This is a genomic window from Priestia sp. SIMBA_032, assembly GCF_046535215.1.
In the GTDB taxonomy this organism is placed as follows: Bacteria; Bacillota; Bacilli; order Bacillales; family Bacillaceae_H; genus Priestia; species Priestia aryabhattai.
In genome coordinates, this window is the sequence record NZ_JAWRXD010000013.1 from 57,672 (window position 1) to 103,780 (window position 46,109).

45 protein-coding genes (1 of these 45 only partly in view) are annotated in these 46,109 nt (G+C 34.9%); 37 read left to right on the forward strand and 8 right to left on the reverse strand.

Annotated features, from left to right (window positions below; genetic code table 11):
- The 3 genes from SB717_RS25210 to manA all read left to right on the forward strand — a co-directional run.
- Positions 1-413: the 3' portion of a D-lyxose/D-mannose family sugar isomerase gene (locus SB717_RS25210; protein WP_410905197.1), read on the forward strand. 100 nt of this gene lie to the left of the window's left edge; 413 of the gene's 513 nt are visible here — the last part of the coding sequence; its start codon lies beyond the left edge, outside the window; it ends in the stop codon at positions 411-413.
- A gap of 172 nt (positions 414-585) precedes the next feature.
- Positions 586-1,479, forward strand: coding sequence for an ROK family protein (locus SB717_RS25215; protein ID WP_206704346.1), 894 nt, complete (start codon positions 586-588; stop codon positions 1,477-1,479).
- 21 nt (positions 1,480-1,500) lie between these two features.
- Positions 1,501-2,448 carry a mannose-6-phosphate isomerase, class I gene (gene manA, locus SB717_RS25220; RefSeq protein WP_197226398.1) on the forward strand — a complete coding sequence of 316 codons (948 nt, stop codon included), beginning with the start codon at positions 1,501-1,503 and terminating at the stop codon, positions 2,446-2,448.
- Positions 2,449-3,393: 945 nt separating this feature from the next.
- Here the strand turns inward: manA and SB717_RS25225 are convergent.
- Entirely contained in the window at positions 3,394-4,299 is a 906-nt protein-coding gene (locus SB717_RS25225; protein WP_197226396.1) for a helix-turn-helix domain-containing protein, read from the reverse strand.
- A gap of 357 nt (positions 4,300-4,656) precedes the next feature.
- Here SB717_RS25225 and SB717_RS25230 point away from each other — a divergent pair, with 357 nt between their 5' ends.
- The 6 genes from SB717_RS25230 (at position 4,657) to SB717_RS25255 (ending at position 11,160) form a co-directional block, all read left to right on the forward strand.
- Entirely contained in the window at positions 4,657-6,315 is a 1,659-nt protein-coding gene (locus tag SB717_RS25230; protein ID WP_410905261.1) for a glycoside hydrolase family 43 protein, read from the forward strand.
- 21 nt (positions 6,316-6,336) lie between these two features.
- Entirely contained in the window at positions 6,337-7,626 is a 1,290-nt protein-coding gene (locus tag SB717_RS25235) for an MFS transporter (protein ID WP_410905199.1), read from the forward strand.
- 470 nt (positions 7,627-8,096) lie between these two features.
- Entirely contained in the window at positions 8,097-8,552 is a 456-nt protein-coding gene (locus SB717_RS25240; protein WP_410905201.1) for a MarR family winged helix-turn-helix transcriptional regulator, read from the forward strand.
- Between the two features lie 78 nt (positions 8,553-8,630).
- Positions 8,631-9,386 (forward strand): SDR family NAD(P)-dependent oxidoreductase, encoded by a 756-nt coding sequence (locus SB717_RS25245; protein ID WP_410905203.1) that lies wholly within the window; start codon positions 8,631-8,633, stop codon positions 9,384-9,386.
- 30 nt (positions 9,387-9,416) lie between these two features.
- Complete coding sequence (locus SB717_RS25250; RefSeq protein WP_410905205.1) at positions 9,417-10,178, forward strand: SDR family oxidoreductase; 762 nt, start codon at positions 9,417-9,419, stop codon at positions 10,176-10,178.
- Between the two features lie 115 nt (positions 10,179-10,293).
- Positions 10,294-11,160 carry an SDR family oxidoreductase gene (locus tag SB717_RS25255; RefSeq protein WP_410905207.1) on the forward strand — a complete coding sequence of 289 codons (867 nt, stop codon included), beginning with the start codon at positions 10,294-10,296 and terminating at the stop codon, positions 11,158-11,160.
- Between the two features lie 329 nt (positions 11,161-11,489).
- Here SB717_RS25255 and SB717_RS25260 read toward each other — a convergent pair whose 3' ends face one another.
- Positions 11,490-12,038 (reverse strand): TetR/AcrR family transcriptional regulator, encoded by a 549-nt coding sequence (locus SB717_RS25260; protein ID WP_410905209.1) that lies wholly within the window; start codon positions 12,036-12,038, stop codon positions 11,490-11,492.
- Positions 12,039-12,256: 218 nt separating this feature from the next.
- Between SB717_RS25260 and SB717_RS25265 the strand changes: the two genes are divergently transcribed.
- The 12 genes from SB717_RS25265 (at position 12,257) to SB717_RS25320 (ending at position 24,920) form a co-directional block, all read left to right on the forward strand.
- On the forward strand, positions 12,257-13,012 hold the full coding sequence (locus tag SB717_RS25265) for a carboxymuconolactone decarboxylase family protein (RefSeq protein WP_410905211.1): 756 nt from the start codon (positions 12,257-12,259) through the stop codon (positions 13,010-13,012).
- Positions 13,013-13,319: 307 nt separating this feature from the next.
- Positions 13,320-14,300 carry an aldo/keto reductase gene (locus SB717_RS25270; RefSeq protein ID WP_410905213.1) on the forward strand — a complete coding sequence of 327 codons (981 nt, stop codon included), beginning with the start codon at positions 13,320-13,322 and terminating at the stop codon, positions 14,298-14,300.
- A gap of 216 nt (positions 14,301-14,516) precedes the next feature.
- Positions 14,517-15,260, forward strand: coding sequence for an SDR family oxidoreductase (locus SB717_RS25275; protein ID WP_410905263.1), 744 nt, complete (start codon positions 14,517-14,519; stop codon positions 15,258-15,260).
- A gap of 47 nt (positions 15,261-15,307) precedes the next feature.
- Positions 15,308-15,490: a 4-oxalocrotonate tautomerase DmpI gene (gene dmpI / locus SB717_RS25280; protein ID WP_410905215.1), complete on the forward strand. Its 183-nt coding sequence runs from the start codon at positions 15,308-15,310 to the stop codon at positions 15,488-15,490.
- A gap of 196 nt (positions 15,491-15,686) precedes the next feature.
- Positions 15,687-16,232: an NAD(P)H-dependent oxidoreductase gene (locus SB717_RS25285; RefSeq protein ID WP_410905217.1), complete on the forward strand. Its 546-nt coding sequence runs from the start codon at positions 15,687-15,689 to the stop codon at positions 16,230-16,232.
- A gap of 187 nt (positions 16,233-16,419) precedes the next feature.
- Positions 16,420-17,640 (forward strand): multidrug effflux MFS transporter, encoded by a 1,221-nt coding sequence (locus SB717_RS25290; RefSeq protein WP_410905219.1) that lies wholly within the window; start codon positions 16,420-16,422, stop codon positions 17,638-17,640.
- 17 nt (positions 17,641-17,657) lie between these two features.
- Positions 17,658-18,509, forward strand: coding sequence for an aldo/keto reductase (locus tag SB717_RS25295; RefSeq protein ID WP_410905221.1), 852 nt, complete (start codon positions 17,658-17,660; stop codon positions 18,507-18,509).
- 75 nt (positions 18,510-18,584) lie between these two features.
- The gene (locus tag SB717_RS25300; protein WP_410905223.1) at positions 18,585-19,355 is read left to right on the forward strand and encodes an SDR family NAD(P)-dependent oxidoreductase; all 771 of its coding nucleotides are present in this window, start codon (positions 18,585-18,587) and stop codon (positions 19,353-19,355) included.
- 384 nt (positions 19,356-19,739) lie between these two features.
- Positions 19,740-20,570, forward strand: coding sequence for a BglG family transcription antiterminator LicT (licT, locus tag SB717_RS25305; protein WP_321998899.1), 831 nt, complete (start codon positions 19,740-19,742; stop codon positions 20,568-20,570).
- A gap of 125 nt (positions 20,571-20,695) precedes the next feature.
- Entirely contained in the window at positions 20,696-22,630 is a 1,935-nt protein-coding gene (locus tag SB717_RS25310; RefSeq protein ID WP_321998897.1) for a beta-glucoside-specific PTS transporter subunit IIABC, read from the forward strand.
- Positions 22,631-22,653: 23 nt separating this feature from the next.
- Positions 22,654-24,081: a 6-phospho-beta-glucosidase gene (locus tag SB717_RS25315; RefSeq protein WP_410905225.1), complete on the forward strand. Its 1,428-nt coding sequence runs from the start codon at positions 22,654-22,656 to the stop codon at positions 24,079-24,081.
- Between the two features lie 503 nt (positions 24,082-24,584).
- Positions 24,585-24,920, forward strand: a complete 336-nt coding sequence (locus SB717_RS25320; protein WP_410905227.1) for an HNH endonuclease — start codon at positions 24,585-24,587, stop codon at positions 24,918-24,920.
- A 441-nt stretch (positions 24,921-25,361) separates the two neighbouring features.
- Here the strand turns inward: SB717_RS25320 and SB717_RS25325 are convergent, their stop codons facing one another.
- The gene (locus SB717_RS25325) at positions 25,362-25,928 is read right to left on the reverse strand and encodes a TetR/AcrR family transcriptional regulator (protein ID WP_410905229.1); all 567 of its coding nucleotides are present in this window, start codon (positions 25,926-25,928) and stop codon (positions 25,362-25,364) included.
- Positions 25,929-26,116: 188 nt separating this feature from the next.
- Between SB717_RS25325 and SB717_RS25330 the strand changes: the two genes are divergently transcribed.
- The 5 genes from SB717_RS25330 to SB717_RS25350 all read left to right on the forward strand — a co-directional run bounded on the left by SB717_RS25330 (position 26,117) and on the right by SB717_RS25350 (position 30,209).
- Positions 26,117-27,286 carry an MFS transporter gene (locus tag SB717_RS25330; RefSeq protein WP_321999106.1) on the forward strand — a complete coding sequence of 390 codons (1,170 nt, stop codon included), beginning with the start codon at positions 26,117-26,119 and terminating at the stop codon, positions 27,284-27,286.
- Positions 27,287-27,462: 176 nt separating this feature from the next.
- Positions 27,463-28,644, forward strand: coding sequence for an MFS transporter (locus SB717_RS25335; protein WP_410905231.1), 1,182 nt, complete (start codon positions 27,463-27,465; stop codon positions 28,642-28,644).
- A gap of 10 nt (positions 28,645-28,654) precedes the next feature.
- The gene (locus SB717_RS25340) at positions 28,655-29,254 is read left to right on the forward strand and encodes an SDR family oxidoreductase (protein WP_410905265.1); all 600 of its coding nucleotides are present in this window, start codon (positions 28,655-28,657) and stop codon (positions 29,252-29,254) included.
- A 137-nt stretch (positions 29,255-29,391) separates the two neighbouring features.
- Positions 29,392-29,601 (forward strand): cold-shock protein, encoded by a 210-nt coding sequence (locus tag SB717_RS25345; RefSeq protein WP_192100921.1) that lies wholly within the window; start codon positions 29,392-29,394, stop codon positions 29,599-29,601.
- Between the two features lie 338 nt (positions 29,602-29,939).
- Positions 29,940-30,209: an HPr family phosphocarrier protein gene (locus SB717_RS25350; RefSeq protein ID WP_410905233.1), complete on the forward strand. Its 270-nt coding sequence runs from the start codon at positions 29,940-29,942 to the stop codon at positions 30,207-30,209.
- An 800-nt stretch (positions 30,210-31,009) separates the two neighbouring features.
- Here SB717_RS25350 and SB717_RS25355 read toward each other — a convergent pair.
- A complete protein-coding gene (locus SB717_RS25355; RefSeq protein ID WP_410905235.1) occupies positions 31,010-31,567 on the reverse strand; it encodes a helix-turn-helix domain-containing protein in 558 nt (185 codons plus the stop codon).
- 142 nt (positions 31,568-31,709) lie between these two features.
- Between SB717_RS25355 and SB717_RS25360 the strand changes: the two genes are divergently transcribed.
- On the forward strand, positions 31,710-32,927 hold the full coding sequence (locus SB717_RS25360; protein WP_207372177.1) for an MFS transporter: 1,218 nt from the start codon (positions 31,710-31,712) through the stop codon (positions 32,925-32,927).
- 341 nt (positions 32,928-33,268) lie between these two features.
- Here SB717_RS25360 and SB717_RS25365 read toward each other — a convergent pair whose 3' ends face one another.
- Positions 33,269-33,484 carry a DUF6366 family protein gene (locus SB717_RS25365; RefSeq protein WP_207372176.1) on the reverse strand — a complete coding sequence of 72 codons (216 nt, stop codon included), beginning with the start codon at positions 33,482-33,484 and terminating at the stop codon, positions 33,269-33,271.
- A gap of 417 nt (positions 33,485-33,901) precedes the next feature.
- Positions 33,902-34,447, reverse strand: coding sequence for a cupin domain-containing protein (locus SB717_RS25370; protein ID WP_410905237.1), 546 nt, complete (start codon positions 34,445-34,447; stop codon positions 33,902-33,904).
- A gap of 121 nt (positions 34,448-34,568) precedes the next feature.
- Between SB717_RS25370 and dsdA the strand changes: the two genes are divergently transcribed.
- A complete protein-coding gene (dsdA, locus tag SB717_RS25375) occupies positions 34,569-35,945 on the forward strand; it encodes a D-serine ammonia-lyase (RefSeq protein ID WP_410905267.1) in 1,377 nt (458 codons plus the stop codon).
- A 25-nt stretch (positions 35,946-35,970) separates the two neighbouring features.
- Positions 35,971-37,362: an amino acid permease gene (locus SB717_RS25380; RefSeq protein ID WP_410905239.1), complete on the forward strand. Its 1,392-nt coding sequence runs from the start codon at positions 35,971-35,973 to the stop codon at positions 37,360-37,362.
- A 274-nt stretch (positions 37,363-37,636) separates the two neighbouring features.
- Here SB717_RS25380 and SB717_RS25385 read toward each other — a convergent pair whose 3' ends face one another.
- On the reverse strand, positions 37,637-38,647 hold the full coding sequence (locus tag SB717_RS25385; RefSeq protein WP_410905241.1) for a HoxN/HupN/NixA family nickel/cobalt transporter: 1,011 nt from the start codon (positions 38,645-38,647) through the stop codon (positions 37,637-37,639).
- A 35-nt stretch (positions 38,648-38,682) separates the two neighbouring features.
- Positions 38,683-39,627, reverse strand: a complete 945-nt coding sequence (locus SB717_RS25390; RefSeq protein WP_410905243.1) for an urea transporter — start codon at positions 39,625-39,627, stop codon at positions 38,683-38,685.
- A 308-nt stretch (positions 39,628-39,935) separates the two neighbouring features.
- Here SB717_RS25390 and SB717_RS25395 point away from each other — a divergent pair, with 308 nt between their 5' ends.
- From SB717_RS25395 to SB717_RS25430, 8 genes are all read left to right on the forward strand, one after another.
- Complete coding sequence (locus tag SB717_RS25395) at positions 39,936-40,238, forward strand: urease subunit gamma (protein ID WP_410905245.1); 303 nt, start codon at positions 39,936-39,938, stop codon at positions 40,236-40,238.
- Positions 40,239-40,258: 20 nt separating this feature from the next.
- Positions 40,259-40,582, forward strand: a complete 324-nt coding sequence (locus SB717_RS25400; protein ID WP_410905247.1) for an urease subunit beta — start codon at positions 40,259-40,261, stop codon at positions 40,580-40,582.
- Positions 40,579-42,291 carry an urease subunit alpha gene (gene ureC / locus SB717_RS25405; protein ID WP_410905249.1) on the forward strand — a complete coding sequence of 571 codons (1,713 nt, stop codon included), beginning with the start codon at positions 40,579-40,581 and terminating at the stop codon, positions 42,289-42,291. Before SB717_RS25400 ends, ureC begins: the two co-directional genes overlap by 4 nt.
- A 10-nt stretch (positions 42,292-42,301) precedes the next feature.
- Entirely contained in the window at positions 42,302-42,754 is a 453-nt protein-coding gene (gene ureE, locus SB717_RS25410; protein ID WP_410905251.1) for an urease accessory protein UreE, read from the forward strand.
- Entirely contained in the window at positions 42,747-43,433 is a 687-nt protein-coding gene (locus tag SB717_RS25415) for an urease accessory protein UreF (protein ID WP_410905253.1), read from the forward strand. The genes ureE and SB717_RS25415 overlap by 8 nt, the downstream gene beginning before the upstream one ends.
- Positions 43,434-43,453: 20 nt before the next feature.
- Positions 43,454-44,065, forward strand: coding sequence for an urease accessory protein UreG (ureG, locus tag SB717_RS25420; RefSeq protein ID WP_410905255.1), 612 nt, complete (start codon positions 43,454-43,456; stop codon positions 44,063-44,065).
- 1 nt (position 44,066) lies between these two features.
- Positions 44,067-44,891, forward strand: coding sequence for an urease accessory protein UreD (locus tag SB717_RS25425; RefSeq protein ID WP_410905257.1), 825 nt, complete (start codon positions 44,067-44,069; stop codon positions 44,889-44,891).
- A 350-nt stretch (positions 44,892-45,241) separates the two neighbouring features.
- On the forward strand, positions 45,242-45,850 hold the full coding sequence (locus SB717_RS25430; RefSeq protein ID WP_410905259.1) for a PadR family transcriptional regulator: 609 nt from the start codon (positions 45,242-45,244) through the stop codon (positions 45,848-45,850).
- Positions 45,851-46,109 lie beyond the last annotated feature (259 nt).

Below are 46,109 nucleotides of genomic sequence, written 5' to 3' on the forward strand. Positions count from 1 at the left end.
TAGCAAACCTTTATGAAGAAGGACTGCAACTAGTAGTCTATATAAATAATGAACGATATTGTGCTAAAGAACTGATTATGCTGCCAAATCAAACTTGCCCTGAGCATCGCCATCCTCGGAGAAGTAATGGTCAAGATGGGAAACAAGAAACATTCAGGTGCCGATTTGGAATAGTATACCTTTATATAGAAGGAAACGAAGAGACCCAAATCTCAGTAGAGCCTCCAGCAAATCATGCTGAATATTATACGGCTAGAAAAGAAATTATTCTTTATCCAGGTGACCAATACACTATTCCGGCTGATACAAATCATTGGTTTAAAGCTGGACCTGAAGGAGCTGTTATATCAGAATTCTCATCAAGTAGTGATGACAGTAGTGATATATTCACAAACTCACATATCGTTAGATAATGTTAAAAATGGCATCAAGTCTTTTCTTAAACTTGATGCCATTAATTTTTCTAATTAAATCTATAAAAAATTAATCCCTAAAATAATTTTATAAATATTCATATTTGGTCAGTAACGACAACAATTATTCCTAATTGTATCTTCACTATAAATAAAATTTGGGAGGCTTAGTATGATTTTTGGTGCAATTGAAGCAGGAGGAACAAAGTTTGTATGCGCTGTGGGTGATAATAATGGACAAATTTTTGAAAAAGTCCAATTTCCTACAACTACACCCGAGGAGACGATGGAGCAAGTCATTGAATTCTTTAGTCGATTTAATTTAAGAGCCATAGGCTTAGGATCATTCGGTCCTTGTGACGTGAATTTTGAAAGCATTACCTATGGGCATATTACTTCAACACCCAAGCTCAGTTGGAGAGGTTATCCTATTTTAAAGACACTTGAAGAATCATTTAATATACCAATAGGGTTTAGTACAGATGTGAATGCTGCAGCTTTAGGAGAAGTAACATTTGGAGCTGCGAAAGGTCTTGATAGTTGTTTATATATTACGGTAGGAACAGGTATAGGCGCGGGAGCTGTGTTAGGAGGAGAACTTCTTCAAGGGCTTTCACATCCTGAGATGGGCCATGTTATTGTTAGACGTCATTCAAATGATACTTATCCAGGGAAATGTCCTTATCATAGAGATTGTCTTGAAGGACTTGCTGCAGGGCCTGCTATTGAAGAAAGATGGGAAAAAACAGGGAGTGAATTAGTAAATCGTCCAGAAGTATGGGAGCTGGAATCTCACTATCTTGCACAAGCTTTGGTACACTATATTCTTATTTTGTCACCCAAGAAAATTATTTTGGGTGGAGGAGTGATGAAGCAAAAACAGTTGTTTCCTCTCATTTATAGAGATGTAAAGAAGCTGTTAAATAAATACATCGAAATTCCGCAACTTTCTGATGAAATAGAAAAATACATTGTTCCTGTAGGGTTAGGGGACCTTGCGGGAATCACAGGAGCCTTACTTCTAGGGAGAAAAGCTTACGAGACACAACCGGAAAAACAAAAATGAAAGAACAAAGGGGGTATTATAATGGTGCAGCCATTGTTTTTAAAGCCAGTTTTTCAGGAGAGAATTTGGGGGGGGAAGGGATTAGAAAATAAATTTGCATACAAAATTCCTCATAATAGAACAGGTGAATGTTGGGCAATTTCAGCACATTTAAATGGACCGTCTATTGTTGAAAATGGTCCGTTTTCCGGAAAGACCTTAAATGAGGTTTGGAGGAATCACCCAGAAGTTTTTGGTTACTCTGGAGGAGTTACTTTTCCACTTTTAACAAAAATTTTAGATGCTAATCAAGATCTGTCTGTACAGGTACATCCCGATGACGCTTATGCAAATCTATATGAAAACGGGGAGTTAGGTAAAACGGAGTGTTGGTATATCATCGATTGTAAGGAAGGGGCTGAGGTGATATACGGTCATAATGCTAAAACAAAAGAAGGGTTCACTAAAATGATTGAAAATAAGGATTGGGATAAGTTACTTCGTCGAATTAAGGTGAAACCGGGTGACTTCTTCTATGTGCCTAGTGGCACGATTCATGCCCTATGTGAAGGAACAATTGTACTTGAAACACAACAAAGTTCTGATACTACATATCGCGTTTATGATTATGAAAGAAGAGATAAGAATGGAAAAAAGCGTGAATTACATCTTAAAAAGGCTATAGATGTTACGACAGTTCCTCATATAGATGTAGATAATAAACCCTTTGTAACAAAATATAAAGATTTACTAATTACTACTTTTGTAGAAAATAAATTTTTCTCTGTTTATAAATGGGGAATAAATGGGAAAGCAACTTTAACAATGGATAAACCTTTTATGTTGTGTAGTGTAATAGACGGAAACGGAACTCTTAGGGGAGAAGAAGGAGAATATTCGTTTTATAAAGGTAGCCACTTTATCCTTCCTGCAAAAACAAGAAATTTTGAGATAAGTGGAAACTGCGAATTGATTGTTTCACATTTATAAACTAATAAGATTATTCATATCCAAACACCTCATCCTCTTATTTTTAGATAATGTGTAGAGATGCTAACATATCATAGCTTCTATAAACTTGTCACTTAATAAGGTTAGGTGGGGAAAAGGAAGAGGAACTCCTGTTTTTTTAGGGGATAATTATACTGAGATTTACTCTATGACGAAATGAACTCCGTTGAAGTTTGATTATGAGTCATGGAGTAAAATTCAACCCTAAATTGTTTTAAAAATATGTATGTAGATTTTAAATTTAGCCTAAACTAATAAAGTATTTCCCAATTGCCTGAGTTTAAAAAAGCCTCTGCTCCCGTTGAGCAAAGGCTACTTTTTTTGACAAATTTCTTCTATAAAATATGTCATTTTGAAGAGAGTTTTGTGTAAGTAAAATGAGTCGCTCGAAAAAGATCCATCCTTTTAGAGCGACTCATTTTTATCATTCTTTATAAAGACAGTTAACCAATTTGTCGTCAATAAGAGTAAATGATAAAACTTTAATTTTTATAAAAGAATTTATTCATTTACTCCTCTTTATGAAATACGTTCATTTTGTATTTTTAATCTCATCAATCTTATTAAAAATACATTAAATATAAATACTTATAAATTTTCTTTTGATTACCATGATTATAAAAATTTATTAAAAGGGAAGTAGAAGATAGAGTGGTATATGATAAGAAGCGTCATTTGTCACCATTAAGCATAATTACGAGAATCTACATTACTAAAAGACTAAAAGTTAATTTTTAGATTTACTTTAACAAATAACGAAAGGAGTATGGAAAGCTCAAAAAGAGTGAACTTTCCATACTCCTTTTCTCTATTGTTTATTGCTACAATCTTTTTTAGAAAAAGGAATTACACCTATTCTAAAAGAAAGAGCTAATTTCCAGTATACGAAGTTATGGGTCATTGTTAAACATTAGAAAAATTCATTTATGAAAGAGAATTTTTTCGGAATTCTGTAGGACTTAAACCAGTCCACCTTTTAAATTGTCTACTAAAATGAGAAAGGTTTTTATAACCAAGGCGACTCGCAATTTCATTTATAGAAATGTCTGGTTGTTGAATTAAGATTTTAGCTTCCTGTAATTTTAGGTCGGAAAGATATTTCCTTGGAGACATATGGTATACCCTTTGGAAAATCTCTAATCCATAATTTGGACTTATACCTAGTGAAGCAATAATCGGTTGTATATGAACGTTATTATCAGTTTCCTCCTTATCTAAACCTAAATCTAAATATAAATAACTTTTTTTAAAGTTAGATCTTATAGCATCTGCAATTGCTTTTGCATACTTTGTAGTGGTTATAGATTGCTGCAATTGTTTTCTTTGGTTTTGTGAGATGATGTCAGAAAAAATTTCTAATAATTCAAATAAAACAATTTGCACTCTAAGTTTATACTTTATGGAATTATATTCTGTGAGATCTAACATGTTGATCCATTTATTAATTGTTTCTCTTAACCTTTGATAAAAAGGAGAAGAAGTTGTATAGATTAAGTCGCAGTTTTTCAACATTTCCATACGTAAAGAAGGCTCGTCTATATCGAAATGAGCACAAAAATAAGTCATCCCATCATTAGATATACATCGATTGGTATGATAAAAACCTGGAGGTATAAGGATAAGATCACCTTTATTCAGGAAATAAGTTTCCTTTTCAAGGATAGTTTCTTGACTACCTTCTAAGACAAATAATATCTCAAAAGCATGATGAAATTCTGCTGATGCAGACCAATCCTTAGAAACCGTCTGCATATGTGCACCAAAAAAGCGTATATTCCAATCAATAAATGGAAGTAGTTGGGCATTATTAAATTCGATAGTGTTTTCCATTTTTTAACTCCTTTGATTTGGGTAAATTTAACCTTGATAATACAATCGCTTTTTAAAGAAGATTAATCTTATAATAGAAACAGATTCAAGAAAACGCTTTCGTTTTTAGTTAGAATGTTGAAATATCAGTATTAGTTGGGATAGTAAACTTATTATAATAAATTAAGAAAGCGTTATCAAATATTGTTTCATCATTGTTTTTTTATCTATGTAAAATTATAAAAGGGTAAATGTAGAAAATAGCTATTGGAAGTAGGAATTATTCTAAAGGAAAATTCGAGTCAGCTAAAACAGAACGCCTTACTCGTACAAGGAATCAGGTTTAAAGAAATGTTAGTAAAGAAAGGAATTAGAGAAATGACAATAATTAAAAATCCTATTATTCCTGGAATGGCGCCAGATCCATCAATTATTCGGGTCAATGAGATATATTATATTGCAACATCCACTTTTCATTGGAACCCCGGTATACAAATTTTTAAATCTACGGATTTAGCAAATTGGGAGCTAATTAGTTACGGATTAAAAAACGATGAAGTTAATTTACGTGGTACAAATACACCAGCAGGTATCTGGGCGCCACACTTATCCTATGATTCTATCAAAAATAGATACTGGTTAGCATTTTCTAACATGGTAAATATGGCAGGGCGTGAATTTAACGCAGATTCGTATGCAATGTGGGCAGAAGATATAAATGGACCTTGGTCAGATCTAATTTATATTACATCAATAGGTTTCGACCCAGCTATTTTTCATGATGAGGATGGAAAGCATTACATCTCCATACTTGAATGGGAAACACGTCAAGGGCATCAAGCACCTGGACATATTGTAATTGCCGAGTTTGATTTAGATAATGGGGGGATTATTGGAAAGTGGCACCGAGTAACACAAGGGTTTACCAGTCGTGGATGTGCTGAAGCACCACAAATATATAAATATAACGGGTATTACTATCTTATTATAGCTGCTGGTGGAACAGGATATGCACATGGTGTAGAAATTGGACGTTCGGAGAGTATTTTTGGGCCATATGAACCGCATCCATCAGGAGAACCGATTATTACCTCTTCACCGCGACATCTATTTTCACTTGGTGATCCAGATGCGGGGCATTTTGAGATGTATAATCCAAATTCACCAATGCAAAAAGCAGGCCATGGTTCATTAGTTCAAACACAAACGGGCGAATGGTATATTGCTCACCTAATGTCACGCCCAATTGAAGGAACTCTCTTAAATCCATTAGGACGAGAAACGTCTATTCAAAAAATGAAGTGGACGGAGGACGGTTGGCTAGAAATGAAAGATGGATCAAATCTAGCAAAGATGGAAGTTGAGGGTATGGACGGAGTTAAAATATCCACTAGATTATCTCATGATGTATTTGATAATTTTAATAACGAAAAATATAGCATACATTTTATGACTCCTTATCGAAATCAAGATGTTGATTGGGTGAATACGATTGAACGTTCAGGATATTTACGTATTCACGGCGAGAACTCGTTCTTTTCGCAAATAAATCCGGCTATTATAGCAACAAGTGCGACATCATTTAATTATGAACTTCAAACTAAAGTCGAATTTTATCCAGATCATTACTCAGAAACTGCGGGTATGGGACTTTACTATGATTCAAATAATTGGATTTATGCTCACTTAACTCATTCAGAATCATGTGGTGGCACAGTTTTAAGTTTACTACAGGCTAAATTAGGAGAACGCATCGAATTTGTTCATAATAATATTGCAATACCTGAAGGTGTAGTTGAGTTGAAGCTTGTCTACAATTCAGGTATTGCAGATATCTTCTATCGTTTGGATGATAATATGAATTGGCAAGTATTTGTAGATAATATCGATGTTCTTTATTTGTCTGATGAAGGCGTTAATGGGGAACCAGGTGAAATTGGTGGATTTACAGGATTGTTTAATTTTATAGGCTCGGTTGATTCTCATCAGCATGACTCATTTGCAGATTTTGATTACTATTCAGTAAAAAATTATTAGTTTCCAGAGAGGAAGTTTTACATGAATACTATGCCACTAAAAAACACAACCGAAACAACTGAAACAACTAATTTCCACAAAAATACTATATCACTAAAACGTTTAGTGCCAGGATTAATTATCGGACCAGCCTCCTGGCTTGGACCCTATATTGCAACTTCAAGTTTATTTTTACCGGCTTTGATTCAGCATTTGGATGCTGATAACAAAATTACATTAGTAGCATTATTTTCCTCAGTAGGGATGATTACCGCGGCCCTTTCTAATATGATTGCTGGCTATCTTTCTGACCGTACAAAGTCTCGTTTTGGAAAACGCACGCCTTGGCTAGTTTCCGGAGCATTTGTATTTATGTTAGCAATGATTTTTGCCTCAATGAGTACGACTATTCCTTTATTGTTAACAAGTTGGGCGCTAGGACAAGTTGCTTTGAACTTCATTGTAGCACCAATGGTTGCTTGGTTAGATTTAGCACCTGAAAATGGTAAAGGAACAGCTTCATCTGCTTATGGTGGTTTAGGCATGGCGCTCGGCAACAATGCTTTTACAATTTTAGCAGCTATTTTTTTAGGGCAATACCGTTTGGGTTTTATCATTTTTGGCATTATAACATTCGTAGGAACATTGATTGCAGCATTTATTGTCCGGGAACCATCAAACTTGGACGAGAATATATCAATATCAACAAAAAAGGGGAAATTTTCTGCAAAAGAAGTATTGAAAGTTTTTCCAAAGTGGTCTATTGGTCGTGATTACTATTTAGCTTTAATAGGAAAAATTTTTCAAGGAGTTGGAAACTTTGCTGTTACAGGTTATTTATTATATATAATGACAGATTTTCTACACAAGGATACATCTGCTACACAACAGTCTATACAATTAATTAATATAATTATGTTAATATTTGGTGTTATCATGGGGGTTATTGCTGGGCCGATTTCAGATAAGCTCAAAATATTAAAATTACCAGTAGGTTTATCTACTATTTTAGTAGGAATTGGCGCACTAAGCATTTTCTTTTTACAAAATAATATGGGTATGATTATTTATGCTTTTATGGCTGGTTTTGGAATGGGTATATGGAATTCTTTAGATAACCTTTTGAATTTAAAAGTTATTCCTGATAAGGAACGCGTTGGTTTTTTCTTAGGAATTTACAATTTAGGGAATACTACAACTCAAGCTATTGCCCCGATTATCGCAGCATTTATGATTTCGGCATTAGGGTTTTCATCAATTTTTATAATGTCCTTTGCTTTCTCCATAATCGGAGGAATATTGATTCTTTCAATTAAATCTGTATCTAGGTAATTTGTGTATACTGCTTTTTAAAGAAAGTACATTTCTTTTGAGAGATGAATGCATCGTAGCAAAATTCTTGTCTTTATTGCAATCGACAGACATAAAAGCTTATATTAGTTTTGTAACACCATCTCTTAATGTATACATTTTTAGTTACCATAATGTACTTTATAAGCACCAAAAAGGGCCTAAATCATTTAGAAATAGGCTCTTTTTGGCTTGAATATATAAATTCTTTTACTTCTACGATTGAGAGATCTAATTGATAAGCTTCCTTCATAAGACTTATCAATTCCCAATCAAGCCTACTATATTCTTCTTTTAACATTCACGCATTTCTCAATATAATAGCTACGTTAACTTTCGTGCAAATTTTGTGCATATAAATGTCAAGTTTTAATAATAGTATTACTTGATTTATTACAAGCTATATCCTACAATATAAAAGTCAACTAATTGACTAAATTGGTGGTGAAACAATGAAAAATAAAGATGATTTTCAAGTGAACACAGTATTGAATATATTTCGTGCTTCCAACCTCCTTTCACGGATAGGTGGCAAACTAACTGTAAAGGTTGGGTTGACCAGCGTCCAACAATGGATTCTACTCGGCGCGATTTCCAAGAAAGAGGGATTATCACTCAAAGAATTACGTGAAGATACTTTGGTGACAAAACAGAACATATCTAGTATGGTTGATCGTTTACGCCAAGCAGGCTATGTAACAACTTATGAAGACTTATCCGATCGGCGTATCACACGAGTGAAATTGACAGAGCAGGGGAAACTAATATTGGAAGCTCTTAAACCACTAACCAATGCCAGTAATGACCGAACATTTGAGGTATTTGAACCCGAAGAATTAGTGCTGTTTGCTTCGCTGATAGAACGACTGGTTACACATCTTAGTCAACAAATAGATAGACCTGAATAAGGTCTTTTTTTTACCCGATTGGTCAATTAGTTGACTAATTTAAATTCCGATTTAATAAAATTAGAAGGAGTGATTTTCTTGGAACAGGATTCTATGAAAAAGGTTGTTTTGATTACCGGAGGAGGTCGAGGAATTGGTGCTGAAGCATCAATGATTTTAGCCAAAAGGGGATATCGGGTAGCCGTAAATTATGTTTCTAACGCCCATCGTGCAAAGGAAGTTGTACAAGAAATTCTAAAATACGGTGGAGAAGCAATCGCTGTTAGGGCGGATGTTCGTCAGCCAAATGAAGTAGATCAGATGGTGAAAGAGATCTACTCTAAATGGGGTTCAATTGATGCTTTGGTTAATAATGCAAATATGTCATTTGCTGCAAAACCCTTCCAAGAAATGAATTGGGAGGAATTTTCACAGAAATTGAATGATGAAATGAAAGCAGCCTTTACCATGACGAAAGCAATCACACCTATGATGATTAAGAATGAATATGGACGTATCGTATATGTAGCAAGTGGATTGGCAAAAAATCCAAGTCCTAAAATGATTGCACATGGAACTGCAAAGGCTGGACTCGTTCAGTTTGCTAAGTACGTTGCACAGGAGTTGGGGCCTAATGGAATAACGGTTAATGTGATTGCACCCGGTTTGGTTGATACAGAGGCTACTGCCGATCAACCAGCAGAATTTCGTGAACAAATGGCTTCATTGACACCAATTGGGAGGATTGCAAATCCTGAAGATGTCGCAAGGGCAATTGCGATGTATGTAAGTGATGATTGTCAGTTTATCACGGGTGCTTACGTACCAGTCAATGGCGGAATAGCCATGGATTAAGCAGTACTTAATTTTAGGAGGAGATTTTCGATGAAACTTTCAGGAAATACAATACTCATTACGGGTGGCAGTGCAGGCATTGGACTTGCTTTTGCAGAACGCTTTATCAATACCGGAAATACAGTCATCGTTTGTGGACGACGTGAAAGTGTCCTTCGGGAAGTCAAGGGGAAGTTCCCAAATCTCATTACGCACGTCAGTGATATTGGACTTGAATCCGACCGTTTAGAATTGTTTGATTGGGTAACAACGAACTATCCAAACGTCAATGTATTAGTGAACAATGCAGGGATTCAACAACGTTTTCATGTGTTAAAGGCAAATGCGAAAGAGAATTGGAGCAATTACAACAAGGAAATCATGGTCAATGTTGAAGCTCCAATTCATCTATCCATGCTATTCGCCCCATTTTTTGCTGAAAAGGAAGATGCGGCCATTGTGAATGTGACGTCCGGCTTGGCTTTCACACCGTTAGCGATTGCTCCCATCTATTCGGCGACCAAAGCAGCTTTACACTCATTTACAATGAGTCTCAGACACCAACTGGATAATACATCCGTAGAAGTTATTGAAGTGGTGCCAACGATAGTGAACACTGATTTGGGTGGATCAGGTCTGCATACCCATGGAGAGCCTGTAGATGCATTCGCGAATGGAATTTTCCAAGGATTTGAAGAGGGAAGACAGGAAATTGGCTATGGCTATTCCCTGAATCAATTACGCATGTCACGTGACGAAATCGACGCGCAAGTAGAAAAAATGTATCAAGCGATGAGAGGCACTATTGAATAATTCTTGAGCGTGAATTCGGAAGTATTTGTTGTTATGAAATTGTTTTGTTTATTACAGAATAAAAGTCCATATTACTAGTTGGAAGATCGTTTTTATAGAAAGGGATGATATTATTATGATACTTATAACTGGAGCAAATGGGCAAACTGGTCGTGCAATAATTAAGGCTTTATTATCTAAAGGAGAGCGAATAAGGGCTTTTGTTCATACAACTGAACAAATTCAGGAAATTAAATCCTTAGGTCAGATGGAAGTAGTGGCAGGAGATATGTTGGATGAAAAGGCTGTAAATGAAGCATTTATTGGAGTTAGTACTGTATACCACATTTGTCCTGCTGTAAATCCTCATGAAGTTGAGATAGGGCAAATGATAATAAAAGCTGCTCGCTTGGCCAAAGTTGAGCATTTCGTATACCATTCAGTATTGCATTCCGTACTTCAAGATATGCCACATCATCAGAAAAAACTCATGGTAGAGGAGCTTTTGGTAGATTCAGGAATCCCATATACTATTATTCAGCCAGCAGTATTTATGCAGAATATACTCATGTCTTGGAAGTTACTTAGTGAAAAAGGTATATTTCAACAAAAATTTTTTACTACTCAAGAAACTCGCATATGTATGATTGACTTAGAAGACTTAGCCGAGGCGGCTTCTATAATTCTCACGAGTCCAGGTCATATAGGGGCTACATATGAACTTTGTGGACCTGAAAATTTATCTTTGTCTGATATGATAGCAGCTATGGAACAGAATTTTGGTCGTGAAATCAAAGTTGAAACGCCTCAAGATGCAATGTTCGCTGCACAATTAAAAAAGCTTGGAGTAGGAGACTATCAAGTAAATACACTTTTAAAGATGTTCCAACATTATAATGAACATGGATTTATCGGTAATCCAAATATTTTAACATGGATATTAGGTCGAAAGCCAAATAATTTTTCATCCTTCATTCTTAGAGCATTGAAAAGTAAAATATAATAGTTGTTAATTAGAATCCTATAAGAGTTATCGTCAAGAGTTTTTATATTTAAGATGTTCAAAACCATGTTTAGTACTAAAAATGGAAATTGGACGGTTGTTAAGGACAATTCCTCAAAAGTTACCTTTTACAGAGACAGTTGTAATGGGATACAAGGAACGCTAGGCAAAGTTAAGAAGGGTGCTAACAATAGTACACCCCCTTTGCTGACAAATGAATAATAATTGAAGTGCACTCTTATCAAGTAGTCCTTAATGAAAAATAAATGACCTGAGTCCCAATCTATACAGGACTCAGGTCATTTATTTTTTTTGGAAACGGTAATAAATTATTCTAGATTCCGATCTAACAATATTCCAGTCTGCTCGGCTATTACATCGGTTGGAACATGCATGCCATTCTTAAACCACCATTCCACTGCGCCTACGACAGCTGAGGAAAAGAAATGAAGAACAACCTCTTCGCTTAACCCTTGATTTTTCCCTTCGGTTGTATCAACTTCAGGTTTAGTCTCTTGAACGACTAACTCGAGAAAACGACTACGAAAATAATGGGCACCTTTACTCTCTAACATCGTCGAAAAGAATAAATAATGATGCTCAAAGTATTCGTACCAAATATAATTTCCTTCTTGATAAGTCATATCAGATGCCGATTGACATAGTTCTCTGAGGTTATCCATATGTTCTTCAATCATCTTATCCAATAAATCATATTTATCCATGTAATGAAGATAGATGGTTCCTCGATTAACATTTGCTCTATCAGCAATATCCTGAATGGTAATGTCGTCAAAACGTTTTTCGGTCATTAATTCAGTAACTGCTTTTTTTATAGCCTCTTGACTTTTGGTTATTCTTCTATCTACTTTAGCCATTTTAAAAACCCCTAATCTTTTAAAGATAATCAACAATTTTAATTGATTTGTTGAGTAATCAACGAATTGCATTCAATTAACGATTGAAAGCATTTTGTTTACTTTTATAATTATAAACAACTGTTGATTAATCAATCAATATTGATTTTTAACAGGCATTAAGTTCAACTAGCTCGAGAATAATAGAAGTATATTAAGGTCAACAGGAGGAAAATTTTATGAAACGTATTGAAAAAAGCAAAGAAAAGTTCAGACAGCTATTTGGCGATGGAGTTCCTGCTACATACACTACCGATCCTGGTTTTCAGGACATTCTGAGCCATTTTATTTTTGGGGAAGTTTTTTATCAAGGTAATCTCGATGACAAACAGCGTGAGTTAATCACCCTGGTAGTTCTTGCTACTAACCAGACATTGCCTCAATTAAAAGCACATGTTAGTGCTGCATTGAATGTGGGGTTAACACCTGTAGAAATTAAAGAAGCTGTTTATCAGTGTGCTCCGTACATTGGATTCCCGAAAACGTTAAATGCTATCAATGAAGTTAATGAGGTTTTCAAAGCAAAAAATATCGCTTTACCGATTGAAAGTCAAAAGACTGTAGATGAAGATAATCGTTTTCAAAAAGGTCTTGCAACTCAAGTAGAGATTTTTGGAGATGTCATTAAAAAAATGCAGGAGAGTGCTCCATCAAATCAAAAGCATATGCAGGAATATCTTTCTGCTTTTTGCTTCGGAGATTTCTACACTCGTGGCGGACTTGATTTGAAAACACGAGAGTTGTTAACATTCTGCATCATCAGTGCGCTCGGTGGTGCTGAAGGTCAAGTGAAGGCACATGTGCAGGGTAACAAAAATGTAGGCAATGACAAGGAAACTTTGATCACCGCCATCACTCACTGTCTACCATATATGGGCTTTCCTAGAACACTTAACGCATTAGCATGTGTCAATGAAATTATTCCTGAAAATTAAGAGTGAATAGGCTATTTATAAAGCCACACAGGTGACTTTCCTTAAACAAAGGGAAGAACTCGCTGACTATGCTCTTAAGGAGTTTGGGAAAATAGATGCATTAGTAATAATGCCGGAATCATGCTCCAAAAAACAGTTAGTTTGTGCACTTAGCAATGCCCCCGGGAGAAACTGTCTGATTCGAACCTGTCGATGATGAATAGTTTAATAACTTATAAAACTAATTAGTTCTATAAGTTGGATTTGAATTGTCATAGACCTTAATCGGTGTGGCTGATCTTAATCATAGAAAGTGAGGCGTAATCAAATGGAATATGTGAAACTTGGTAATACAGGATTGGATGTATCTAAATTTTGTCTTGGCAGTATGAGCTTTGGTGAAGCAGAAAAGTGGATTCATCAATGGGTACTTAATGAAGAGCAAAGTCGTTCTATTGTCAAAAAAGCACTTGAGCTGGGAATCAATTTTTTTGATACGGCAAATGTGTATTCAATGGGTACCAGCGAGGAATTTCTTGGACGAGCTCTAAAGGATTATGCTAATCGTGATGAAGTTGTCATTGCAACTAAGGTACACCAACGAATGCACGAAGGACCAAATGGTGCTGGTCTTTCCAGAAAAGCGATCATGAGCGAAATTGATAAAAGTCTTAAACGTCTCGGAACCGATTATGTAGACCTCTATATTATCCATCGGTGGGATTATAATACTCCCATTGAAGAAACAATGGAAGCATTACATGACGTTGTGAAGGCTGGTAAGGCAAGGTACATTGGTGCTTCTGCTATGTACGCATGGCAGTTCCAAAAGGCATTACATGTTGCAGAGAAGAATGGGTGGACCAGATTTGTCTCAATGCAGAATCATTTAAATCTCATATATCGTGAAGAGGAACGGGAAATGCTGCCTCTTTGTAGGGAGGAAAAAATTGGAGTTACCCCATATAGCCCACTTGCATCAGGTAGATTGGTACGTGATTGGTCGGAAACAACGCTTCGTTCCGAAACTGACCAAGCTCAAAAATCTAAATACGATGCGACTGCTGATGCTGATCGATTGGTTGTGGAGCGAGTTGCAGCAATTGCAGAAAAACGCGGCGTTCCTCGTATTCATATCGCACTGGCTTGGCTGCTACAGAAAGAACCAGTAACTTCTCCTATTATTGGTGCTACGAAAATATCTCATCTCGAAGATGCTATAGGTTCTCTATCTATTAAGCTGACATCTGAAGAAATAGCTTCTCTAGAAGAGCCGTATGTACCACACCCAATAGTTGGTCATAATTAATTGTATTGTGCAGATAATTTATGAATTATAAGTAGTTAACGTGGAGGAAATTAAATAGTTATGGTCGGTATTTCATCGATTCTTTCTCCTGTTTTAGGAGGTTTATTTAAACTATTAATATATAAATGAATCATCATGACTTTGATACTAACCCGTTGGAACAAATTATTAAAGCTTTGCAATGAAAACAAAAATAAGAAAAGGATGTTATTAGCTATGTCTACTATTCAAGGTAAAGTTGTCATTATTATGGGTGCATCAAGTGGGATTGGTGAAGCAACGACGAAGAAACTTGCAGAAGAAGGAGCAAATTTAGTGATTGCTGCTCGTCGCGAAGATCGTTTGAAAGCTCTCGTTGAATCATTACCAAATGCTGAAATTTCATACGCTGTTGCAGATGTATCAAAAAGAGAGGAAGTTCAAGCTGTTGTAGATTTAGCATTCGAAAAATATGGTCGTGTAGATGTACTCTACAACAATGCCGGAATAATGCCAACTGCACCACTTGCAGAAACACGCTTTGATGAATGGCGCCAAATGTTAGACATCAACATCATGGGTGTTTTGAATGGGATTGCTGCTGTCTTACCTATCATGAAACACCAACAATCTGGCCACATTATTTCGACTGATTCCGTAGCTGGACATGTTGTTTATCCAGGATCTGCTGTATATTGTGGAACTAAGTTTGCCGTTCGGGCGATCATGGAGGGGCTTCGCCAAGAAGAAAGAGAAAATAACATTCGTTCAACTATTATCTCTCCAGGATTAGTAGATACTGAACTTTATACAACGGTTAATGAACCTGAAAATCGTGAACGGTTAAAGAATAACGCCAAAATAGAAGGTGTGGGATTGAAGTCAAGCGACGTTGCTGATGCAGTAGCATATGCCATTAGCACACCTGAGACTGTTGCGATAAGTGAAATCTTGATTCGCCCAACCAAGCAAGTTGTCTAATCATTCATTAGTGCAGTATTAGTCATCATAAAAAGGAGAATAAAATTATGCCTGTGATAACAATTGAAGCAGCTAAATTAACTAAAGAACAAAAAGGAAAGTTAGTAAAAGAACTTACCACATCAGCTGCAAATATTATGAATTTACCTGAACAAGCCTTCTATGTTTTCGTAAAGGAAAACGAAAAAGACAATATAGGTGTTGCAGGGCAGCTTTTATCTGATAAATAAATCATGAGCAAACAAACTTTTGGTGAACCAGTCCATAGGTTTCATCCAGAGTTACTTGATGAGGAGCATGGTCGGCCAATTATTAAAAAAGTTCTTGAACTGGGTATCAGTACTTCGCCAAATATGTGGTTTTAATGAGGATTTTAAGTAATTATGATGCCGTAAACAAATAAATTCTTATAGGAGAGATTATAAAATGAAAACATTAGTTCTTGTTTTTCATCCAGACTTAACTGCTTCTCGTGCTAATCGACGCTTAACAGAAGAAATAGAGAAGCAAGCTAACGTTACTGTTCACCGTGTTTATGAAGCTTACCCTGATGAGAAGATCGATGTCGCGTCCGAACAGAGGTTATTGGAGAAGCACGATCGTATCGTTTTGCAATTTCCTTTCTACTGGTACAGCACGCCTCCATTGCTGAAAAAATGGGAGGATGCTGTCCTTTCTTACGGCTGGGCCTTTGGAAGCATGGGTGATAAGCTGCGCGGAAAAGAGCTGCTGATTGCGGTTTCTACGGGAGCTGCTAAGGAAAACTATTCATCAGACGGAAATTTTAAATACACGGTCCCAGAGCTACTACGACCTCTTGAGGTAACCAGTAACTTGATTGGGACAACCTATTTGACACCTTATATATTGTATGGGGTAAATCAACAGTCCGATGAGCAACTTGAGCAGAGTGCGAAGGGTTACGTAGCTTACGCATTGAACCCCGAACTTGAGCCATTTGTAGTACGCTAAAATACAAAAGATGCTAATAGTTTGAACTCTTAGATTTCGGATTTGGCATAGTCATCCTCTACGGATGACTATGGTTTTCTGATCTTTAATTAAAGGACCGAATGGAAAGTTCTTTTGGGATGCAAACAAAGTGAATGGTAACAAAGATTTTAATCAATCACTATCACCAAAGTAAGGAGCTATATAAATGAATGTTAAGACCATTAACCGTCAATTTCTATTTGCCTTTATGCTTTCCTCCTTTTCTGCATTAGGACCCTTTACCGTTGATATGTATCTTTCAGCGCTGCCCCAAATGATGAACAACTTTAATACAACAGCATCTTTAATTCAAGCAAGCCTAACTGCCAGTTTGTTAGGGTTAGGTCTGGGGCAGCTCATTGCAGGTCCTTTAAGCGATGTTCATGGCAGGCGTAAGCCTTTGCTGATTTCGATGCTGCTCTATTTTCTTATTTCTATAGCATGTGCGTTTTCGCCAAACATCGGTATGTTTATTGTTTTGCGCTTTATTCAAGGATTTGTCGCTTCCGCAGGGCTTGTTATTTCTCGTGCGATTGTTCGTGATCGCTACAGTGGAGTAGAAATGGTGAAATTCATGGCACTGTTGACAATGATTAGTAATGTCGCCCCGTTGATTTCCCCTACCGCTGGAAGCACAGTGACTACGTTTACTTTATGGATTGGTGTGTTTATTTTTCTGGGTTTTTTAGGACTTGTTTTAACAGGCATAGCCGTATGGGGAATAAAAGAAACCTTGCCTGTTGAGCAGCGTGTTCCCGGCAATTTCAAGGAAGTATTAAGAAACTACGGCTCCTTGCTTCGGGATCGGATCTTTATGGGGTATGCGCTTGCCAATGGCATATTGTTCTCTGGTGTGTTCGCCTATGTTGCCGCCACTCCATTTATTTATCAAAATATGTATGGTATATCGCCTCAATTGTTTTCAGTTCTTTTTGCCTTAAATGGGCTTGGAATTATTATTGGATCACAGCTTGTCAAACGACTGGCTGGGCGGATGGATGAACGCCGTATTTTTCGGATTGGACTATTGGTAGCTTTCATTACTACTGCTATCGTCTTGATTGTCGTGCTAGTTCACGGACCTTTCATTGCTTTGTTTATTGCAATCTTCTTATTCGCAACAGCTATTGGGATGATTGGGCCGATTTCATTTACACTGGCTATGGAATCACAAGGACATATTGCCGGAAGTGCGGCTGCAGTATTAGGCACTCTTCAATTTGCATTAGGTGCTGTCACTTCTCCTTTAGTAGGTATTGCAGGAGAAAATTCTGCTGTTCCTTTTGGAATAACAATTTTTATGACAAGTATACTAGCCGTTATCTCCTACGTAATCTTGGTGAGAAGGTCATCAACAGCTTCACAATACAAGCATTTCACTAAATAAAAACAGGAGGATTTAGCATGCAAACTGTTACATTAAACAATGGCGTTGAGATGCCAATACTCGGATTTGGGGTTTATCAAATCGACAATGAAGATGTATGCGAGAAATCAGTTTATAACGCTCTAGTGGAAGGTTATCGCTTGATTGATACGGCTGCTGTTTATGAAAATGAAGAAGCAGTCGGCCGTGCCATCAAACGGAGTGGTGTGCCTAGAGAGGAGATATTTGTTACAACAAAGCTTTGGATTCAGGATGCGGGTTATGAGAGTGCAAAGATAGCATTTGAAACATCTCTGAAAAAGATGCAACTCGATTATTTGGACTTGTATCTCATCCATATGCCATTTGGTGATGTCCATGGTTCATGGCGTGCGATGGAGGAATTATATCGTGAGGGTAAGATCAGGGCAATCGGCGTAAGTAACTTCCTAAATGACCGCCTGATGGATCTAATCGCTCATCATAAAATTGTTCCTGCTGTAAACCAGGTTGAAACGCATGCATTTACACAACAAGTAGAAAATGCTCAATTTATGAGGGATCACCATATTCAGATTGAGTCATGGGGTCCATTTGCGGAAGGAAAAAACAACATCTTTAACAATGAAGTGTTGGTATCAATAGCTGAAAAATATCATAAATCTGTGGCTCAAGTAGCTTTACGTTGGTTGATACAAAGGGAAATCATTGCGATTCCAAAGTCTGTTCATAAGGAAAGAATCATTGAAAACTTCAATATATTTAACTTTGAATTGAGTGAGGAAGATATGAAGAAGATTGCTACGTTAGATACCAAAGAGAGCTTAATCTTATCCCTTCACGACCCTGAAAACGTAGAAAAGCTCAGCAATATGAAATTTCATGATTAATTGTAGGTAGTGGCCGTAAAGCTGTTACTACCTACAAAAAGGATATAAAAATTATTGGAGAAGGGGGAATAAGAAGTGAAATATACTGTTATCACCGGAGCAAGTTCAGGAATCGGATATGAAACTGCTTTAGCTTTTGCAGAACGTGGAAAAAATCTTATATTGGCTGCCCGTAGAGAAGAAAAGTTAGAAGAATTAAAAGGTAAAATAGCAAAGATAAATCAAAATCTAGATGTTATTGTAAAACCTGTTGATTTATCAGTAGCAGAAAACGTTGATACATTCTATGAATCATTAAAAAACTATGAGTTAGAAACATGGATTAACAATGCTGGTTTTGGGGATTTTTCCTCTGTAGGAGAACAAAATTTAAATAAAATTAAATCAATGCTACATTTAAATATCGAAGCATTAACCATTCTTTCTTCACTGTTTGTAAGAGATTATAAAAATGTGGAAGGTACACAGATTATTAATGTCTCTTCAGCAGGTGGCTATATTATGATTTCTGATTTTGTGACTTATTCCGCAACAAAATTCTACGTAAGTGCGTTCACAGAAGGTCTTGCTCAAGAGTTAAAAAGTAAAGGTTCAAAAATGCAGGCTAAGGTTCTAGCTCCTGCCGTTACAGAAACAGAATTTGAGCTACGTTCTTTGGATGTAGATGAGTTTCAATATGAAGGACAAGTTCCTAAGTTTAATACATCAAAAGAAGTGGCTAGTTTTATGTTAGACCTTTATGATAGCGACAAGACTGTAGGTATTGTAGACGAATCCACTTATGAATTTCTTCTGAAAGATCCAATTTTCCCATTTAGGGAATTCTCAGGAGGTGAGGAATCTTAATCGACTTGTTATTGATATATGTAACTCGTAATCATAGTTTTATCAACTAGAATCAGCTCTAATGAAATAGGGGTTTCAAAAATGTTGATGCTCCTTATGTAATATCGTTAGCGTTTTAAATCCACGATTATATGAAACAATAGTAAGGTAAAATATTAATAGACTCATCGACTTTTCCCTTTGAGTTGGAAAGTCTTAAAAAAGATATAAAAGGACGTAAAAAAAATTATTAATATAACAAAAATTATATATTGCCAATAGAAAAGCCTTATGTTAACATAAGGTAAGCGCATACAGAACGGGTTGTAACTGTTAAATCAGGCAAAACCGATTACCTTAGAAAAAGGTAAGGTTTTGTCTTTTTCTATTATCGGAGGGAATAAAGTGAAAATCGAGAAAATACTAAACAATAATGCTGTTATTTCAAGCAAAAACAAACAAGAAATTATTATCATTGGACGAGGACTAGCTTTTAATAAGCGTGTTGGCGATGATATTAATGAACAACAAATCGATAAGATTTTCACTTTAGAAAACGAAGATATAATGAAAAAATTCAAGACTTTAATTGTTGATATGCCAATTGAGTACATGGAAATATCCGAAAAAATCATCGCATATGCAAAGATGAAATTAGCTAAAAAGTTAAATGAAAGCATCTATATCCATTTGACTGATCATATTCGTTTTGCTATTGAACGTTATAAAAAGAATTTACCTATAAAAAACGGATTACTCTGGGAAACGAGACAATTTTACAAAGAAGAATACGAAGTTGGATTGGAAGCATTAAATATGATATGTGAGCAATTCGGCGTCATTTTACCGGAAGATGAAGCTGGTTTTTTGGCTCTCCATATTGTTAATGCAGAATTAGATGAAGAAATACCTGTCTTGAAAAATATGACAAAGGTTATGCAAGAAATATTAACAATTGTAAAATATCATTTTAAAAAGGAATTTGATGAAAATTCCTTAAAGTTCTATCGTTTCATTACGCATCTAAAATTTTTTGCTCAACGTCTAGTTAAAGGTAATCATTACAAAAGCTCTACTGATGATGATTTATATAATGTGATTATGAGTAAATACCCAGAAGCGCATAAGTGTTCAGAGAAGATAAAGAAGTTCATCGAGAGTAAATACACTTACAGGTTAACGGATGAGGAAATGGTCTATTTGACTATCCATATTGAAAGGATAGTTAAAAATTAATAACATTCTTTATAGGGTTGTAACCTAACGGGCAAAACCTAAACCAAGCAATCAAAATTGATTGTTCGGTTTAGGTTTTTTTTATTAATTTCAAGCTTTGTATACTACGGGGTGGAGGGAAATGTATGAGCAAAAAGTATGAAAAGTTAGCTCATGATATCGTCAAAAAAATTGGAGGTAGTGAAAACGTATCGACACTAACCCATTGTATGACTAGACTTAGATTCGCTCTTAACGATAATAAAAAGGCAGACCGGGAGAAGGTGGCCGCATTAGATGGTGTAATCAGTGTTATGGAAAGTGGTGGACAATTCCAAGTTGTCATCGGAACACATATCGAAGATGTTTATGAGGAAGTTATTAAGGTTCTTGGGAATTCAGGAAAATCAGATAACCATTCCTCTAAAGGTCAAAAAGTTGGTATTTTCAGCAAGATAATCGATTTTATTTCTGGTACCTTCAGTCCTATTGTGCCAGCCATTGCAGGGGCAGGGATGATTAAAGCACTTTTGGCCTTGCTGTTATTATTTAATTTAATTTCGAGGGAGTCACAAACTTATTATGTGGTAAGTTTTATGTCAGACGCCATTTTTTATTTCTTGCCGTTTTTATTAGCATTTTCTGCTGCAAATAAACTAAGATGTAGTCCTGTTTTAGCAATGGTATCAGCTGGAATTTTGCTCCACCCTAATTTTGTTCAATTACAAACGGCTGGGGAAAATGTTCACGTGTTTGGGATTCCAATGACACTGGTTTCTTATAGTTCATCTGTTGTTCCAATTCTCTTAATTGTTTGGGCACAATCTTATGTTGAACCACTACTTAAAAGAATTATTCCAGATGCTGTAAAGATTATCTTTGTGCCAATGTTTACTATTTTAATTGTAGGGCTCATTGGTTTAACAGTATTAGGACCTTTAGGATCCTTTTTCGGCCAATATTTAGCAATGGGATTTGATTTTTTGGGATCTCAAGGAGCTTGGATAATTATTTTCTTGGTAGCAACAGTTTGGCCACTTCTTGTTATGTTTGGGCTACACCATAGTATAGTTCCATTATCATTGGCGCAAGTAACAACATTAGGATATGAAAATATTCTAGGCCCTGGAGCCATCATTTCAAATGTCGCTCAGGGTGTTGCGTCATTAGTGGTAGCTTGGAGAACGGAAGACCGAGCATTAAAACAGATCGCAAATTCCGGTGGAATTACAAGCTTAATGGGAATTACAGAACCAGCACTTTACGGGGTCAACTTGCCAAAAAAATATCCTCTTATTGCTACGATGATTGGTGGTGCAAGTGGAGGACTTTACGCGGGGTTAATGGAAGTGTCACGTTATGCGACAGGTGCATCAGGACTTCCAGCCATTCCGTTATATATTGGAGAAAACATATGGAATTTATATAACATATTAATTGCTTTAGTCATTACTATTATTGTAACAGCAGTAACAACCTATTTATTAAGTCTTAAATTTGAAAAAAATACACTAAAACAGAATGAAACTACACTAGAAACAAAGGAAGTTATGATAGAAACTAAAGAAATTGAAGATACACCTAAGCAGAATGAAATTACGCTAGTAACTAAAAAGGTAACAAGTCAAAATACAATCATTAAGAATCCTATCAAAGGAAACGTTATTTCACTAAATAAGGTAGAAGATGATGTCTTTGCATTAGAAACAATGGGAAAGGGAATTGCTATTAACCCAATTGAAGGGAAAGTGGTTGCACCTTTTAATGGAGAAGTTGTTTCTCTATTTCCTACGAAACATGCTATATGTCTATCATCCGATGATGGGGTAGAAATGCTAATTCATGTTGGAATAAACACTGTTCAGCTTAATGGAAAGTATTTTGAGGCGCATGTTGAGCAGGGAAAAAGAATTAGTAAAGGCGAGACGCTACTGACATTTGATCTGGAGAATATTAAAGAGGAAGGATATGTAACTCAAGTTCCTATTATCATTTTAAATACTCAGGATTACACGGATGTGACAACCAGCAGAGATGGAAATGTTGATTATAATGACGATTTATTAGTTTTAAAAGCATAATTATTTAATAGGAGTGAATGATCATGAGTTTAAGAAAAGATTTTCTCTGGGGAGGAGCCACAGCTGCAAACCAAGTTGAAGGTGGATATTTAGAAGGAAATAAAGGTTTATCTATAATTGACGTGGTACCAGCAGGAAAAGATCGTGTTGCTGTGAAAAAAGGAAAGATGAGAATGTTAGAATGTGATGAACAACATTTTTATCCAAGTCATGAAGCAATCGATTTTTACCATCATTATAAAGAAGATATCGCATTATTTGCAGAAATGGGTTTTAAATGTTATCGATTATCAATTGCTTGGACACGTATTTTCCCGAATGGAGATGAAGTCCTACCGAATGAAGAAGGGTTGAAATTCTATGATAAAGTTTTTGACGAATGTTTGAAATATGGAATAGAACCATTAGTTACCATTACTCATTTTGATGTGCCGGTGCATTTAGTAAAGACAGTTGGTTCATGGAGAAGTCGAAAGATGGTCGATCATTATGAAAAGCTATGTGAAACCATCTTTACTCGGTACAAAAATAAAGTAAAATATTGGCTTACTTTTAACGAAATTAACATGCTCTTACATCTTCCGTTCAGCAGTTCAGGTTTAGTTTTTGAAGAAGGTGAAAATGAAGAGGCTGTGAAGTATCAGGCTGCACATCACCAATTAGTCGCGAGTGCAAAAGCAACTGAAATCGCCCATAGAATTAATTCTGAATTTAAGATTGGATGTATGTTGGCAGGTGCGAGCACATATCCTTATACTTGTGATCCGGAAGATATATGGAAAGCAATCGGGAGAGATCGCGAACATTATTTCTTTGTTGATGTGCAATCTCGTGGAGAATATCCAAACTATGCGAAAAAAATGTTTGAGAGAATGAATATAAACGTAAAGATGGAAAATGGTGATGAGGAACTTCTAAAAAATAATACTGTTGACTTTGTTTCGTTTAGTTATTACGGTTCACGATTAACAAGTGCTGATCCAGAAAAAAATGCACAAACTGCTGCTAATCTATTTCCAACATTAAAAAACCCCCATTTGAAAACAAGTGAATGGGGATGGCAGATTGATCCACTTGGGCTTAGAATTACTTTGAACGCATTATATGATCGCTATCAAAAACCATTGTTCATTGTAGAAAATGGGTTGGGTGCTATAGATACACCTGATGAAAATGGATATATTGAAGATGATTACCGAATTGATTATATCCGTGAACATATCAAAGCATTTAAAGTAGCTGTTGAAGAAGATGGGGTAGATCTTCTAGGTTATACTACCTGGGGCTGCATAGATTTAGTAAGTGCTAGTACTGGAGAGATGAGTAAAAGATACGGCTTTATCTATGTGGATCGAGATGATACTGGAAATGGCACTATGAAACGTAGTAAGAAAAAATCCTTTGATTGGTATAAGAAAGTAATTAGTAGCAATGGTGAAGAATTAGAATAGTTTCTAGAATGAGGCACTGTGGAGGTGGATAGGTAACAGATATTTTCAAAGTGCCTCATTATAAACCTCGATTTCAACTATTTCATCTTATAGATAAAAACAAATTTTTTTATTAATTTATTTAATAATATGTCGTTTTATAATGGGTAATTTAAATGCAAAAACTGTAATACCTTTAAGTTGATAGATGTTTTATCTTCGTCAACTGTGAAGAATTCGACCCGAAAGAACTACGTCGTATACCAAAACAAAGCTTCTACTGGCATAAAGATGTTATTGAAAGTAATGGAGAAAGTTTAAATGAAAAATTACTAGCTAAAAACAAGTAAGTACGTAAATAATAAATAAGAAGCAACAAATCAATAAGCGAGCTAATTTACATAGATTAGCTTGCTTATTTCTTTATTAAAATATAAACCTTATATAACTCATATATAAATAACTTATATTTTTTACGAAATTTAATTATACAGCCTAAGTAGCACATGTAGGAGTTGATTTTTTTGAGCAAGAGCAATGAGATAATAAGAATAGCGAGCCAAAAAGGTTATAATATTAACAAAGCTGGGGAGATCATTAATCCAAAAGGCCAAACTTTAAGAGGTTCAACACGTAAATTAAAAAACTGTGTATATAAAACGTTTGGTATAAGTCATAATGGAAGTTCCAGGCCGATACTAGTTCATCGCTTCGTAGGATACAAAAAGTTTGGAGAGGCTGCCTTTGAAGCTGAATGTATTAGGCATATTAATCATAACTTCTTAGATAATAGGCCAGATAACATTTACTTGGGAACTTACAGAGAGATTTATGAAACTACAAAGAATAATGTAAAATAAAAACGTTTTAATTATGTAGGGATAAATAAATTACGAAAGTTTTAATAGCTGATCTTATTGCGGAAGTAATATTTTTTCTAAAAGGTGTATCTTAAGATACGCTTTTTTATATTATGTAAGAAATATAAAAACAAATCTGAGTTTAGATATATAAGTAAATGTGATTTAATTTTATCCATTTTCATACTGTTTAACGCATTAAGTGATTATATAATTTTAAGTATTAATTATATTGTAGAAAAAGCTCATATTTGTACGCTAAGCGAATTTTAGCCTAAAACAAGTCGAATTCCTGTACGTTAAGGGATTCGACTTGTTTTATTGATTTATTTGACTAATCCTACATTTGTTTAGGTACATTCCTTCATAATCTACATAAAAAAGAATCATCTCCCTAAATGAATTATCCACTTTATTCCTCATTGTATTGAGGTAGGTTTTTCAAAGGAAAGTATTATAGATTCCTCTGTCTAACAAAATTCCTAGCTGTACTGCTATAACACGAGGCGGATTAGGCATCCCTTTTGTGATCCACCATTCCACAATTCCTACAAAAGATGTCACAATAAATTGAAGTATAACCTCTTCATCCAATTCTCCATTTATCAATTTTGTTTTGTCAATATCATTTTTGATCTCTTCGATGAGAAGCTGTAGGAACTGACTACGAAAATAAGAGGCTTGACTACTTGCTAACAACGTTGAAAAGAATGAATAGTTGCTCTCAAAGTATTCGAACCATTCTACATTCGATTCTACAAAATCTAAATTCATTTCAGTTGCTGATTCGCACATTCTCCTTAGTTCATTAATATGTTCATCAATGATTTTATCCAGTAGATCATACTTATCCAAATAATGAAGGTAAATGGTTCCTCGGTTAACATTCGCTCTGTCGGCAATATCCTGAATGGTAATATCATCAAATTTTTTTTCAGACATCAATTCAATTACAGCTTTTTTGATAGCTTCTTGGCTTTTGGTAATTCTTCTATCCACTTTAGACATTGTTAGGTCACCAATCCTTCCTAAAGATAATCAACAATTTCGATTCATTTGTTTAATAATCAACAAATTGCTTTCATTTAACGATTGAAAGCATCCAGTTTCCTTTTATAATTATAGACAGATGTTTATTAATCAATCAATGTTAACTTTTAAAGTTTTCTCATGAATGGAGGTAGGAGGAGAGTTTTATGGCTAGACGAAATAATTTGCTTATATTTATATTGACCATAGGTGTTTTCGGTATCTTAAATACTGAAATGGGTATCGTTGGAATATTACCTTCAATTGCTGATCACTTTCATGTGAGTATTTCCCAAGCAGGGTTGTTAGTGAGTCTCTTTGCACTTGCTGTGGCAATCTCTGGTCCGATTATGCCGTTATTGTTCTCAGGTATAAATCGCAAGAAGGTAATGTTACTTGTATTAGGTGTTTTCGTTCTAGGTAACATTGTTTCCATGTTTGCATCAAGCTTTATAATTTTATTAATTGCTCGTGTGATTCCAGCCTTTTTACATCCAGTTTATGTCTCAATAGCTTTGACAGTAGCTGCTGCCTCAGTTAATAAGGAAGAAGCTCCAAAAGCTACTGCCAAAGTATTTATGGGCGTAACAGGCGGAATGGTGCTTGGTGCACCAGTCTCTAGTTTTATTGCTAATACAACTTCGCTTGAAATGGCAATGTTATTTTTTACGATTGTAAATGCTATAGCATTCATCGCGTTATTACTATTTATACCATCTATGCCTGTTAAGGAAAGACTCTCTTATGGATCTCAATTAAGTGTATTGAAAAAACCAATTACGTGGCTATCCATTGTGGCTGTCATTTTTATAAATGCAGCGATGTATGGAGTTAGTAGTTACCTTGCTGAGTATCTTGAAACCATTACGAATATACCTGGGAAAACGATTAGTTTAATGTTATTCATATTCGGTGGGGCAAGTATAATAGGAAACATCGTCGCAGGGAAGTTGCTTACTAAAAATGCCATAAAATCTGTAGCATCTTTTCCATTCGTATTAGGAGCTGTTTACATCTTATTATTCTTAATGGGGCAGTTCACGGGACCTATGGCTTTAATTGTTTTGTTTTTTGGAATAGTAGTGGCTTTGGGAAATAATATTAGTCAATATTGGATTACGTCTGCAGCTCCAGAAGCTCCTGAATTTTCAAATGGATTGTTCTTAGCATCCGGTAATTTAGGGGTAACAACTGGTACATCTGTAGGCGGGTTAGTTATTTCAGGAATGGGTACACAGTACGTCGTATTCGGCGGGTTCCTATTCTTAATCCTGAGTTTAGTATTTATTTTAATGAGAAACTACATGTATAGTCCTAAAGAACAACTTTCTAGGTAAGAAATTAATGAAATATTGTTTATCCCTTTTTAATGATTAAGACACTGTGTTCTATTGCAATTCTTCTAACTGAATAAAGAAAGAAGCTACTTTAATGTAGTAGTCCTTCAATCAGCTTTTATTACATTAAATGATAGAAGGAGCGATACTAATTATTCACCAAGGGGGGATGAGATTTGGAACGTTTATGGACAAAGTCTTTTATTCTTATGATTATGGGGTTGCTTTTCCTATTCGTTGCATTTTATATGCTGTATCCAACGCTGCCTTTGTTTATTAAACAGATGGGTGGCAACGAATCACAGGTCGGTCTGGCGATGGGGGCTTTTATGCTATCTTCCGTAATTTTTCGCCCATTCATCGGAGGACTTCTAGACAAGTTCGGCAGGCGTCCATTCATCGTCTCAGGGCTGATTCTCTTTGCCGTGGCGATGTATATGTATAACTGGATCGGCGGAATCGTCATTTTGATGGGACTCAGAATCTTGCACGGAATGTCCTGGGCAGTCTCCACAACCTCTGTTATCACCGCGGTTACGGATTTGATTCCGTCCGCCCGTCGTGGAGAAGGTCTGGGGTGGACTGGGATGGCTCTGACTCTAGCTATGGCAATCGGTCCGATGTTCGGTTTATGGGTTACACAGAACCTCTCGTACCATTCTCTATTTCTATTTGCAGTCATCCTGACTGCCGCAGCGCTGTCCTTAACGTTTGGTGCAAAAATGACTTTTAAGCCTCAAGCGAGTGCAAAGAGAATTGAAATTTTCGAAAAATCGGTTTTGCCTGTTACGGCATCAGTCTTTTTACTGTTTATCTCTTATGGCGGCATTACCAGCTATGTACCGTTACTTGCTGACTCCATTGAGGCCAATTCCGGTACATTCTTTATGGTTTATGCAGCCACGCTTGTCCTAAGTCGTCCCATTTCGGGGAAACTTTCAGATCGGTACGGTGAGACGTTTGTGATTATACCTGGACTAGTGATGACGATTTCAGCTTTAATTGTCTTGAGTTTCTCGACCAATTTGTTCGGCTTGATCATTTCGGCGATTATGTACGGTCTTGGTTTCGGTTCCGCGGAACCCTCTCTTCAAGCAACAACGATACGTCTTGCCAGTCCGGGGCGTACAGGTGTAGCCACTGCTTCTTTTTCAACGGCTACCGACCTCGGCATCGGGCTAGGCGCGATCATACTAGGCTGGGTTTCGCAATACACGAGTTACCAGGTATTGTTCATGGTCAGTGCCGTGTCTGTTACTCTTTCCTTATTGATGTTCACTTTTTGTGTGAAGCGTTTGTTGAACAAGAAAGCCATTAGCCCTGTAAACGCAAGTTCACTTCCTGCAAATACAGATTAACAGTAAAAAAATTAAGAAAAATGGTGGAAAGGCAATATATAAGGTAACCGATGTGACTTCCCATGAGCAAATGGAAGAATTGGCTGCGTATACTATTGAAGAATTAGGTAAAATTGATGTTTTAGTCAATAATGCTGGAATCATGCCGCAAGCTTTTCTTTTTAAGAAAAAAGTTGATGAATGGGATAAGATGATTGACGTCAATATCAAAGGGGTTCTATATGCTATTTCTGCTGTTCTTCCATCTATGAGAGAACAAAAATCAGGTCATATTATTAATCTCTCTTCTGTAGCTGGCCATAACATTTATCCAGGCGGAACGGTATATTGTGGTACCAAGCATGCAGTTACAGCAATTTCTGAAGGTTTGCGTCAAGAAGAGGCGTTGAATGGTACAAATATCCGTGTTACAAATGTATCTCCAGGAGCTGTCAGCAGCGAATTGTTAGAAACTACCACAGATTCAGAGTCAAAAGCAGGATTGGATAAATTTTATAAAACGGCAATTGACGCTGAAAGCATTGCTCGTACCATTGCATTTGCAATTGAGCAACCATCGGATGTAGCTATTAACGAAATGATTATTCGTCCAACAGTTCAGGTAGGTTAATATTATCCATTTAGCTGCCCTAGTTATGCATTTGGACCTCCAATTGTCATGATGGTGGTGGCGCGTAAGCTATTAATATTTGCTATATATATATAGGTAGCTTTTTGAAGAACACTTGATGCGGGGGAGTGTTTGCATTGGAAAGTAAAATAGGCAAGATAAGGTGTTTCGATTATGAAAAAGGCTTTGGCCTTATTTCTCCAGATAGAGGCGGAGAAGATTTGTTTGTCCATTTTAGTTCTATTCGTAATCCTAACTCAAATTCATTAAAAATAGGGCAGAAAGTCTCTTATATTGAATATAAGGGGCAACAGGGACCCCAAGCAGAATATGTAGTTCTTCTCTAAATATATGTTTTCTTTATCTCGTTTTCAAAAATAAAATGTATACATTAAGAGAACCTAACAATGATAGAGTAGCTGAATATACCTTGCTTGATTAAAAAAAATAGTAATGACACCAGATAATTAAACTGATGAAGTAGCTGCGGAGCTTCCAATCGCTATCCTTAATGTAGCGTTCTCATTAGTAGAATACGGAAAGGTTAAAGCAATATGATTTCCTTCCATGAACCAGGTCGCGTTCTGTTCAAGGTAATTATAGAAACATGGGGTATTAGACATATCAACTGACTATACAGATTAAACTGAGAAATATAAGTGAAAAGAAAAAAAGGTGAAACATTATGTTGATAAAAAAGCTTATAGTTCAGCTTCCGCGAGGACTTCAAGCTAGACACACAACTATATTTGTGCGTCTAGCTTTCTCATTTAAGAGTGAGATAGTGCTTGCTAAAGATGGAAAAACTACGAGTGGAAGAAATATAATGGGTATTATGGATTTAGCTATCAAAGAGGGAGATAAAATCACCTTAATGGTAGATGGGATCGATGAGCAAGCTGCAATTGAAACCTTTGAAAAATGTCTTTTAAACAGTAGTTGTATAGAGATATAGTAAACAAAAACTCCTTAACTATGCTAAGGAGTTTTTGTTTGGACGAATATATTAAATCACTTTACTCGTTTAAGTAAATACTAAATTTTTTTATGTATAAATGTATTACTGTTTTAAATATCCATACTTATAGTAGTCAAATCTACAACATTTATACACTTTATATAAAAATGTGCCATACATCTATTTGAAGAGTAATAATTAACTTATTTCAGTAATAAACACTTTAATAATTACCTATATTGTAGAAAAAGTCCACATTTGTCGTCAGGTAATGTAAATGATAAAACTTATATTTTTATAACATAGTTTATCATTTTACTTCTATGTATAGAATACATTAAATTTGTAGTTTCGGTTAAATATACCTCATTAAAAACATGGTAATATTAAATACTTTGTGGATTTTCTATTAGGATACCATAAACAAATCAATTTCTTAAAAGGAAAGTAGAAGATAGGTTGGTACATGATAATAAGTGAAAATCTGTATCTTTCGTTAGTAAGAGTAATAAGTTTTCACATCTGGAGCATACTACTCATGAAGTGTTTAAATTCTAAAATGCAAGGCTCTTATCTAGGTACTATTTAACCTAAAAAAACTACTGACACACATATGCCAGTAGTTTTTTATTTGTTTTACTCTCTGAGGACAGTCCCGTATAAGAATCTTTAGCTTTTTTATCCCCAATGAGAGATATTATATTAGCTATAAATGTATGTACTGTACGTTATAACTTAATCTCTCATGATAAACCGCCTGTAAAATAATTTTTGGTCAGCGAGACTGGCCCCTTCATTCATGGGTTTTTATAGGTTAAGGAAAGCATTAAATATACTGACTCATGAGAATAGTTTATATACGTATGAAGCTCTTCACCATTAAATTTAATAACATCCCCCTGATTTAACTGATGTATCTTCTCTCCTACTTGTATCTCCAATTGACCGTTTAATACCATGACCATTTCTTCAGAACCTGGTAAATGAAACTCGCTGTGCCGGCTGTCAGGTGCGATGCGTACTCGACACCATTCAGTCGTTCCATGTGCTCTAAATAATGGATTAACAACAAAATTATTATTTTGCTCAAACAAATAGTGACCGTCTTTAAAACGGTAAACTTCTATGTTTTCATCAAAAGTTAATAAATATGTTAGAGGGATGTTTAATCCTCTACATATTTTCCAAAGGATATTAAGTGTGGGATTGGCTTCTCCTCTTTCAATTTTCATCAACGTTAATTTACTAACATCACTTATATTCGCTAACTCTTCAAGACTAATGTTTTTATCTCTACGAATTTCTCTTAGATTAATTCCTACCTGACTAGACAAGTTAATATTTTCCTCTTTCACTTTTTCACGCCTTTCATATTGATTTTACCAAAATGGTATACTATAATATACAAAATAGTTAATTATAATAAAATTATGATACAGAAAATTTATTATAGTATACCAAAGTTATATCAGTATTTACAATGAGAGGTGTTTTTTTATGAAAGAATCAAAAAAAATTTATACGATATGGAGTATTTTTGCTTTATTTGTTATCTCCATGAACTTACGAGCTTCTATCACATCAGTTTCTCCAGTTTTAAAAAATATTCAGATAGACTTACAGATGTCTAGTATCGTGGTTAGTCTTCTGACTGCTATTCCTGTTTTTTGTATGGGTATTTTTGCTCCTGTTGCTGGAAAGCTTAGTAATCGATGGGGGATAGAATTGACGATTGCATTATCGGTATTATTAATAGGTGTGTCAACAGCATTGCGTTTCTTTTCGAACTTTTCTTTCCTTCTGTTAATGACTGCAGTATTAGCTGGAATTGGTATTGCGATTGCAGGACCGCTTATTTCTGGATTTATTAAAGAACATTTTCCTAAATATTCATCTTCTATGATTGGTGTATATTCAGCTGGAATGGGGGTTGGGGCTTCTTTAAGCGCTGGCTTGGTTGTACCAGCTATGTATTCTTTTCATAATTCTTGGACCGCTGCTTTATCTATTTGGGCGTTATTTGCTGTAATAGGTATAGTAGTATGGATTCCAATTATCAAAAAGTCTAGTTTAAAAGGGAAAAAAGAAGGAAAATCAATCAATACAAAAAATCAGTTGCCTTGGAGCAATCGATATGTTTGGCTTCTTATGATCATGTTTGGACTTCAATCTGGTGTGTATTATTCTCTTGCAACATGGTTAGCTCCAAAAGTACAAGAAATGGGCTTTAGTGCCACATATGCAGCAACAGTAGCTACTGTTTTTTCAATCACACAGATGATTTTTAGCTTTATTATCCCTATTTTAATTAATAATAGTTTGAATAGAAAACCTTGGATTATCCTATGTGCTTTATTTTCCTTTGTTGGTATCATCATGTTAATAACCGGAAATATCTCGCCTATTATTAGTGCGATTCTAATAGGAATTGGTACAGGAGGATTATTCCCATTAGCCATGATTCTGCCTTTAGATGCTACATCTACACCAAGGGATGCAAGTCAATGGAGTGCAATGATTCAATTTGGTGGTTACATTCTCAGTGGAGTCACCCCTATGTTTGTGGGAGCTATAAAAGATATAACAAACACATATAACATTGCATTTTTTGTATTACTATTTATTTTAGCTACACTTATGTTATTAACTTTAAAAGTCAGAACAAAAAAAGTATCTAATCTTCATTTAAATGAGTTTAAAACATCAAATATGTAATGTTTTAATTAACTATCCGTTTTTATAAAAATCAATTTTAAAGCTGCTGGAAAAGAGTCCATTTTGATTAGTCTTTTCTTCAAAATAGATTCTTGTTATTAATCGTAAAATATGGGCTTTTAAGATGTTTCAATCAAAATTCACTTCTAGGCTAGAGCCCTTATTAATCCTTTATCTATCTCAAAAGCTAAGATTTTGAGGCGATTAATAGACAAGTGTTTCTGGGGTGGTAAGAACAGTTTGTAAAAGTATACGTTTGTACTTACCATAATGTAAATTTTAGGTAGTAATTTAAAAGAAGAACATCATATATGATGTTCTTCTTTTAGATTTGATCTATATTACTTTAAAAATATGGATGCAACGATGAAACCTATAATAATCACAAGAATAAGTACACCTAGACCTTTCCAACCTAAGCTACCTGCTAAACCAGAAAGGTTTCCAGCTTCATTTCGATTAAATGCGTCATTAAGATTTCCGGTTGGATTTCTTTTTAACTCTTCTTGTTTTAAGTTCTCTCTTCTTCTTTCAGGTGTTTCTTTACCCTCACTCATTGTCCCACCACCGTTTTCTATAATTCTAACATATTGTGGTAAAACTATAAATTGATGGTTATATCCTGGCAGGATTCTTCAAAATTCTTATATGTAATATACAAGTTTAGTTAACATAAAACATGTTTCCGGAATAAAAAAAGAACCGATTAAAATAAATGGTTCTTTTTTTATTATATATCTCAAGAGAGATTAAATTTCTTTTAACTTTTTGGCTGGCTTTCCTGCCATAATATTATCACTTAGATCATTCTTTATTACAACTGAATCAGCAGCAATAAAGAAAGGGAATTTCTCTTCCTCGGATTCTCCATTAAATAAAAGATATTATTATTTAAAACACAGGGACTTGTAGATTCCCATATTTTTAAATATTTAGCGTGTGTTTATTTTTTCTCTTCCTGCACGAACTAATTATTAAAAAATAGGAGGAGTAACTGAAAATAATATAACCGCATTTTGATTAAATGTGTTCTCCCATTTGTGTCTTAAGTTGGTCGGTATTTTCACACTGTCTCCTTTTTCTAAGATATATTCTTCTTCGTTTAAATATATTTTAATCTTTCCTTCTAAAATCAAAGCAATTTCCTCTCCTTTATGGGCTAAAAGCTTTTCAGAAGAACTAGTATTGGGGGGGACGTTCATAATAACCGTTGCAAGGTTGCCTTTAAAATCTGGAGATAGTAATTCATAAGATAAATTATCAACAATCATTTTCTTTCTTTGAGCTTCCCTCACTACTAAATCGGAGGTATTCGTTTCCTCCAAAAAAAACATAAATGTTGGTATATCAAGGTTTTTAGCTAATACTTTAAGGGTTTGAATAGAAGGATTTGCTAAACCTCGTTCAATTTGACTTAACATAGAAGGAGTAATTTCAGCAAGCTTAGCTAACTCTTTGCTACTTAATCTTTTGGCTTTTCTATATTTCGCAATTTTCTTTCCAATATCTATATTTTCCACAAATTCAACTCCTTAATTAAATATCATTTAATTAATTAAATATAACTTAACAATTTTGAGCGAGTGTGCTAAAGTTAAAATTAAATTATACTTAATTTATTTAATTATAATTCAGAAAAAAATGTACGACAAGCTTCTGAGGAGGACAATACAAGTGGGAAATTATGATCTAGAAACTTTAAAAGTGAATTATCCATTGCTCAATCAGCTTATTTCTGTAGAAGAATTATTTTGGACAAACCCTAATCTTGAAGAGTTTGAGTCTGGCATCACAAAGAGCCCAGTAACAATGGTGGATGTAAGAGATGCAGAAGAAAGGTTAAAGCGCTTTGCTCCATACATTGCTACTGTTTTTCCTGAAACTAAAGAATCCAATGGGATTATAGAATCTCCTTTAATAGGGATCTCCAACATGAAAAAACAACTAGAACAGGAGTACAAGCAAACCATACAAGGGCAACTTCTTTTGAAATGTGATAGTGACCTTCCGATATCGGGTTCAATTAAAGCAAGAGGAGGTATTTACGAAGTTCTAAAGTATGCAGAAACATTAGCTTTTGAGCATGGTTTGTTAAGCCTTGATGACGATTACGCAATATTAGACAGTCATATCTTTCGAGAATTTTTCTCCAAATATTCAATTGTTGTAGGATCTACTGGGAACTTAGGACTTAGTATAGGCATTATGAGTGCAAAATTAGGTTTTCATGTGACTGTTCATATGTCTGCTGATGCAAAACAGTGGAAAAAAGATTTACTTAGAAGTAAGAATGTTAACGTCATTGAGTATGAGGCTGACTACAGTAAAGCCGTAGAAGAAGGAAGAAAACAAGCAGCTGATGACCCTACATGCCATTTTGTAGATGACGAAAATTCACACGATTTATTTTTAGGATATTCGGTGGCAGCTTCTCGACTAAGTAAACAACTGTTGGAATTAAATATCACTGTAGATGAGGAGCACCCTTTATTTGTCTACTTGCCTTGTGGCGTAGGCGGTGGTCCTGGAGGAGTGGCCTTTGGTCTAAAATTAATGTACCAAGATCATGTTCATTGTTTCTTTGCAGAGCCTACCCATTCTCCTTGTATGGTATTAGGCTTAATGACTGGACTTCATGACCAAATTTCAGTACAAGAAATTGGAGTTGACAATAAAACAGATGCAGATGGTCTAGCAGTAGGGAGAGCTTCTCGTTTTGTTGGTAAAGTCATAGAACCTTTTTTAAGTGGAAGTTATACGGTCAGTGATGAACATTTATATAAGTTGTTAAAACAACTTGCTGACACTGAGAATGTTCAATTGGAACCTTCAGCGCTTGCAGGAATGATAGGACCTGTTAAATTACATCAACAAGGAATGAATTACTTAAACAATCACAACCTCATTGAAAAAATAAATAAAGGGACACACATTGTATGGGGCACAGGTGGAAGTATGGTTCCTGATAATATAAAAAAAGACTATTATGATAAAGGAATAAAAGCTTCTCGTATTTAAGAACTTACATCATTGGAGAAAGAGCATGAAAAACTTATTTAAGAAGAAATCTGTTTCTCAATTACTTGAGGAGAATAGAAGTATATCTTTTAAAAAAACACTAGGCGCCTTTGATCTGACTCTTCTTGGAATTGGAGCCACTATAGGCACAGGAGTATTAGTTTTAACAGGTTTAGTGGCAGCTAATGATTCAGGCCCAGCAGTAATTCTCTCTTTTATGTTAGCTGCGATTGTTTGCGGATTTACAGCACTTTGTTACGCCGAATTCACATCAACAATACCTGTTTCAGGAAGCGTTTATACGTATTTATATATTACAATTGGAGAGTTTGCTGCCCATCTTATGGGATGGGTTTTACTGTCGGTATATTTACTTACTACATCTGCTGTTGCCAGTGGTTGGTCAGCTTATTTCAACAACTTCCTAAAAAGCTTTGGCTTTATTTTACCGAAAGAGCTAATCACTATTCCGACAGATGGTGGCTTGTTTAATTTGCCTGCTATTGCTGTTACATTGTTTATTACTTTCATACTCTCGAGAGGAACTAAAGAAAGTAAAAAAGTAAATAACTTTATGGTTATTGTGAAGTTAAGTATCATCGTTCTATTTATTATAGTAGGAATCTTTCATGTACAACCTATGAATTGGACTCCTTTTATGCCCTATGGAATTAGTGGTGTTTTTGCAGGTTCGGCTGCAGTATTCTTTGCCTTTTTAGGTTTTGATGCTTTGGCCACTTCAGCTGAAGAAGTAAAGAATCCTCAACGGAACTTACCAATAGGGATTATTAGTTCTTTAATTGTAGCCACGTTAATCTATATAGTAGTATGCCTTATCATGACAGGAATTGTTCCTTACTATAAACTTGATGTAACGGAAGCAATGGCATACACCTTACATTCTATAGGAGCAGACATAACAGCAAATATAATAGCTATAGGAGCTGTTATCGGCATCACTGCCGTTATTTTTGCAAATATCTATGCTGCAACACGCATTCTTTTTTCTATGAGTCGTGATGGTTTATTACCAAAAGTATTTTCCAAAACAAATAGGAAGACAGGAGCACCTATATTTTCGACATGGTTAATAGGTACTTTAGCTTCCCTTGTAGCAGGTCTTGTTGATTTAACACAACTTTCTAATTTAGCCAATATTGGAGCATTACTTGCTTTTGGAATGATAAGTATAAGTATTATTATTTTTCGTAAAACACACCCAGGTGTGAAACGTGGATTTAGAGTTCCTTTTGTACCTATATTGCCAGCTATATCTTTTGGATCGTGTTTCTTGTTGATTTTTAACCTACCAAACAAAACATGGTTATACTTTTCTTTATGGTTGTTGCTTGGAGTATTAATATATTTCTGTTATTCTTATCGTTACAACCACCTGTCCACAGAGAAAAATAACTAATTTATTGATGGAAATAAAAGATATACATCGTAAATTGAACTAAAATTAATATGTATGGTAGTTACCATAATGTTTTCTCTAGGAACCTAATATGAAAAATTTGGAGTAGGAGGGGTATTGATCTCTGTTTTTGAGACAAGAATCAACACATTCCTTCTAGGTGAAAAATCTATACTATTTATAGAGTGAAAAAGCCCTTTTTAAAAGGGCTTTTTTTCATATTGCTGTCGATAGTATGCTCTATGTTAATATTGTTTAGGGATTTGAAAATAATTTAAATATGTATATTCCATTTCTCTTCAATCTTAAAATACTTCCATATAAAATAGGAAATGCCCCATATAACAATAAACATTACTACAAGAATGTAACCCATATTACCTAAATCTATTTTGTCAAGGTTGTTAAATAGAACACTATGAAAATTAAGTTTTTCACCTACAATTTGTACTAATTCGAGTAAACCGATAAATAAAGCTGCAAAAACCGATATAGTTGTTACTGTCATATTATAATATACCTTACGCACTGGTTTATCGAATGCCCATTTATAACTCGATGTCATAAATACCCCGTCTAGAGTATCCATTAAGCTCATACCAGCAGCAAATAAAATAGGCATAGATAGAATACCTACAAAAGAGAGTGCATGTTGAACAGCACCTGCTGATAAAGTAAGTAAGGCAATTTCACTGGCGGTATCAAATCCTAAGCCAAACAAAAAGCCTATAGGATAAATGTGCCAACTTCGATTGATAAATCTAAATAGAGGTTGAACGAAGCGTGTTAAAAATCCTCTAGAATTTAATAATCTTTCTAATTCTGACTCTTGATAATTTTTTTGTCGCATCTTTTTAAATACACGTATAATATCAACCAATATAATAAGGTTTAGCAGTCCCATTATTACTAAAAAGACTCCTGAAACAAAAGTTCCAATTATCCCGCCAATATCCTGCATTTCTGGTAAATTGGTTTTAACAAATTTAATTGAAATAGCTGTGAAAATAGACAATAATAAAACCACTGTTGAGTGACCTAAAGAAAAGAAAAAACCAACACCACTTGGGTTACTTCTCTGTTCAACTAATTTCCGAACAGTATTATCTATAGCTGCAATATGATCAATATCAAATGCATGTCGCAGCCCTAGTGTATAAGCCAGTATACCCATGCCTAACAAAAATGGATGATGGGGCAGGGCGAAAAATAAGGCACCTAGGCCGATGATATGTAGAAAAATAACTACAAATATATACTTGATCCATCCATACTCTTTCTTCAATTTATCTCATTCCTTACGTAGTTATTTTGAATAAATTATAATCTGGTTAAAGTATTTCTTGCACCAATTATGAGCCAGGAGCTAAGCACAAATGGCATAGTTAATGCGGGAAGGCCATAAGGCATTAACAGTATACTTATACTTGCTGCGAGGGGGACTGTGAGAATGGCTGCCATAATACCTGCCAAAAATTTATACTTTTTTAAGGGTGAATTAGAGACAATACAGACAGCTAATATAGCTAGTATTGCATTATAACCGTAAAGTCCTTTAAGAATTAAAGAGTGTTCAGCTTCTAAAGTATATGCAACGCATAAAGCTACAGCATTTCCTATAATAGCTATAAGACCGTATTTCCAATTGCATAGGAAAACAGAAATAAATAATATAATTCCTGATAGCGTATTATCTAAGAAAAATACCTGCCCAATTCCACTGAAAATTCCTTCTATCCAGTTAATATTTCCAGCTATGTTTAATTTCCAATGAGTTAGATCCTGAGGAACTAACGATGAGCTTAATTTAAAGGCATTCAGCTTATAGGAAGCTAGTAAAGTTAGCCACGTAACAATTATAAATGGAGAAGTAAGCACAGGTATTTGTGTGTTCTTCATAATATGGATCATCATGGCTGTAACAATAGATGCGACTGCTGCTCCCACTAAAGCTATTAACCACCTGTAACTTCCATCTAAAAATAATGCTAATGCAATTCCCGTAAGTACAGAATTGTAACCGAATAATCCTTGATCAATAGATTTTTTATCTGCTCCTCCTATTCTCGCTACTGTGGTTCCTATAATAGAAGAAATTATGGTAATCAGGCCTAATGAATAAGATGAAATCATTATGGCGACTGTTATAAGAGCACCACTTATAGCATTTTCTATAAGAATGACTTGTGAAATACCTCTGAATAGAATTTTTATAAAAGCTAAAACTGGATTATTCGTATATACATCTCCTTTTTTTATAAGCATGTTTTTCTCCTTTCTTTGGAATGAAATGCAAATACTCTTTTTAGTCATAAGGGGGTAAACTAATGTTAATGGTTTGAAAACATATATAAATATTTATATATGTTTTTTATATTATATTAATATTTAAATTAGTTCAATCTGGAAATTTAGATGATTTAATGAATAAATGAAGTTTATTTAGAGGATTTATTATATAGTTCAGATATCTTGACTATATAAATATTTATATATATAATTTCGATGAATTCAGTAAATTTATATTGAGTTCCCTTCCAATAAACAAATCTAATTTTATAGGAGGCTTTTCCATGCAATTATTACCTCGTGAGGTAGATAAATTAATGATTGTAGTAGCAGCTGATTTAGCTAAACGTAGAAAAGAAAGAGGATTGAAGCTGAATCATCCAGAAACAGTAGCTATTATTACATATGAAGTGCTTGAAGGTGCACGCGATGGAAAGACAGTAGCTGAATTAATGGAATTTGGTGCAACAATTTTATCATCAGATGACGTTATGGAGGGAATCCCAGAGATGATTCATGATATTCAGGTAGAAGCCACTTTTCCTGATGGAACTAAGTTAGTAACGATTCATAATCCCATTCGCTAAAAGAAATGGAGGAATTATAAATGATACCTGGAGAATTATTTTTAAAGGAAGAAGAGATTATTTGTAATAAGGGAAGAGAAAAATTTAAAGTCGCTGTAACAAATACAGGGGATCGGCCCATTCAAGTAGGCTCTCATTTTCATTTTTATGAAGTAAATGATGCCCTTCAGTTTAATAGGAAAGATACTTTAGGAAAACGATTAAATATTCCAGCAGGTGCTGCAGTTCGCTTTGAGCCAGGAGATAAAAAAGTAATAGAATTAGTTTACTTTGCTGGTGAACAAAGAGTTTATGGTTTTAATAATAGAGTAGATGGAGCGATAGAAAGAGGAGGGAACTCATGAGTTTTCATATGTCAAGAAAACAATATGCCCAGATGTATGGACCTTCCACAGGTGATTCTATACGTTTGGCTGATACAGATCTATTTATTCAAATTGAGAAGGATTATACCTCTTATGGAGATGAAGTAGTTTTTGGTGGAGGGAAAGTCATACGTGATGGAATGGGACAACATCCTCTTATCACGCGGGGAGAGGGAGCAGCAGATGTAGTTATTACAAATGCTACCATTGTAGACTACACAGGGATTTATAAAGCAGATATTGGAATTATTGATGGGAAAATATCTGGTATTGGTAAGAGTGGAAATCCCTTAGTTATGAATAGTGTAGATATTATTATTGGAGCCTCTACCGAAATTATTGCTGCGGAGGGAATGATTGTAACAGCTGGGGGTATTGACGCCCATGTGCATTTCATAAATCCAGCTCAAGTAGAAACTGCCCTAAGCTCAGGATTAACTACTTTAATTGGTGGTGGTACAGGTCCAAGCGCTGGATCACGAGCTACTACAGTTACTCCTGGGGAATGGAATATTCATAGAATGCTACAAGCAGCAGAAGCATTTCCTATTAATATAGGTTTTACAGGCAAGGGACAGGCAGCTGCTGAAGAACCATTAGCAGAACAGGTTCGCGCAGGCGCAATTGGTTTGAAGGTTCATGAAGATTGGGGAGCAACGGCTTCGGCAATTGACCATGCACTTAAAGTCGCTGATCAATATGATATACAAGTTGCTATTCATGCGGACACATTAAATGAAGGTGGATTTGTAGAGAATACAATGGCTGCAATAAAAAACAGGGTTATTCATATGTATCATACAGAAGGAGCAGGAGGTGGGCATGCTCCGGATTTGATTAAATCTGCAAGCTTCATGAATGTTCTTCCATCGTCGACTAATCCAACTTTACCTTATACCATCAACACTATAGATGAACATCTTGATATGTTAATGGTATGTCATCATTTAAATCCTTCTGTTCCGGAGGATATCGCTTTTGCTGATTCGCGTATTCGTCGGGAAACAATTGCAGCTGAAGATATCCTTCAAGATATGGGTGTATTTAGTATGGTTAGCTCAGATGCTCAAGCAATGGGACGTATTGGGGAAGTTATTTTACGCACTTGGCAGACAGCAGATAAAATGAAAAAACAAAGAGGAACTATGCAGGGAGACTCTGAACTTGCTGATAATAACCGTGTAAAACGATATATCGCTAAGTATACCATTAACCCTGCGATTACCCATGGAATTGCTGATTACGTAGGTTCATTAGAAGTTGGAAAATTTGCTGATATTGTTATTTGGTCTCCTGCATTTTTTGGAGTAAAGCCCGAGATGATTTTAAAAAATGGGATGATTGCTCAAAGTCTAATGGGAGATGCAAATGCTTCAATACCAACACCACAACCTGTTATTTATCGTCCAATGTATGCATCTTATGGAAAAGCTCTGTCTAAAAGCTCTTTTACATTTATTTCGCAAGTGGCTTATGATCGTAAAGTTCATGAACAGCTTGGGTTGGAAAAAGAAACTCTACCTGTGCAAAACATTAGGCAGTTAACCAAAAAAGACATGAAACTTAACAATGAAACTCCTGAAATTGACGTAGATCCTCAAACATATGAGGTGAAAGTAAATGGTCAATTAATTACTTGTGAACCAGTTAGCAAGGTACCAATGGGACAACGATATTTCTTATTTTGAGGTGAATTTATTGATAATTGAAAAAGTGATCACGAATGTAAATGATATGCAAGAGGAGATAAAAAAATACCATATTGAAAAGGTTTATCTTGAGAGTGGAGATCTAGTAAAGCGTATTCAACGGGTTAAAACAGATCATGGTAGAGAAATAGGAATTCGTCTAAATGATTCAAAGGATCTTATGGCTGGAGATATTATATATATGGATGAGAAAAATCTAATTGTTATTGATGTTCTAGCAGATGATTTACTGATTATAAGTCCACGTACTTTAAATGAAATGGGAACAATTGCTCACCAATTAGGAAATCGTCATCTTCCGGCCCAATTTGAAGATAATGAAATGCTTGTTCAGTATGATTATTTAGTAGAGGAACTATTAGAGCAGTTAAATATTCCTTTCAGGCATGAAGAGAGGAAGGTAAAAAAAGCATTCCGTCACATAGGCCATCATCATGATTGATAATATGCTTTCCTTGTTTCAATTATGTGATTCTAATTTTCCTACAGGGGCATTTAGTCATTCCTATGGTCTAGAGACATATATTCAAGAGAATAAAGTTTCTGATAAACATTCTTTTTCAGAGTGGCTAAATATGTATTTAAATGAACAACTTGTTTATTCTGATGGTTTGGCATGCTTATTAACATATCAAGCGTTAGAAAAGAAGGACTTAAATAAGGTTTGGGAGATAGATCGCATAATTACAGTACAAAATCTCCCTCGTGAAACAAGAGAAGGAAATAAACAAATTGGTCGACATATGTTAAAACTTGTAGAGGCTTTATATAATACAGATTTACTCTCACTATATAAAGAGCGTATTAGCAAAAAAATGTCTTTTGGACATCCATCTATCGTTTTTGCCATGGTGGCACATCATCTTGTCGTAGAACAATCAACAGCTGTTTTGTATTATTTATATTCATCTGTTTTAAATCTTGTTCAAAATGCAGTGCGTGCCATTCCTCTGGGGCAAACAGCAGGGCAACAAATTATTCATGAGTTTCAAGAGAAGCTACATGATGCGACTATAAAAATTAAAAACTTAAGTGAAGAAGATTTTGGTATTGTTTCACCTGGTTTAGAATTATCTCAGATGAAGCATGAACGTGTAAATATTCGTATTTTTATGTCTTAATTTAAAAGGAAGTGTTTACTATGGAACCTATTAAAATTGGTGTTGGCGGACCTGTTGGAGCAGGAAAAACCATGCTTATTGAAAAGCTTACTCGTTATTTAAATGAGGAGATTAGTATGGCTGTTATTACAAATGATATTTATACAAAAGAGGATGCGAAAATTTTAATTCAAACTGGCATACTACCTGCTGATCGAATTATAGGGGTAGAAACAGGAGGGTGTCCCCATACAGCAATACGAGAAGATGCTTCCATGAACTTTGCAGCTATTGAGGAGCTGAAGGAAAGGCATGCAGATGTTGAACTCATTTTTGTTGAAAGTGGAGGCGATAATCTGGCTGCCACCTTCAGTCCTGAGCTTGTTGATTTCTCCATTTATATTATTGATGTAGCACAAGGTGAAAAGATTCCAAGAAAAGGAGGACAAGGAATGATTAAATCTGATTTATTTATTATTAATAAAACGGATTTAGCACCTTATGTTGGAGCAAGCTTAGAGGTAATGGAATCTGATACAAAAGTTTTCCGAGGAGAAAAACCATTTATATTTACAAATTTAAAAGACCATACAGGATTAGAGCAAGTAGTTAATTGGATCAAAAAGAATGTTCTATTAAAAGGATTAGTATAACATGCAAGATTGGACAGGCACCTTACTCTTAACAGTTGAGAATAAAAGGGGAAAGACTGTTTCTTCAAACGTATACTTTCAAGGAGCCTTAAAAGTTATGCGACCAATCTATCATGATAACTTTGGAAAAGCATGCTATTATATTTTAAATCCTGGTGGTGGATATTTAGACGGGGATACTTATAAGTTAAATATTACACTAAAGGAGTATGCTCAATTAACATTGACTACCCAATCAGCTACAAAAGTGTATAAAACTCCTCACAAGTTAGCTTATCAAGAAACAGAAATATTTCTCGATAAAGGTAGTCACCTAGAATATATTCCTGATCCTCTTATAGCGTATGAACATGCAAGGTATAAGCAAAAGAATATTATTCATATGGATAAAGAGGCAACTTTAATTTGCTCTGATATTCTTACACCTGGTTGGTCTCCAACTGGAAATCAATTTAGTTATGATCTACTCCAACTTATAACTAAAATATATATGGATAAAGAGTTAATTGTATATGATCATCTGAGGTTAACTCCGAATGATCAAAAACTTGACAATATAGGATCTATGGAAGGATTTTCTCATCTAGGTTCAATGATTGTAGTAGGTCCTAAAACAAACGATGAACTTTTGGATAAATTATACAAAAGTATAAAAGGAAGCTCTGGAGATTATGAAATTGGATTTTCCTCTTTGTCTGTTCCAGGCCTTTCTATACGTATTTTGTCTAATTCCACACAATTAATTGAAGAAATATTAACTAAATGTCATAATATTATCAATTATGAATGGTTTAATACACATGTGAATTTTTTAAGAAAATACTAAAAGTAAAAGCCAGTAATTTTAAAAAATTACTGGCTTTTTTTATGTAAGTTTGAGGGAATTTTATTTTATCATTAAAAGTTTTACCACTAGCATATTTAAACTAAAAACAATTTTTAAAGTTAAAAATCTGCAACTTTTAATTTTAAAAACTTTCAAATCTTAATTATAAGAAGTAAAATAAAAGTTTCACTATTAATAAATAACGTTAAAGATAATCTCATTAATAGTGAAGGCTATTTTAGATTTTAATGTAAGTTTCACCAAAGTTATGAGTAGAATATAACTTAAAAGTTACTTTTATTTACTCTTCAAATAAAAGTATTATGTGATTTATAAAATGAGGTGAGTTTGTGAATACTCTTGGATATGCTATTCTAAGCACACTCGCTAGTGACTCCTGCTCTGGTTATGAATTAGTTAATCATCTGGAAGTCATGTGGCCGGCAAAGCATAGTCAAGTTTATCCATTATTAAAAATAATGGAAAATAAAAAATTGGTTACTTCTAAAAGTGTTGAACAAGTGGGTAAACCGGATAAAAAAATATATTCGATTACAGAAAAGGGAAAAAAGGAATTGGAAGAATGGTTAATAACTACCTCTTCTAATCCAGTGGTTCGTGATGAGTTTCTTATTAAAATGTATTCAATTTGGTTAGTAGACCAAAAACAAGCAAAAGATTTAGTACAAAAACGAGTAGAATATCTAGCTCAAAAGTTAGAAAATGAGCTAGAAAAAGTAGTGGTTTTTGAAATGAATGCAGAACAAAAACAATGGAATATAAAGTCGAAAACTTTTAGAAGATACATTTTAAGTAAAAGAGAAATCAAGTTGTATGAAGATGAAATTGGTTGGTGTAAATGGATAATGAGTTTCATTAATAAGACAAATAATAAACACTTTGTGCTAGGAATTGCAGGAGTTAAATTAATAAATCAATTACTGTTAGGAATAATTTAAGTTAAGTTTTTCTAATGTAAGGTAAATTTTATTAATTAATAAGAATTAATTTGCTTGATATTAGAGACGGTTATTTAGATCAACTCATCACAAACTGGTGGTTTGAATGTATAGATCAAATTTATAAGAATAAATAACTAGAAAAACTTTATCAAGAAGCTACCTCTGTATATGTGAACTGCACCCCAATTGTTAGACAAAGAAACTCTAATGATTGGGGTGCTTTTATGTCAAGACATACATTTGAAGATAAGTTGAA

Bases quoted from the DNA above. Each gene is read 5' to 3' on its own strand.
- SB717_RS25215 (WP_206704346.1), top strand. From the start codon at position 586: ATGATTTTTGGTGCAATTGAAGCAGGAGGAACAAAGTTTGTATGCGCT.
- manA (WP_197226398.1), top strand. From the start codon at position 1,501: ATGGTGCAGCCATTGTTTTTAAAGCCAGTTTTTCAGGAGAGAATTTGG.
- SB717_RS25225 (WP_197226396.1), bottom strand. From the start codon at position 4,299: ATGGAAAACACTATCGAATTTAATAATGCCCAACTACTTCCATTTATT.
- SB717_RS25230 (WP_410905261.1), top strand. From the start codon at position 4,657: ATGACAATAATTAAAAATCCTATTATTCCTGGAATGGCGCCAGATCCA.
- SB717_RS25235 (WP_410905199.1), top strand. From the start codon at position 6,337: ATGAATACTATGCCACTAAAAAACACAACCGAAACAACTGAAACAACT.
- SB717_RS25240 (WP_410905201.1), top strand. From the start codon at position 8,097: ATGAAAAATAAAGATGATTTTCAAGTGAACACAGTATTGAATATATTT.
- SB717_RS25250 (WP_410905205.1), top strand. From the start codon at position 9,417: ATGAAACTTTCAGGAAATACAATACTCATTACGGGTGGCAGTGCAGGC.
- SB717_RS25255 (WP_410905207.1), top strand. From the start codon at position 10,294: ATGATACTTATAACTGGAGCAAATGGGCAAACTGGTCGTGCAATAATT.
- SB717_RS25260 (WP_410905209.1), bottom strand. From the start codon at position 12,038: ATGGCTAAAGTAGATAGAAGAATAACCAAAAGTCAAGAGGCTATAAAA.
- SB717_RS25265 (WP_410905211.1), top strand. From the start codon at position 12,257: ATGAAACGTATTGAAAAAAGCAAAGAAAAGTTCAGACAGCTATTTGGC.
- SB717_RS25270 (WP_410905213.1), top strand. From the start codon at position 13,320: ATGGAATATGTGAAACTTGGTAATACAGGATTGGATGTATCTAAATTT.
- SB717_RS25275 (WP_410905263.1), top strand. From the start codon at position 14,517: ATGTCTACTATTCAAGGTAAAGTTGTCATTATTATGGGTGCATCAAGT.
- dmpI (WP_410905215.1), top strand. From the start codon at position 15,308: ATGCCTGTGATAACAATTGAAGCAGCTAAATTAACTAAAGAACAAAAA.
- SB717_RS25285 (WP_410905217.1), top strand. From the start codon at position 15,687: ATGAAAACATTAGTTCTTGTTTTTCATCCAGACTTAACTGCTTCTCGT.
- SB717_RS25290 (WP_410905219.1), top strand. From the start codon at position 16,420: ATGAATGTTAAGACCATTAACCGTCAATTTCTATTTGCCTTTATGCTT.
- SB717_RS25295 (WP_410905221.1), top strand. From the start codon at position 17,658: ATGCAAACTGTTACATTAAACAATGGCGTTGAGATGCCAATACTCGGA.
- SB717_RS25310 (WP_321998897.1), top strand. From the start codon at position 20,696: ATGAGCAAAAAGTATGAAAAGTTAGCTCATGATATCGTCAAAAAAATT.
- SB717_RS25315 (WP_410905225.1), top strand. From the start codon at position 22,654: ATGAGTTTAAGAAAAGATTTTCTCTGGGGAGGAGCCACAGCTGCAAAC.
- SB717_RS25325 (WP_410905229.1), bottom strand. From the start codon at position 25,928: ATGTCTAAAGTGGATAGAAGAATTACCAAAAGCCAAGAAGCTATCAAA.
- SB717_RS25330 (WP_321999106.1), top strand. From the start codon at position 26,117: ATGGCTAGACGAAATAATTTGCTTATATTTATATTGACCATAGGTGTT.
- SB717_RS25350 (WP_410905233.1), top strand. From the start codon at position 29,940: ATGTTGATAAAAAAGCTTATAGTTCAGCTTCCGCGAGGACTTCAAGCT.
- SB717_RS25360 (WP_207372177.1), top strand. From the start codon at position 31,710: ATGAAAGAATCAAAAAAAATTTATACGATATGGAGTATTTTTGCTTTA.
- SB717_RS25365 (WP_207372176.1), bottom strand. From the start codon at position 33,484: ATGAGTGAGGGTAAAGAAACACCTGAAAGAAGAAGAGAGAACTTAAAA.
- dsdA (WP_410905267.1), top strand. From the start codon at position 34,569: ATGTACGACAAGCTTCTGAGGAGGACAATACAAGTGGGAAATTATGAT.
- SB717_RS25380 (WP_410905239.1), top strand. From the start codon at position 35,971: ATGAAAAACTTATTTAAGAAGAAATCTGTTTCTCAATTACTTGAGGAG.
- SB717_RS25390 (WP_410905243.1), bottom strand. From the start codon at position 39,627: ATGCTTATAAAAAAAGGAGATGTATATACGAATAATCCAGTTTTAGCT.
- SB717_RS25395 (WP_410905245.1), top strand. From the start codon at position 39,936: ATGCAATTATTACCTCGTGAGGTAGATAAATTAATGATTGTAGTAGCA.
- SB717_RS25400 (WP_410905247.1), top strand. From the start codon at position 40,259: ATGATACCTGGAGAATTATTTTTAAAGGAAGAAGAGATTATTTGTAAT.
- ureC (WP_410905249.1), top strand. From the start codon at position 40,579: ATGAGTTTTCATATGTCAAGAAAACAATATGCCCAGATGTATGGACCT.
- SB717_RS25415 (WP_410905253.1), top strand. From the start codon at position 42,747: ATGATTGATAATATGCTTTCCTTGTTTCAATTATGTGATTCTAATTTT.
- ureG (WP_410905255.1), top strand. From the start codon at position 43,454: ATGGAACCTATTAAAATTGGTGTTGGCGGACCTGTTGGAGCAGGAAAA.
- SB717_RS25425 (WP_410905257.1), top strand. From the start codon at position 44,067: ATGCAAGATTGGACAGGCACCTTACTCTTAACAGTTGAGAATAAAAGG.